This is a genomic window from Reticulibacter mediterranei, from assembly GCF_016587455.1.
On the sequence record NZ_BNJK01000001.1, the window covers coordinates 115,344 to 171,045 of the forward strand.

At 52.9% G+C, this 55,702-nt stretch carries 64 protein-coding genes and 6 pseudogenes (1 of these 70 running past the window's edge); 48 read left to right on the top strand and 22 right to left on the bottom strand.

Going from position 1 to position 55,702, the window contains the following annotated elements:
* Nucleotides 1-97: 97 nt before the first annotated feature.
* Nucleotides 98-256, bottom strand: coding sequence for a hypothetical protein (locus K3T83_RS56020; protein WP_236064763.1), 159 nt, complete (start codon nt 254-256; stop codon nt 98-100).
* Between the two features lie 365 nt (nt 257-621).
* Between K3T83_RS56020 and K3T83_RS00570 the strand changes: the two genes are divergently transcribed.
* The 9 genes and pseudogenes from K3T83_RS00570 to K3T83_RS00610 all read left to right on the top strand — a co-directional run bounded on the left by K3T83_RS00570 (nt 622) and on the right by K3T83_RS00610 (nt 6,700).
* The gene (locus K3T83_RS00570) at nt 622-1,188 is read left to right on the top strand and encodes a MauE/DoxX family redox-associated membrane protein (RefSeq protein ID WP_220201070.1); all 567 of its coding nucleotides are present in this window, start codon (nt 622-624) and stop codon (nt 1,186-1,188) included.
* 17 nt (nt 1,189-1,205) lie between these two features.
* Nucleotides 1,206-1,769, top strand: a complete 564-nt coding sequence (locus tag K3T83_RS00575; RefSeq protein ID WP_220201071.1) for a TlpA family protein disulfide reductase — start codon at nt 1,206-1,208, stop codon at nt 1,767-1,769.
* Between the two features lie 138 nt (nt 1,770-1,907).
* The gene (locus K3T83_RS00580; protein ID WP_220201072.1) at nt 1,908-2,183 is read left to right on the top strand and encodes a hypothetical protein; all 276 of its coding nucleotides are present in this window, start codon (nt 1,908-1,910) and stop codon (nt 2,181-2,183) included.
* Between the two features lie 126 nt (nt 2,184-2,309).
* On the top strand, nt 2,310-2,603 hold the full coding sequence (locus tag K3T83_RS00585) for a hypothetical protein (protein ID WP_220201073.1): 294 nt from the start codon (nt 2,310-2,312) through the stop codon (nt 2,601-2,603).
* A 209-nt stretch (nt 2,604-2,812) separates the two neighbouring features.
* A complete protein-coding gene (lepB, locus tag K3T83_RS00590) occupies nt 2,813-3,805 on the top strand; it encodes a signal peptidase I (protein ID WP_236065092.1) in 993 nt (330 codons plus the stop codon).
* Nucleotides 3,798-5,657, top strand: coding sequence for an ABC transporter ATP-binding protein (locus K3T83_RS00595; RefSeq protein ID WP_220201075.1), 1,860 nt, complete (start codon nt 3,798-3,800; stop codon nt 5,655-5,657). Before lepB ends, K3T83_RS00595 begins: the two co-directional genes overlap by 8 nt.
* A 2-nt stretch (nt 5,658-5,659) precedes the next feature.
* Nucleotides 5,660-5,929 carry a hypothetical protein gene (locus tag K3T83_RS00600; protein ID WP_220201076.1) on the top strand — a complete coding sequence of 90 codons (270 nt, stop codon included), beginning with the start codon at nt 5,660-5,662 and terminating at the stop codon, nt 5,927-5,929.
* A 340-nt stretch (nt 5,930-6,269) separates the two neighbouring features.
* Nucleotides 6,270-6,493: pseudogene (locus K3T83_RS00605) on the top strand (DDE-type integrase/transposase/recombinase); the annotation flags it as partial.
* A 69-nt stretch (nt 6,494-6,562) separates the two neighbouring features.
* A complete protein-coding gene (locus K3T83_RS00610; protein ID WP_220201077.1) occupies nt 6,563-6,700 on the top strand; it encodes a hypothetical protein in 138 nt (45 codons plus the stop codon).
* A 244-nt stretch (nt 6,701-6,944) separates the two neighbouring features.
* On the opposite strand, the gene K3T83_RS00615 is transcribed toward K3T83_RS00610, so the two are convergent.
* From K3T83_RS00615 to K3T83_RS00650, 8 genes and pseudogenes are all read right to left on the bottom strand, one after another.
* Nucleotides 6,945-7,388, bottom strand: coding sequence for an outer membrane protein assembly factor BamB family protein (locus tag K3T83_RS00615; protein ID WP_220201078.1), 444 nt, complete (start codon nt 7,386-7,388; stop codon nt 6,945-6,947).
* Nucleotides 7,389-7,405: 17 nt separating this feature from the next.
* A pseudogene (cutA, locus tag K3T83_RS57665) lies at nt 7,406-7,522 on the bottom strand (divalent cation tolerance protein CutA); the annotation flags it as partial.
* A gap of 177 nt (nt 7,523-7,699) precedes the next feature.
* A complete protein-coding gene (locus K3T83_RS00625) occupies nt 7,700-8,128 on the bottom strand; it encodes an ester cyclase (protein WP_220201079.1) in 429 nt (142 codons plus the stop codon).
* Between the two features lie 351 nt (nt 8,129-8,479).
* Nucleotides 8,480-11,323 (bottom strand): winged helix-turn-helix domain-containing protein, encoded by a 2,844-nt coding sequence (locus K3T83_RS00630; RefSeq protein WP_220201080.1) that lies wholly within the window; start codon nt 11,321-11,323, stop codon nt 8,480-8,482.
* Between the two features lie 270 nt (nt 11,324-11,593).
* Nucleotides 11,594-11,764 (bottom strand): hypothetical protein, encoded by a 171-nt coding sequence (locus tag K3T83_RS00635; protein ID WP_220201081.1) that lies wholly within the window; start codon nt 11,762-11,764, stop codon nt 11,594-11,596.
* Nucleotides 11,765-11,901: 137 nt separating this feature from the next.
* Nucleotides 11,902-12,555: a TetR/AcrR family transcriptional regulator gene (locus K3T83_RS00640; protein ID WP_220201082.1), complete on the bottom strand. Its 654-nt coding sequence runs from the start codon at nt 12,553-12,555 to the stop codon at nt 11,902-11,904.
* Between the two features lie 294 nt (nt 12,556-12,849).
* Nucleotides 12,850-13,111 (bottom strand): annotated as a pseudogene (locus tag K3T83_RS57670) (DDE-type integrase/transposase/recombinase); the annotation flags it as partial.
* Between the two features lie 284 nt (nt 13,112-13,395).
* Entirely contained in the window at nt 13,396-13,902 is a 507-nt protein-coding gene (locus K3T83_RS00650; RefSeq protein WP_236064764.1) for a sigma factor-like helix-turn-helix DNA-binding protein, read from the bottom strand.
* A 188-nt stretch (nt 13,903-14,090) separates the two neighbouring features.
* Here K3T83_RS00650 and K3T83_RS00655 point away from each other — a divergent pair, with 188 nt between their 5' ends.
* A complete protein-coding gene (locus K3T83_RS00655) occupies nt 14,091-14,585 on the top strand; it encodes a transposase (protein WP_220201083.1) in 495 nt (164 codons plus the stop codon).
* A 33-nt stretch (nt 14,586-14,618) separates the two neighbouring features.
* Here K3T83_RS00655 and K3T83_RS00660 read toward each other — a convergent pair whose 3' ends face one another.
* Nucleotides 14,619-15,152, bottom strand: a complete 534-nt coding sequence (locus tag K3T83_RS00660; RefSeq protein WP_220201084.1) for a hypothetical protein — start codon at nt 15,150-15,152, stop codon at nt 14,619-14,621.
* Between the two features lie 1,122 nt (nt 15,153-16,274).
* Here K3T83_RS00660 and K3T83_RS00665 point away from each other — a divergent pair.
* The 5 genes from K3T83_RS00665 (at nt 16,275) to K3T83_RS00685 (ending at nt 20,396) form a co-directional block, all read left to right on the top strand.
* Nucleotides 16,275-16,685, top strand: coding sequence for a transposase (locus tag K3T83_RS00665; protein WP_220201085.1), 411 nt, complete (start codon nt 16,275-16,277; stop codon nt 16,683-16,685).
* Between the two features lie 435 nt (nt 16,686-17,120).
* Nucleotides 17,121-17,372: a hypothetical protein gene (locus K3T83_RS00670; RefSeq protein ID WP_220201086.1), complete on the top strand. Its 252-nt coding sequence runs from the start codon at nt 17,121-17,123 to the stop codon at nt 17,370-17,372.
* Between the two features lie 347 nt (nt 17,373-17,719).
* Nucleotides 17,720-17,905, top strand: a complete 186-nt coding sequence (locus K3T83_RS00675) for a hypothetical protein (RefSeq protein WP_220201087.1) — start codon at nt 17,720-17,722, stop codon at nt 17,903-17,905.
* A gap of 222 nt (nt 17,906-18,127) precedes the next feature.
* Nucleotides 18,128-19,555, top strand: a complete 1,428-nt coding sequence (locus tag K3T83_RS00680; RefSeq protein WP_220201037.1) for a transposase — start codon at nt 18,128-18,130, stop codon at nt 19,553-19,555.
* A gap of 277 nt (nt 19,556-19,832) precedes the next feature.
* A complete protein-coding gene (locus K3T83_RS00685; RefSeq protein WP_220201088.1) occupies nt 19,833-20,396 on the top strand; it encodes a hypothetical protein in 564 nt (187 codons plus the stop codon).
* On the opposite strand, the gene K3T83_RS00690 is transcribed toward K3T83_RS00685, so the two are convergent.
* Entirely contained in the window at nt 20,359-20,592 is a 234-nt protein-coding gene (locus K3T83_RS00690) for a hypothetical protein (RefSeq protein ID WP_220201089.1), read from the bottom strand. The genes K3T83_RS00685 and K3T83_RS00690 overlap by 38 nt on opposite strands.
* An 822-nt stretch (nt 20,593-21,414) precedes the next feature.
* On the opposite strand from K3T83_RS00690, the gene K3T83_RS00695 reads away from it, so the two are divergent.
* The 17 genes from K3T83_RS00695 to K3T83_RS00765 all read left to right on the top strand — a co-directional run bounded on the left by K3T83_RS00695 (nt 21,415) and on the right by K3T83_RS00765 (nt 35,427).
* Nucleotides 21,415-22,503 (top strand): IS110 family RNA-guided transposase, encoded by a 1,089-nt coding sequence (locus K3T83_RS00695; RefSeq protein ID WP_220201090.1) that lies wholly within the window; start codon nt 21,415-21,417, stop codon nt 22,501-22,503.
* 575 nt (nt 22,504-23,078) lie between these two features.
* A complete protein-coding gene (locus K3T83_RS00700; protein ID WP_268963512.1) occupies nt 23,079-23,672 on the top strand; it encodes a trehalase family glycosidase in 594 nt (197 codons plus the stop codon).
* Between the two features lie 141 nt (nt 23,673-23,813).
* Complete coding sequence (locus tag K3T83_RS00705) at nt 23,814-24,941, top strand: hypothetical protein (RefSeq protein ID WP_236064765.1); 1,128 nt, start codon at nt 23,814-23,816, stop codon at nt 24,939-24,941.
* Nucleotides 24,853-25,467, top strand: a complete 615-nt coding sequence (locus K3T83_RS56030) for a hypothetical protein (RefSeq protein WP_236064766.1) — start codon at nt 24,853-24,855, stop codon at nt 25,465-25,467. The genes K3T83_RS00705 and K3T83_RS56030 overlap by 89 nt, the downstream gene beginning before the upstream one ends.
* A 44-nt stretch (nt 25,468-25,511) precedes the next feature.
* Nucleotides 25,512-25,640 carry a hypothetical protein gene (locus K3T83_RS57075; RefSeq protein ID WP_268963419.1) on the top strand — a complete coding sequence of 43 codons (129 nt, stop codon included), beginning with the start codon at nt 25,512-25,514 and terminating at the stop codon, nt 25,638-25,640.
* A gap of 228 nt (nt 25,641-25,868) precedes the next feature.
* Nucleotides 25,869-27,380, top strand: coding sequence for a leucine-rich repeat domain-containing protein (locus tag K3T83_RS00710; protein WP_220201092.1), 1,512 nt, complete (start codon nt 25,869-25,871; stop codon nt 27,378-27,380).
* Between the two features lie 122 nt (nt 27,381-27,502).
* Nucleotides 27,503-27,757 carry a hypothetical protein gene (locus K3T83_RS00715; RefSeq protein ID WP_220201093.1) on the top strand — a complete coding sequence of 85 codons (255 nt, stop codon included), beginning with the start codon at nt 27,503-27,505 and terminating at the stop codon, nt 27,755-27,757.
* A gap of 45 nt (nt 27,758-27,802) precedes the next feature.
* Nucleotides 27,803-28,255: a transposase gene (locus tag K3T83_RS00720; RefSeq protein WP_220201094.1), complete on the top strand. Its 453-nt coding sequence runs from the start codon at nt 27,803-27,805 to the stop codon at nt 28,253-28,255.
* A gap of 139 nt (nt 28,256-28,394) precedes the next feature.
* Nucleotides 28,395-31,589, top strand: coding sequence for a winged helix-turn-helix domain-containing protein (locus K3T83_RS00725; protein WP_220201095.1), 3,195 nt, complete (start codon nt 28,395-28,397; stop codon nt 31,587-31,589).
* A gap of 130 nt (nt 31,590-31,719) precedes the next feature.
* On the top strand, nt 31,720-32,100 hold the full coding sequence (locus K3T83_RS00730; RefSeq protein WP_220201096.1) for a YbjQ family protein: 381 nt from the start codon (nt 31,720-31,722) through the stop codon (nt 32,098-32,100).
* A gap of 349 nt (nt 32,101-32,449) precedes the next feature.
* Nucleotides 32,450-33,142 carry a GNAT family N-acetyltransferase gene (locus tag K3T83_RS57675; protein ID WP_373324380.1) on the top strand — a complete coding sequence of 231 codons (693 nt, stop codon included), beginning with the start codon at nt 32,450-32,452 and terminating at the stop codon, nt 33,140-33,142.
* A gap of 301 nt (nt 33,143-33,443) precedes the next feature.
* Nucleotides 33,444-33,635, top strand: a complete 192-nt coding sequence (locus K3T83_RS00740) for a hypothetical protein (RefSeq protein WP_220201098.1) — start codon at nt 33,444-33,446, stop codon at nt 33,633-33,635.
* Nucleotides 33,636-33,650: 15 nt separating this feature from the next.
* Entirely contained in the window at nt 33,651-33,833 is a 183-nt protein-coding gene (locus K3T83_RS00745; protein ID WP_220201099.1) for a transposase, read from the top strand.
* A gap of 17 nt (nt 33,834-33,850) precedes the next feature.
* Nucleotides 33,851-34,180 carry a hypothetical protein gene (locus K3T83_RS00750; RefSeq protein ID WP_220201100.1) on the top strand — a complete coding sequence of 110 codons (330 nt, stop codon included), beginning with the start codon at nt 33,851-33,853 and terminating at the stop codon, nt 34,178-34,180.
* A 285-nt stretch (nt 34,181-34,465) separates the two neighbouring features.
* Nucleotides 34,466-34,624 carry a hypothetical protein gene (locus K3T83_RS00755; protein WP_220201101.1) on the top strand — a complete coding sequence of 53 codons (159 nt, stop codon included), beginning with the start codon at nt 34,466-34,468 and terminating at the stop codon, nt 34,622-34,624.
* Nucleotides 34,600-34,953, top strand: a complete 354-nt coding sequence (locus K3T83_RS00760) for a transposase (RefSeq protein WP_220201102.1) — start codon at nt 34,600-34,602, stop codon at nt 34,951-34,953. The genes K3T83_RS00755 and K3T83_RS00760 overlap by 25 nt, the downstream gene beginning before the upstream one ends.
* Before the next feature lie 243 nt (nt 34,954-35,196).
* Nucleotides 35,197-35,427: a hypothetical protein gene (locus tag K3T83_RS00765; RefSeq protein ID WP_220201103.1), complete on the top strand. Its 231-nt coding sequence runs from the start codon at nt 35,197-35,199 to the stop codon at nt 35,425-35,427.
* A gap of 475 nt (nt 35,428-35,902) precedes the next feature.
* Here the strand turns inward: K3T83_RS00765 and K3T83_RS00770 are convergent, their stop codons facing one another.
* From K3T83_RS00770 to K3T83_RS57680, 3 genes are all read right to left on the bottom strand, one after another.
* Complete coding sequence (locus K3T83_RS00770; protein ID WP_220201104.1) at nt 35,903-36,649, bottom strand: hypothetical protein; 747 nt, start codon at nt 36,647-36,649, stop codon at nt 35,903-35,905.
* A 371-nt stretch (nt 36,650-37,020) separates the two neighbouring features.
* Nucleotides 37,021-37,893: an IS701 family transposase gene (locus K3T83_RS00775; protein WP_220201105.1), complete on the bottom strand. Its 873-nt coding sequence runs from the start codon at nt 37,891-37,893 to the stop codon at nt 37,021-37,023.
* A complete protein-coding gene (locus K3T83_RS57680; protein WP_220208136.1) occupies nt 37,847-38,107 on the bottom strand; it encodes a transposase in 261 nt (86 codons plus the stop codon). Before K3T83_RS57680 ends, K3T83_RS00775 begins: the two co-directional genes overlap by 47 nt.
* Before the next feature lie 192 nt (nt 38,108-38,299).
* On the opposite strand from K3T83_RS57680, the gene K3T83_RS00785 reads away from it, so the two are divergent.
* The 6 genes from K3T83_RS00785 to K3T83_RS00810 are packed head-to-tail and all read left to right on the top strand — an operon-like array spanning nt 38,300 to nt 41,969.
* The gene (locus K3T83_RS00785) at nt 38,300-38,740 is read left to right on the top strand and encodes a tyrosine-type recombinase/integrase (RefSeq protein ID WP_373324567.1); all 441 of its coding nucleotides are present in this window, start codon (nt 38,300-38,302) and stop codon (nt 38,738-38,740) included.
* Nucleotides 38,740-39,531, top strand: coding sequence for a hypothetical protein (locus K3T83_RS00790; protein ID WP_220201106.1), 792 nt, complete (start codon nt 38,740-38,742; stop codon nt 39,529-39,531). The genes K3T83_RS00785 and K3T83_RS00790 overlap by 1 nt, the downstream gene beginning before the upstream one ends.
* A complete protein-coding gene (locus K3T83_RS00795; RefSeq protein ID WP_220201107.1) occupies nt 39,492-39,821 on the top strand; it encodes a site-specific integrase in 330 nt (109 codons plus the stop codon). Before K3T83_RS00790 ends, K3T83_RS00795 begins: the two co-directional genes overlap by 40 nt.
* The gene (locus K3T83_RS00800) at nt 39,821-40,540 is read left to right on the top strand and encodes a tyrosine-type recombinase/integrase (protein WP_220201108.1); all 720 of its coding nucleotides are present in this window, start codon (nt 39,821-39,823) and stop codon (nt 40,538-40,540) included. The genes K3T83_RS00795 and K3T83_RS00800 overlap by 1 nt, the downstream gene beginning before the upstream one ends.
* Nucleotides 40,423-41,328, top strand: coding sequence for an alpha/beta fold hydrolase (locus K3T83_RS00805; protein WP_220201109.1), 906 nt, complete (start codon nt 40,423-40,425; stop codon nt 41,326-41,328). The genes K3T83_RS00800 and K3T83_RS00805 overlap by 118 nt, the downstream gene beginning before the upstream one ends.
* Nucleotides 41,329-41,330: 2 nt before the next feature.
* Nucleotides 41,331-41,969: a hypothetical protein gene (locus K3T83_RS00810; RefSeq protein ID WP_220201110.1), complete on the top strand. Its 639-nt coding sequence runs from the start codon at nt 41,331-41,333 to the stop codon at nt 41,967-41,969.
* On the opposite strand, the gene K3T83_RS00815 is transcribed toward K3T83_RS00810, so the two are convergent.
* On the bottom strand, nt 41,946-42,203 hold the full coding sequence (locus K3T83_RS00815) for a hypothetical protein (protein WP_220201111.1): 258 nt from the start codon (nt 42,201-42,203) through the stop codon (nt 41,946-41,948). The genes K3T83_RS00810 and K3T83_RS00815 overlap by 24 nt on opposite strands.
* 305 nt (nt 42,204-42,508) lie before the next feature.
* Between K3T83_RS00815 and K3T83_RS00820 the strand changes: the two genes are divergently transcribed.
* A complete protein-coding gene (locus K3T83_RS00820) occupies nt 42,509-43,156 on the top strand; it encodes an IS5 family transposase (protein ID WP_268963420.1) in 648 nt (215 codons plus the stop codon).
* A 155-nt stretch (nt 43,157-43,311) separates the two neighbouring features.
* On the opposite strand, the gene K3T83_RS00825 is transcribed toward K3T83_RS00820, so the two are convergent.
* The 5 genes from K3T83_RS00825 to K3T83_RS00845 form a co-directional block, all read right to left on the bottom strand.
* A complete protein-coding gene (locus K3T83_RS00825; protein ID WP_220201112.1) occupies nt 43,312-44,061 on the bottom strand; it encodes an SDR family NAD(P)-dependent oxidoreductase in 750 nt (249 codons plus the stop codon).
* Between the two features lie 214 nt (nt 44,062-44,275).
* Nucleotides 44,276-44,677 (bottom strand): transposase, encoded by a 402-nt coding sequence (locus tag K3T83_RS00830; RefSeq protein ID WP_220201113.1) that lies wholly within the window; start codon nt 44,675-44,677, stop codon nt 44,276-44,278.
* A gap of 138 nt (nt 44,678-44,815) precedes the next feature.
* A complete protein-coding gene (locus K3T83_RS00835; RefSeq protein WP_236064769.1) occupies nt 44,816-45,985 on the bottom strand; it encodes a hypothetical protein in 1,170 nt (389 codons plus the stop codon).
* 68 nt (nt 45,986-46,053) lie between these two features.
* Nucleotides 46,054-46,881, bottom strand: coding sequence for a MerR family transcriptional regulator (locus K3T83_RS00840; protein ID WP_220201114.1), 828 nt, complete (start codon nt 46,879-46,881; stop codon nt 46,054-46,056).
* Nucleotides 46,882-46,958: 77 nt separating this feature from the next.
* Complete coding sequence (locus tag K3T83_RS00845) at nt 46,959-47,747, bottom strand: SDR family NAD(P)-dependent oxidoreductase (protein WP_220201115.1); 789 nt, start codon at nt 47,745-47,747, stop codon at nt 46,959-46,961.
* 1,203 nt (nt 47,748-48,950) lie between these two features.
* Between K3T83_RS00845 and K3T83_RS00850 the strand changes: the two genes are divergently transcribed.
* The 8 genes and pseudogenes from K3T83_RS00850 (at nt 48,951) to K3T83_RS00885 (ending at nt 52,941) form a co-directional block, all read left to right on the top strand.
* Complete coding sequence (locus K3T83_RS00850) at nt 48,951-49,136, top strand: type 1 glutamine amidotransferase family protein (protein WP_220201116.1); 186 nt, start codon at nt 48,951-48,953, stop codon at nt 49,134-49,136.
* Nucleotides 49,108-49,593: a DJ-1/PfpI family protein gene (locus tag K3T83_RS00855; RefSeq protein WP_220201117.1), complete on the top strand. Its 486-nt coding sequence runs from the start codon at nt 49,108-49,110 to the stop codon at nt 49,591-49,593. Before K3T83_RS00850 ends, K3T83_RS00855 begins: the two co-directional genes overlap by 29 nt.
* A 28-nt stretch (nt 49,594-49,621) precedes the next feature.
* A pseudogene (locus K3T83_RS00860) lies at nt 49,622-50,284 on the top strand (ABC transporter substrate-binding protein); the annotation flags it as partial.
* 37 nt (nt 50,285-50,321) lie between these two features.
* Nucleotides 50,322-50,555 (top strand): annotated as a pseudogene (locus K3T83_RS57685) (iron chelate uptake ABC transporter family permease subunit); the annotation flags it as partial.
* Nucleotides 50,556-50,602: 47 nt separating this feature from the next.
* A pseudogene (locus tag K3T83_RS56040) lies at nt 50,603-51,397 on the top strand (ABC transporter ATP-binding protein).
* Nucleotides 51,398-51,615: 218 nt separating this feature from the next.
* A complete protein-coding gene (locus K3T83_RS00875) occupies nt 51,616-52,077 on the top strand; it encodes a transposase (RefSeq protein WP_220201121.1) in 462 nt (153 codons plus the stop codon).
* 383 nt (nt 52,078-52,460) lie between these two features.
* Nucleotides 52,461-52,613 carry a hypothetical protein gene (locus K3T83_RS00880; RefSeq protein ID WP_220201122.1) on the top strand — a complete coding sequence of 51 codons (153 nt, stop codon included), beginning with the start codon at nt 52,461-52,463 and terminating at the stop codon, nt 52,611-52,613.
* Nucleotides 52,579-52,941 (top strand): DUF1963 domain-containing protein, encoded by a 363-nt coding sequence (locus tag K3T83_RS00885; protein ID WP_220201123.1) that lies wholly within the window; start codon nt 52,579-52,581, stop codon nt 52,939-52,941. Before K3T83_RS00880 ends, K3T83_RS00885 begins: the two co-directional genes overlap by 35 nt.
* Before the next feature lie 187 nt (nt 52,942-53,128).
* Here the strand turns inward: K3T83_RS00885 and K3T83_RS00890 are convergent, their stop codons facing one another.
* Together K3T83_RS00890 and K3T83_RS00895 are read right to left on the bottom strand one after the other, a co-directional pair.
* Nucleotides 53,129-54,211 (bottom strand): tyrosine-type recombinase/integrase, encoded by a 1,083-nt coding sequence (locus tag K3T83_RS00890; protein ID WP_220201124.1) that lies wholly within the window; start codon nt 54,209-54,211, stop codon nt 53,129-53,131.
* A 52-nt stretch (nt 54,212-54,263) separates the two neighbouring features.
* Nucleotides 54,264-54,512 (bottom strand): hypothetical protein, encoded by a 249-nt coding sequence (locus tag K3T83_RS00895; protein WP_220201125.1) that lies wholly within the window; start codon nt 54,510-54,512, stop codon nt 54,264-54,266.
* 661 nt (nt 54,513-55,173) lie between these two features.
* Between K3T83_RS00895 and K3T83_RS00900 the strand changes: the two genes are divergently transcribed.
* Nucleotides 55,174-55,702: the 5' portion of an outer membrane protein assembly factor BamB family protein gene (locus K3T83_RS00900; RefSeq protein ID WP_220201126.1), read on the top strand. It continues 857 nt past the right edge of the window; 529 of the gene's 1,386 nt are visible here — the first part of the coding sequence; it begins with the start codon at nt 55,174-55,176; its stop codon lies beyond the right edge, outside the window.

A 55,702-nucleotide genomic window follows, 5' to 3' on the forward strand; every position in this document is an offset into this window, starting at 1 on the left:
CATTGGCCCTCGATGAGCAGCGAGTACGCTTGTTGGTCGAGGGCAGCTCGGCGGGCGGCGTGTTGGTGCTCGATGACACCGACTGGCCCAAAAAAGGTCAGTCGGTGGTTGGGGTGCGGCACCAGTATTCGGGCATGGATGCCGCAAAGAAGGCAAGGGTGGTGCGATGCAAGCCAGAAAGCACCGGGAAAAAGTGAAGGGAATGCCGTTGGAAAGAAGCAAACAGCCCTTTATCCTGGCTCAGTCGAAGACTCACTGCTTACGATTTCCATCGTGATGACTCTGCTCTCCAACAACTTTGGTGCTGGGCTGCGTGTTCGCAACCGTTGGCCTTTGATGATCATTGGCAACATCTCGAAAGGTATGCAAAACAGGTGATCATCAAATCGTTTCGCGTTCATGGGGAGCCTCCTCAGAAAGGAGTTTCAGTCCTCTGAGGACACCTTATGAGCTTTTTCTTTGGCAAGCTAACTTGCGCACATCGCGTTAAGTAAGAAGCTCCTATTAGCTCTATTTTGTGATCTCAAAGGATATTGTACTTTTTACTTTGCGCCTTTACACCCATTATCATGGAGACATAGAAACAATTCTCTTACTATCTGGTACAAATGGGGGTAGTGCATGAATTTCATGTACATTGCTATGTTTTTTTCTGCGTTCTGTCGTTGTGCGACGGGCGTTGTTTTTCTCATCTCGTTTGGGAGCAAAGTACGCGATATTGCTCAATTTCAGCGGAGTATTGTTGCCTTTCGCCTCCTCTCCAGGAAGTTGAGTAATACTGCCGCAATCCTTTTCCTCGGCGGAGAGCTGGCAGTTGTGCTCTTGCTCCTGGGGGGAGGCGAGCTACTGCTCCCAGGCTTCATGCTTGCCCTGCTTCTCCTTATAATCTTTAGCATCGCCTTAGCATCTGTTATCGTCAGAAAGCTGCATATTTCTTGCAATTGTTTTGGCAGCAGCGATCAACAGGTAACCGTGGTAGATGTCTGGCGCAACGTTGGCCTGATTGTGTGTGTGCTGGCAGGCTATAGCACTACATCCTGGAGCCAGGGTAGCGGGCGCATCCTGGGACTAGGAGAATGGCTCCTGGCAGCCATCAGCGCTCTGCTCCTCTCACTCTTATGGTTACAGCTCAGCAATATTGTGCAGTTGCTCGCCGGCGATCAATCCTCTTCTACCAAACAGATATAGCAACAAGGAGGTATCTCTTGGAAACTGTCCTCATCGTAAGTTCAGCCCTCCTCTGGATGGTTCTCATTTGTAATGTGTTATTGACGCTTGCTCTGGTACGCAACGCGAACAAAGCTCCCAAAGCCAAACCCGTTTCTGTCCCGGAAGGCTTGAAAGAGGGAACCGAAGCGCCTGCTTTTAGTGCTCAATCGCTCGACGAGACGACTGTGACGCTGGATGACTACCACAACAAGGCCGCGCTCTTTGTTTTTATCGCTCCTCATTGTGGAGCCTGTGAAAACATTCTCCCTTCGCTCAAGACGCTGGGAAGCCAGATGAAGGAGACAGAGCTTGTTCTGGTGAGCGATAGTGGGATAGGTGAGACGCGCGATCTGGCAAAAGAGCACGATATCACGCTGCCGCTCCTGTCGGCTCCTCGACGGAAAAATCCTTTCTTTACCGATTACAAGGTCCATGGTACGCCTACCTACTACCTGATCAATGCACAGAGTCAAATTCAGGCGGCGGGGAATCCCCATGAGAATAATATGCCGTGGAAGCAACTCGTGGTTTCCCTGACTGAACAGGCCGCGCCTGCTTAAATGATTCTCAACTCAGATGCTTCGCAAAGAAACCAGTAGGAACCACAGTTTTTTGGAAGCAACCTGATTGCGAATACTATCATCGGCTTCATATGCTTACTCCACATGAAGCTCTACCAAATTGAAGGAGGTCATAAAATGACCAATACCATTTTTTCGACCGTTGATCGTCTCGGTCGCCGCTTCAAGCTGATGGACACTTTGGTCAACAATATTGCATCACGTTTTTTACCACAGAATGAGGCAGCAGCGGTTGCCGCTTGCGTTTCTGGTACGTATAATTGTGGACAAGTTTGTACGGATGATTATTGTCGTCCTACCAGTGATCTTCACACTGCCATGCTCTGTGGTTGCTGCGACAGCAATAACCGATTTTCATACGCTTTTCTATGCGAATGTGACGTCTGTTATTAAAGCTATGGCTGCTGAATTCCATCTGACCTGCTAAGAAGCTTCTCACCTAGCAGGAACGTCTCTATGTGAGAGCCATATACTTGATCAGTATGTGGCTCTTTACAAACCAAAAACGAGAGGAAAACTATGCATCTGTCAACAGTTGATCGTTTTGTGTGCACATTGGGGCCAGTTAATGCCCTGGTCGAATACCTGTGTGAACGTCTGTTGCCCAATGCGGTCGCTCATACGATGGAGTGCATTCCAGGGCGTTTTTTTGTGATTCAGGTTGGGGGTGTGGCGTTCGGACTGGCTCTACTGATGCTTGGTATTGCGTTGGGGACGGTGGTCAATGAGTCTTTCTTCAGTGTGGCTGCTCGTAGTAGGAGAATCACCATCCTGAATGCCTGTCAGACTGGATGGATGGCGAGAGTGCGCTGATCGATCTGGAGATGCCTGGTTGATCGATACGAGGTGTGCAAGGTTTCAGCAAGGGTTAGCCACTCATCCCATGTAACGGCGAGGAAAGCGGGAGGCGCATCCGAAAATCTCAAGTCTCAGTTTGAGCGACTGGACCCTTGTTTTATCAACGACAGGGCTTGTTGTTCTCTACAGGCTCTGTCATTGGAGAGAAGAGTCACTATACCATGATGCTTTTTGTCGTTATTGTCTGCATACTCTGCCTTTTTCTTTGTTGCATACTCTTTCTGCTGCGTAAGAGCCTGTGCCTGGTGACTGTCATAGGCGCAAGTATGACACCTACGCTAAAGCACGGAGATCGTGTCCTGGTCTTTCGTTGGTATCCATCTGGTCGCTTACAGCGGGGACAGGTTGTGGTACTCAGAGCAACGCCGAAGCATACTATGAGCGATTTGGGACGCAGCACGTGGTATGTGAAGAGAATCGTGGCAATGGGGGGCGACACCTTCACGCAGGATACTGCGCCTTATCCCGATGCTGAATTCGATGAGCTAACGCGCAATAAAGCACAGATAGACGATGCAGGAAGATGGCACTGGCACATCTCACCAGGACATGTCTTCGTCTGCGGCGACAATCGTGAGAGCAGCATCGATTCGCGCATCTGGGGTCCTCTTCCAACCAATCAGATCATCGGCATCGTGCTTGGAAAACTTCCAGGCACCTCTGTCGCTCCACCTGAATCATCTCGCGACATCATCCCTTACGAGCCTCTTCCCACCGGAAAGCCCGCTCCTGTATTTCGGGCTGAGACGCTCAGTGGCGAGACCATCACATCAGACAGGTATCATGGGAAAGCACTGCTTTTGTTGTTTATTGCTAATATCAGTCTCTCACGTCAAAAAATTCCTTTTTTCTTGACACTGGCAGAGGAACTTGCTACCCATCATGTTGCCGTCGTTTTTGTCTTAGATGAGACACGCGAGACGGCTCATAAGTTGATAGCGCTGCTTCCTCCCTCTCAACCAGTACTCCTCGCTTCACGCAGAGTGCATTCTTTTTTCAACGAGTATCACATCATTGGGACTCCTGCTTATTGCTTGCTTGATGAGCAGCACCTCGTTCGTGCGACAGGGTTCACCAGACTTGACACAGCAACCGTCCTCGCTCAGCTCGAACATGCTGCACAATCAGATCTTTCTCAGGAGGAGTTGCATGCGTAAACTACGCGACTGGCCCCTGCTCTTACGAGATATGCTGCAACTCATCGGGCAGATGATGGCACTTGCCTGGCGCACGCTGCCATTCTGTTGTCTTCTCCTGCTTGCTCTTGAACTGTTCCAGGGAGGTATTCCGCTGGCCTCGGCCTGGCTCTCCAAAGGGATCTTCGATGCCCTGGGTCAGGGGTTGCATGGTCAGCCCTTTGCTCACCTTATTCCTGAGCTAACGTTTCTGCTCGTAACTCAGACAATTGTTTTTGTCGTTGGTCAGACGCTCTCTCCAACGACCAGATTTTTTTTGAGTGAACTCGATCGCGGCTTGACCTTGCAAATTAAAGAGACGCTCTATCGTAAAATTGCTGGCCTGGTGGGCATCTCGTATTTTGAGGACCCGGAGTTCTACAACAAAATGGAACTGGCTGCCTCCCGCGCCCAGTTCGCGCCAGGCCAGGCATTGCAAATTCTCGGCACGCTTACCCAGCAGGGCATGATGCTGCTCTCTTTTGTGGGCATCTTGCTGGCCTTCAACCCCTTGCTGGCTCTGATGATCAGCATCGCCGTCCTGCCAGAAATTCTCGTGCAGTTGAAATTCAGCCGTCAACGCTTTGATATCGCCATGCTCAATAGTCCCAGAGCACGACGTGCATCGTACTATGGTCAACTCCTTTCCTGGACCATGTTCGCCAAAGAGATCCGCCTCTTCAACCTCGGCGAGTATTTCCTCTCGAGATTTTTGAGCATGACCAGGGACATACAACAGAATGAACGCCAGCAACAGAAACGCGAACTGCGCTGGCAGGCAGGGCTGGCTCTGCTAGGCAGTCTGGTCTCTTCCGCAACCTTCGTCGTGGTCATTTCCTCAGCATTTTCTGGGCGCATCAGCCTGGGCGATGTGGTACTCTATACCAGCGCTGTGAGTAGCGTCCAGGGTGCGCTCCGCATGCTCATCAGCTCGATGACGCGTACCAATGATAGCGTCCTGTTCTTCCGCTTGTACACAGACATTCTGAACCTGGAGCAGCCTCTTCCTCTTAGCACACACTCTCAGCCAGTTCCCCCCTTGAGGGAAGGCATCACGCTACACAATGTCTCCTTTCGCTATAGCGACCAACACCCCTGGATTCTCCAGAATGTGAACCTGGTTTTGCCCGCTGGCAAATGTCTTGCGCTTGTAGGACTCAATGGCGCAGGCAAAACCACGCTGGTCAAGCTGTTAGCGCGGCTCTATGATCCCACTGAAGGTGTGATTCTCTGGGACGGCATTGATATTCGCACGTTCGACCCGCAAGACTTCAGACACCATCTGAGCACCATCTTTCAGGACTTCGCCCGCTACGAATTGACCGCCCGCGAGAATATCGGCCTGGGAGAGATCGAGCGTATCGAGGCAACAGACGAGATTGAGCAGGCCGCTATCAAAGCAGGTATTCACAAACGCATCAAGTCCCTCCCTGACGGCTATCAGACCATCTTGAGTCGCTGGCTGGCGGAGCAAAAAAAGGCCGGAACCGATCTCTCAGGGGGCGAGTGGCAAAAGCTGGCTCTGGCCCGTATGCTGATGCGCTCCAGCGACCTGCTCATTCTCGACGAACCATCGGCAGCCCTCGACGCGCAGGCTGAGCATGAACTCTATTGCCATTTCCGCGAGATGATGCGCGACCGCACCTCGCTGCTGATCACCCATCGCTTCAGCACGATCCGTATGGCCGACTGTATCGCCGTCATCGAGCAAGGACAGATCAGCGAATATGGCACGCATGAAGAATTGCTGGAACGCGACGGTATCTACGCCCGGCTCTACACCATCCAGGCGGAAAAATATGGTCAGAACGTCGTTCTGCCTCCTCCTTCGTAGAGATGGATAGAGAGTTCCAATGGGATGAGTGGGCTGCCCTGGCAGTGACAACGGCAGCCAGGCATCCTCGGCTGTCGAACCACACATTCCATCCCTCTTTGGTATTGGCGAAGGCCATTGATTTGACCACCACCTTTTTGCTCGGCTGGCAGACACAGCCGGAGCAGGATTGGCTTCCTATGTCAATCCCACAGACATACTTGATAGCGGCGTCCTCTTCTGAGGATGCAGATGAGATTGTACTCATAACACACCTGCTTTTGCTTGGATAAGCATCCTTGCCTTTACTATCCGGTGCCGCCTTGCACCAAGGTAAGCCTGCGAGAAGCCCGACCAGCAGGGCGAGCGTCAGCGCGTATCGGGATCAGCAATCTGGCCTCAGCGGTTTCCGCTTCTCACGCCGTGGGCCGTTGCAACAAGCTGGCGTAAGACCCTTGTAACCCTGATGGGCGGGGAGCTGTCTCTTGAAGGCGGGTCACCGTTCAGGTATCTGAACAGACCGTCTTTCCACAACAATAGCTCTCTCGCTGTTTCCATTAGTCTACTCCGTACGGGATCACACTGTCTCACTCTGCTACCAAATTATTATATGAGCCACCAAATTGGTGCAAGCTCAGACAGGTCAAGTACCTCAACAACCTGATCGAGCAAAATCATCGGTTCATCAAACGCTTGACGAAACCTGGGATAGGCTTTTTCTCATTTGAGACCGCTTGGCGAACACTCCAAGGGTTCGAGGTGATGAACATGCTGAGGAAAGGGCAAGTGCAGGAGTGGCCAAAGGCGATGTGGGAGAGCTGGTCGCATTGCCCACGGATTGCGCAACGAGGTTGTAGGGACTAGCACCTGAGCAAAAAATGTGCCTCCTTAATGAGAGAGTAGACATTCTCATCAAGGAAATCTCTATGAATAGTATTGCTGATGGATCTATCAGCATCCAGTCCTCGTCTCAATCCGTGCCCTCAACACCACCCTGGTTTGGAGAAGTTACCCTGATCGTGCAGTATCGACGCCGCGCACCATATCTTTTCCGCTCTCACTGAACATGTTGGAAGCTTTGAAGGCCCTGATACTGGTGGCATAACACATATGCAGAGGCAACACATGGTGGCTCCTGCCTGCGTTCTCAGTTCTGACGTATCCCTTACAAGAGGCGATTGGGCAGGCACTTCTCACCATCACATCTCAAGGTGCGCTGGGATGGTTCCGCCACTGCAGATACCCAACTGATGGCAGATGAACCAGCCAAGAGCACGTAAAAGCACAAGATACAGAACGTGCGCGTCCTTAGCGCAGCGCATACAGAGACGAACCAGCCGCGACAAAGACGGTCTCATCTGCAATGCATGGTGGGGCTACGCCCCCCTTTTCAAGAGAGATATGCCAGCGCTGCTGTCCGGTCGCAGCATCGAGCGCCCAGATGACTTCGCCGCGCTGGACCACGTAGAGCATTTCACCGGCAAGCGTCGGAGGAGGACAATCATACGTCCATTCCCCTGAATTTGGCTTGCATATGGAGGGAAGACGCCAGATCCGCTGACCGCTCTGTCGATCATAGGCCGTGACGATGATCGCCGCTTCCTCATTTGAGTCAGCAATGGTTTCATAGACACGGTTTGATCCAATGGCTAAACCCACAGTTCTGAGCCAGTCAACACATTCCCGGTCCCCTCGCCAGACTTCCTCTCCAGTAGCTGGATGTATCCCGTGTATTCTTGAGAAGCTCGTCATATACAACACGTTGTCCCTTAAAGTACCGGTAGATCCTCGTAGGAGTGCAAATCTTTAATCGTTTGTTCAATATCATCGTAGAGTTCTCTTCGCGTATTGATGGTACATACCCAATCGGTAGCATGCTCCTCTTTCCCTTTCCACCGCTAGATACTGATCATTGGTCCAGAAATCCACACGCTTGCCGCAAGTCGTTTTGCTACCAGGGTATCGGCTATTCTGTGAACGACTTTTTCTGAATTAACTCTCTCATGATTTGTGATCCTTCTCCATCAATCAGGGAATTAACAAATGAAGGAGGGCGACAGAGATCACTCACGGAGCTGTCCTTTTGCAGGGATCACGCCAAGCTGTTGCAGCAGGCTGAGCATGTTACCTTCGGTCCACTGTTCCACAATCTTCCCGTCCACAATGCGGTAGATGTCAGTACTGGTAATGGCCGCTTCCTTCCCCGTCGGTGGGATACCCTGAAATGCACCGGTGTGCTTGAGCCGAATGGTATCGTAGACCGCCACCATCTCGCCCTCCGCGATCAGGAACTGGGAGGTGAGATGAATGTCGCCGAAGGCGGCGAAGTAGGCGGCAAGCAGTTGTTTGAGTGCCTCGCGACCTGGGATGGGACCATTCATATGGCCTCTATAGTCGGGGGCATAGAGTTCATCAACGATGTTCAGGTTTCGTTTGTTCCAGATCTCGTCTTTCCAGCGCAGAACGACCTGTTTGTTGTATTCTGTGGACATGGCTTCTTTCCCCTTTTTGTGAAGTGGGTGCAACTCCCTCTTCCTCGTGCCCGGCTTGAGCGTCACATCGGTATGTGCAACGATCGGGTGGTTAACGTAGCCGCTGTTCTGCTTGTCCCATGCGTGCCTGTTTGCGCCAATGGAGACCAACAGCACTCTTCAGAAAATTTGAGCAGCGACTTTGACTTGAGTGGATCCTGCTGTTGCTATTCTAGGATCTCTTGTCCTCTCCAGCCAGGACAAGACCGGACAGATTCTGTCCGGTCTCACGTTCTCAAGGGTATTATGATCATGCCCGTCACGATACGGCCTGGCAATGATGTGGCTGGCTCGCCTGCGCTGGTTGGCTTTCTATGTGAAAGCTGCCACAAGCTGAGTGAGGTACGACACTGTCACCGCAGACGAGTGCTGCTGGTCGCACCAACTTTCGAGCAAGCTCTGGAGCACTTGTTGCATGGGTTCACCCGCATCCAGATAGACGCGCAGGTATCCCTCTGGCTCCGTCAAGGAGAGCAGATGAGCCGCGACCTGTCTGGCTTGGGCCACCTCTCCCGAGGCCTGCAGCGCCACCACCTGTAGCGCCAGAAGAGAGACGACATCCCCTCCCCTCCCATCACCTTGTGCAGAGGGGAGCAGGAGCATCAGCAACTGCTGTGCTTGCCTATACTGCTGTTGTGCGAGGTAGACGCAGACCAGCATCTTATATTCAGGTTCGCGGATATATTCCAACGCATCCGGCGTCAATTCATAGTTGCTAGCCCAAGCTCCTGCGGCAGCCAGATTGCCTTGTGCCAGCCAGAGCTGTACCCGTGCCGCCCTCACTCTGGGTCGATGGAGCACAAAACCGCTATGCTGAGCTAGTCGTTCCGCCTCCTCTAATGTTTGCTCTGCTTCTGCACTCTTCCCCGCTGCCAGCAAGACCTGCACAGTTCTACAATAGGCCAACAGGAGCAGATCCGTATTTTGCCAGGTCCGCGCGTAGTCTATCACGGTACACAGGCAGGTGTGCGCCTCTTCTAGTTGATTCCACATCCAGTGGAGTGCAGCCAATTCGAGGTAGAGGTAACCAACAGCAGGCACCTGTTCCCTCTGCTGCTTCAACATCTCTAACGCTTGCAGACATTCCTGGTAAGCCTGGTGCAGTTGCCCTGAGGCCAGGTGGACCACAGTGACCCAGAACATCGTTCTGAAGGTCGCGAAGCGATGCTGTGCTTGGCATGCCCGCTGCTTCATCTCCAGTAGCCGGGGTAACGCGGCGTTGACATCTCCATGGAAAGCAAAGCTGACAAGGAGGCTAAAAGTGGGGATCATCATCCAGGTCACATCGTCTTCCAGCACTTCCTCCTGCATGCGCTGGGCAGTGAGATGCAGTTGCACCTTGTTCCCTTGCAGATAGGCCTCCCTCGTTGCGTTCAGCCCATACAACAAGCGGATGCGCTGGCGTAGCAGCAGTTCTTCTGCTTGCAGGCGCGCCTGGTCTGTTCCCGACTGCACGACGATCCCTTCCTGGCTCTTGAGGAGGTTTTCCACCCGTGCTATCGTCTGCTCCACCTGCGCCAGCCCTTCGGCTCGCTGGGCCGGCGGAGCATACTGGGTTTGATCGAGCAGATGCAAGGCGGCGGTGAGCGCGAGGAGGGCATGTGCTCGCAAGACGGCATCAGGGAGCTGTTTGACCCAGTTCTGCACGGTCTTCGCTCCCCCATTCATCCACAACCGTTCAGCAGCACGCTCGATCAAGGAGACGGCAAAGTGGTAGTCGGCGGCTGCCAACGCATGTGCCATGGCCTCATGGATGTCTCCTTGCTCCTCATACCAGTGCGCCGCTCGCTGATGCAAGAGGGGGACTTGTTCTGGCTGGCTGGCATGCAAACGAGCCAGCAGAGCCTCGCGAAATAAGCAGTGAAAACGATACCAGTGCCGCTCCTCATCCAGTGCCACTACAAAGAGGTGGGCCCGCTCCATCGCCTCCAGCAGCAACTGGCTCGTCTGCTCCCCCGTGATCGCCTGACATACCGCCGCGTTCATCTGCGTGAGCACCGCCGTCTGAAGCAGGAAGTGTTGGAGATGCAGCGGTTGGCGCTGGAAGATTTCCTCCTGCACATAGTCCAGCAACAGGCGATGGCCGCCACCAAACGTTTTGACAAAGGCGGAGCGATCCTGCCTGCCGCGCATGGCCAGAGCCGCTAGTTGCAGTCCCGCGATCCAGCCCTCGGTTCGCTCTTGCAGTAGTTGCACCTCTTCTTGTGTCAGAGAGCAGCCCATAGCCTCTTGCAGAAAGCGGCGCGCTTCCTCTGGTGTAAAGCGTAACTCAGCATCGTGTAGTTCGAGCACTTGGCCGCTCAGCCGCCAGCGCGACAGTGGAAGTGCTGGCGCAATGCGACTGGAGAGCACCAGGTGCAGGGACGCAGGCAGATGCTCCAGCAAGAAGAGCAAGCTCTCGTGAATAGTGGGATCTTCAATCACCTGGTAATCATCCAGGATAAGTATGGCCTGCGCTTCCGCAACTGTGTCCTCCATCTCCTGGATGAGGGCGGTCAGCACCGTGGTCAAGGTAGGAGGCTGCGAGGAGTGGAGCATGGCCAGGGCCGTTTCCCCGACCGTTGGCAGATAGGAGCCGCATCGCTTGAGCGCTGCAATCACCAGTCCCCAGAAACGATTGGGATCACTGTCTAATTCATTGAGCGACACCCAGGCGATGGGACGAGGGTAGCGCGTGGCCCAGCTAGAGAGCAGCGTGGTTTTCCCCCATCCAGCAGCGGCACAGAGGACAATCAACTGGTGCTCGCATGCGGCATCCAGTTGCGTAAGCAAGCATTCACGCCTCACGAGAGTACAAGGCAACTGGGGGGGGCACAGCTTAGACTTCAGCAAGAGGATCCCTGGCTGGGAGGAGGCTGGAAGGAGGTCCACCGTCCAGGCTGGCAAGGAGGGCAGAGGGGGCTCAGGCTTCTGGATAGCTGAGACAGCAAGAAAATGCTGAAGATTCATGCCGAACAGTTGACCGAGGCGCTCACGGAAAATCTCCTGGGGCAGCGCCAGATTCTGTTCCCAGCGCCCGATACTTCTAGCGGAAACGCCAATAGCCTCAGCAAGGGCTTCTTGCGAGAGGCCCAGACGAAGGCGATGCCAGCGAAGGAGCCCTCCCAGACTCCTCAGATGAGAGGGAGGGAAAGTCACCTGCTCATCCTGTTGCATAAGGTTTTCCTTTCTAGGCAGAGGGGATAATCCAACCCACACACCACTGGGGAACAATGTCAAGGACACATCATAGAGCAGCTACAGGAGTGTTGAGAGTTCATCGTGTAGTACCATCTGGGTGTTATGAATGAGTTGGCTGACACTATCCTCTCTTCTGAAGTAATGACAGGAATTGTAGATGAGGGAACGCCATGTCTCCGGATTGATATGTCGCTCACCCAAAGGAGCTCTCCCAGGCTCCTGAACCGAGAGGGAGGAGCCGCTTGCTCATTCTGTTTCATAAGGCTTTCCTCCTGACAATGTGAAACCAGACAGAACGTGTTCGGTCTTGCCATGGTAAGACGAGGCCATTCGCCAGGATGGTAACGGCCAGAGTGAATGACAACTACAGGCCACCAACACCTCAACCAGCACCCACATTTGAAAGAGCTCAATCATACCCTCTCTCTTTTCAAAGAGCAGCTATCACTTAGTCGAAAGCGTTCAGAGATGCTTACAAAGCGACTGTAGTCCTGCAACACCTCACTACAAGATGAGAAGATTCTCACTAGTCCCTGGTAATGGCCAGATCCCTCCTACGGTGTGCGAATACCCTGGAGCAGAAGCTGACAGGCTTCTCCAAATATTTGTTCGATTGTATGGCCGTATTCGATCTCCACGCTTTTACGATGGATAGTCAGGCGCACTCCCGTTGCTAGTGCCACGTTCACAATGGTAGCTGCGGTCAACGCCGGATTAAGATTTGATCGCAAAGAACCATCCTCTATGCCCTTGCGGATGATCTCCGTGACCAGGGCCGGAGCTCCTCCAAATATCCGTTGTGTCATTTCCAGGAGGCGAGCAACATCTTGCTTGCCAGCGTACATGCTGTCAAATTGAGCGAGAAAGCAGAAATTTCCTGGATCATGGATCAAACTCTGAAGAAAACCGGCCAAGCATGCTGCGATCCGTTCATAGCCAGTTCCATCAAGCTGTAGAGCATTATGCCTCACTTCTTTTGAACTCTCAAATATCCTCTCGAGGATGGCCCAGGCAATGTCGGACTGGTTAGTAAAGTACTGATAGACGGTCACGCGGGTGACCCCAGCCTCGACAGCTATATCTCCCAAAGTCGTTCCCTGAATGCCCTTCTCGATAAAGAGCTTTTTGGCGGCTGCAAGAAGGGCCATGCGCTGTCGATCTCGGTGCTGTTGATAGATTTTTTTTGCTTCGGTTTGCTTCTCAGTCATATGCCTTCCCTCACCTGTTGCTTGATCACCATGGGAGAAACGCTTGCCCTCTCGACTTCAAACAAAAGACATTGCACTGAGTATCGTGCATGGCCTGGAAAGCGCTCCGAAGAAAGAGGTGCAATATCTTTATGTCCCACTCCTCTGATATCTTCCTTCCATCGAAAATATTTACTTGATGTACAATTTGATACAAAATATACAATTTTGTGAACGGTTTGTCAAGGTTCTGTCAGACCTCAGATCACAGAAAAGCTTATCGACACATGGAATGCCCGCCTCCCGCTCGTTGACTTATGAGATTGCTTGTATCACGGTCTGGAGAGCAGCAAGCAGCTTCAGAAAAATCTGTCGTTGTTCCAAGAGCGAAACCATTTCACCAATGGTGCGGCGCGGACGGAGATAGTTGCGCAACTCGTCAAAGGAGTAACAGAAACGGGCTGCTGATGTGAAATTTCCGGAAGCCATGCATCGGATAGTGCCGCTGTTTGATGCCACGATGGTCTTGTTCTAACCCATTATTGAGGTATTTCTTTTTTCGATGAAGGACATTGGTCTTCACCCGATTTTGTGGAGTCATCTCCTTTGAAGATGAAATGAGAAATGGAATCATGGGTGACCAAGGCAGCGTCGTTTCAGGTCGACCGATGGCTGTGTGCAGAGCAAGTGGGGCATCTGGGAGGTGCCTCCCACGGACGACAAAGCAAAGCTGCTAGAGCATCGGTCAAGAAATGCTGTGCTTGGGGAACCAATGAGGCGCAAGCGCGGGATAGTCCCTTTAGTGGCCGAGTTGCGGCGGGAAGCCGAAGGCGATGACAAGTTCCTCCCCAAGGAAAGCCGTCACTGAGGCAACCTGCGGCTGATCGCGGAGCGTTGCATCGAGGGTGATAACTTGAATTCCGAATGCTCGATGGGCCCCCGTCGCTTCATCAGCTCGATACAAAGCCACTGCTGGCTGTCCATTGGCACGCGATAGTTTTTCTCCAACGTCACCCTGGCGCGGCGCAGAGCGCTTTTCACCGCTCCTACCGAGACCTCAAACAGGTGCGCAATCTCGCTCGCACGCCAGTCCAATACATCTGAGAGCAGCAAGATGATTCGTTGGCGAGGGGGCAGCACCTGAAGAGCCGTGAGGAAGGCCAATGAAACGCTCTCGTACCTGGTATAGCGCGCTTCCGGGTTCTCCGTCTGCTCCTGCGCCGAGGCCAGCCAACTGTCAGGGAAAGGCTCAAGCCAAAGGGTCTCGGCACTCCTGGGAGCAATCGGAATCAATGGGTCCGACGCAGAAGAGGCTGCGGTCGGCAGCGTGCGCGAGATTGCCAAGATGGTCGATATCGATACCAACACGCTGCGCTACTTTGTGCATAATCAACCCTGGACCCACTCTGGGTCCCGTTCAGGACGCAACGCAGGAGAGGTAAGCCTGGCTCCCTATCTGCCTTACATTCACAAACGCTGGAAAGCTGGGGGCCACAACGGCATGCAATTGTGGCGCGAGGTACGCGGCCCTTGGCTACACCAGATCGGCTTCCAGTGTGCGACCTTATTTGGCGCTGCTGCGTCAGGCCCCGGAGGCGTTGCTGCCCACAGTTGTTTCGCCAAAGAAGTCGTCCTCCTCAAAGCAAGAGGAGCATGCCTTTTCTGTCCGTCGGCTCGTCTGGCTGGTCCTCTCACGGGAAGACGCATTGACGCCGGAGCAAACACAGGAGGTTGCACGTGCCTCGACCTTGCGTCCTGATATCGCTGCAGCCTTCCAACTGACCCAGACGTTCGCCAAAATGCTCCGCGAAAGAGCCAGTTCGGCCTTGCCTGCTTGGCTGACTTCGGCTCAGGCCAGTTCCATTCCCTCCATCGCTCAGTTAGCACAAGGGATGCAGCGAGATCGGGCAGCCATTGAAGCCGCGCTCAGCCGCCCGGAAAGCAACGGGCAAACCGAAGACAAAGTCAACAAACTCAAGGAGATTAAAAGGCAAATGTATGGACGAGCCTCCTTTGATTTATTGCGCCAGCGCATGTTGCTTTGTGGATAAGCTTTCACGCAAAGTGAGCCAGACCCTAACCACCTAATCTTCATCACGGCTTACCCCTATATAGGCACGCTGGCACCTGATGAGCAGGGCTCCAGCGATGCCGCCAACGGGTGCGGTAATCCAACCAGCAAAGATCAGGCTTAACAGCGAATAAGTGATTACCAATCGGATATTCTGAAGGAGATCGGGTGTTGGCCCGACGTCACCAAAAACCGAAGGTTGCGAGAACAGCGCTAGAAACGTCCATATGAGAGGATGAGCAGTGATGCCACCTAGTACACCTACGACGATTCCCCGACGCTTGGTGATCCGCCCAGACCTCTCGATGATGAGCCACCAACCAGACAGGCCGACCAACAAGCTAACAAGCGGGGCTGCTATGAGAAAAGGAAGCAAGTCCCCGATGTACGATAAGAATGAAGGGCGAGCCAGATTCGCAATATAGCTGGGAAAGGTAAAGGGTACGAGAAAGCCGATGGCAGCGATTTCGGCGGCTAGGATAATACCAAGACTCAATACGACGACAAATGGCAGTCTACTCGGCAATTTAGCGCATAGAGATGGCATAATCTGCTCCTTTAACGACTCTTCAGATTTCCCGACCACCCCTACCCATTATCAATCGTCAGGATTGGCACTACGCAGATACCTGAAGAGATATGTTTCTTTCGCCAATGCCTCTGTTCTTAAAGGTGAATGCGTTCACTTTTATTAAAAAAATGTATCGGAGCGTGATTGTCAAGGAGAAATAACTGAGGCATTGTCTCCTCCCTGTCCATACGCAGACTCTGTCTCACTTTGCGTGAAAGGCACAAAGTGAGACCGACCCGGCTCACCCGCACTGCGGATGATAGCGCTTACGCGTTGCTAGTCCCATCACCGACTCGAACGGCTTGGTAATGTGACTGTGACAGCAATTTTTCATGCTTCTCCTGGCGCTTCCAATCATCTGCTTGGCATGGTCCGAGCATTTCGCATTTCTCCGCCAAACCAGACACTTTGTGTCTGGTCCTGTCGTGGTCTGCTTACAGGACAGTAGGTAGAATAGGAGAGGATCAACTCTCAGGCGTGGTCATCACCTGAGTACAATGCTCGTGTTTTGCACGAGAGTCGATGGCCGACTTGGGGTTTGTGTGGTCGCTGGTTTCTCCCCCAAGGCGATTCTTGACAGGTCCTGTCCGTTGCTCTTTGAGAGTACCGTGTACTGCGCTCGTTGAGGATTTGTAGAGAACAGGCAACAGCAAAGCATTGCTTGTTCTGAAGAGGAACCCATCTATCGCCGCTTTGTAAGCGCGAGATGAGACCAACGAACGTAGGTAACTTCGGACGTCTCATCCTACTAGCTATACAAACGCTGGTTGGCGTAGATACCGAGCAGCCGTTTGGGAAGTAGCCTGATATTCGATGGAAGCCGCTGGGAGCTTGCTACACAGCTTCAATCGTGCGGCAATACACAAGTGTGGAAGGAAGGTGAGTGCTCTCCCATTCACCAGGACTCGTAGGAGAAAAGGTGGATGGACAGGGCCGATAGCTCCCAAGAGAAACTGGTCCGTTCAGCCCGATCTTGAAGGGATCGTCTCGATACAGCACGCAAGCGAGGGTTGTTAATCGAACAAACTCAACTCATTCGCGAGCTTCGCCTTCTGCAAGAACATGTGGCCCAACTCGAGAAAGAGATCACCATCATTGTTGAGCAATCGCGAGAGGGGCAGATCGTACAATCTGCTGCCGATTGGTCCCATCCAGACGGCGACGATCCTAGCGGCCATTGGCACGATTGAGAATTTTCCCAACGCGGGTAGCCTCAAATCATACTGTGGATGGTCTCCAACAGTGGTTCAGTCTGGTACTACCCTGGATTCCACCAAGCAAACGCGTGGAGGCACGCGCACGATGAAGCAGATGATGTTTCTCATTGTTTCGAACCTGATCAATCGCGACACCGAATGGCCAAGCTCTATGGGCGATTGGTCCAAGCCAAATGCCCCGTTGATCCACGTACAGGTCAGCGAACAGGAAAACTGCGTGTCATCGGTCGGATCGCCGGCCAGCTCATTGAGACCATGTATGCGCTGCTCTAAACGGATGTCGAAGTCTTGAACAAAGTGCCCAAAGGCTAGGAGCCACCACCTCCCACTCTCTATGATGCAGAACGCCATCGCCAGCACCGCGAGGGGCACTATGCGCCGCTCAAGGTTTCGACACGGCAATCTCGACGACTTACTTTACTTCCGAATCCATCGGAATGATTCCATACGTCTGACTTGCGACATGAGCAGATCTTGCCCTCCGATGTAAGCACTTGCCCGCCCACTTGAGCAACTCATCTGTTACTGCCAACCAACGCAGCTCAAAAGCGGGTTGACCTCTTTCGTTGTGGTAAATTCACCAGCAAAAATAGCTTGAACTGGGGATTTCTACCGCTCCATCTCCAGATGGTCGAGACGCATGGAACAGGCAAAAACTTAACAGCACTGCGGGTACTCCACACCTCTTTGCAGAGCAGTGCTAGCATTTGTCAGAAGAATGGAATGTTTGAAACAGAGCAAGGCCGAAGGAAAAGCTGAAGGGAAATTTGAGGGACGCGTTGAAGGGGAATTGCAAGCGCAACGGCGAACGGCTTTGCTGTTGGTGCAGACACACTTTCCGGTACTACTGGCCTTTGCTCAGGTACAAGTCAATCAAGCAGTCTGCCCAGCGAGAGCAACTGATCCAGGATTTTATGCAAGCATCCGATCATGTCACCGCCATTGGCCTGCTGACCAGCAACGAACGAATAGCGTATAGAGAAGAGAGCAGGTTCAGGAGCCAGGTGTGACACACCTCATAGACGTTGCCCCCCCATTCCTCTATGCTGGCTAATGCATATCTTTTATGCAAAGAACGATGGGTATCTGGATTCTGTGGTGTTTCTTGAGGGTGTAGCCATGACGCCAGAATTATTTCCTCATGTAGATCTGGCAATTGCTTGATGACGAGAATCCACACTGACCACCTTTTCCATCCCTGATCGTGGTTGGAACTGTGCGAAACTGGACAGAAACTGTCTGATCTTGTCCTGGTTGGAAAGCACAAGAGATCGTAGTATAGCAATAGCAAAGTACTCCGTTGAAACAGGTCAGGAGGAAAACCTTATGCATCTTTCAACTGTTGATCGTTTGGTGCGCACATTGGGGCCAATCAATGCCCTGGTCGAAACCCTTTGTGAACGTCTGTTGCCCAATGCAGTCGCTCATGCCAGTTCCTGGGCAGCTTTTGACTGTATGTTCGATTGGGATGCGGCGTGGAGATTGGCGATTCTCACGCTCTTTATTGCATAGATTACGACACTGGTCTGAGAATCTATCTTCACTGTGGCTGCCAAAGAAGGCAAGCTCAGGCACTCTTGAGTCTCCGCAGACAGACATGAGTCATCCCTGATTTTTCTGGACACTGATATGTAGCCAGGAGAGAAAAAAAGAGGCTAGGCAAAACGGATCTCCTCGTTTAGACTGTTGAGTATGAAAGCAATCAACACCTGAACGAGGAGATCCGTTGTCATTATGGCAGAACTGTCTGAAACCTTCAAACACCTGGAACGAGATCCGCAGGGAGGATCACAACATCTGCTTCATTTGCTCGAAACGTTTTTGTTCCCCTTGCTTACAGCGTTGGATGAGATCCTGGATAAACGGCTTGTGCGTACCTTGTTGCAGTGCCTGGTGGCGATCATTAGCTTGCGCAATCACCCGCAAGCCCTCTGGTTGAGCGAACTGGGTTCCTCTCTGGACGGCTATGCTGGATATGCCTCCAGTGCGACAGCAGGCACGAAACGGGTTGGGAAACTGCTGCGGTCAGTGAAATGGACAGTGGATGTCATTGACCACTATCTCCTGGAAAAAGCTGATGAAGAAGTACAGAACCTCAAAGTACAAAGAAAACGGATTCTCTGCATTTGGGATGGAAGTGTCTTGGAAAAAGCCGAGAGTGAAAAACTCGAAGGATTGTGTCCCGTTCTTTCGAGTAAAGCAAAACGACGAAGCCGCACGAAACGGGGCTTGGTCTTCAACTGGCCTGCTGTGCGCCCGGTGCGGGTCATGGGCATGCAATGGACCGCAGCGCTGATTGTGGGAATGCAAGGACTTCCCCATCTAGCGCTGAGTCGTTGGTGGACGACCAAAGGCGTCTTTGCGACCAAGTTACGGGACGCCGAGGAAGAGGCATTACGTGTCTGTGTCAGGAAATGGGGGCCGTTGCTCGTCCATGTGTTTGATCGTGGGTATGCTTCAGGATATTGGCTTCACGTCCTTTCGCAATATCGTGTTCGTTTTGTGATCCGCTGGATCAAAAAGCATGTGTTCCTCACTCTGGCTGGAGAAGAAAAGAAGCTCTGGCAAATTGGGCAAGGCAAGAGATATCGAGCGCATAAAGAGATCTGGGATACGACCACCGGAGAAAAGATGTCTTGCGACCTCTGGTGGAGTGCAGTTCGCCATCCTCAGTCAGGGCAACCGCTGTTTCTGGTCAAAGCTCGCGTGAAGAAAGGCGTGATGTATCTTATTACGAATGAAACCGTTCACACAGAAACACAAGCCTGGGAGGTCTTTTTCACCTATCGACGACGCTGGCAAATTGAACAGAGTTTTCGCTATGCCAAATGCGAATTGGCGTTGGAATGTCCGCGTTTGTGGTCGTTGGAAGCTCGTCTCAAACTGCTGGGAATGGTTATGCTCGTCTATGCTTTCTTGCTTTCTTTGCTCGATTCCTCCTATCAAGATCTAGTAGCCGCGCTTTTGCGCTTCAGATGCCACCGCACTGGAAAGCGGTGCTTGAACAGTCAAGCACCGCTCTATCGGCTCCGATGGGCGCTCAGTCGTCTCTGGAACGATTATCGCCCTCATCTGAGTTGTTTCATTCCCCCTTCTGATGATCCTCTCGTTGTCGCTTCCCTCATTCGAGATCTCGAAAGGTTTCAGAAAAATTGGGGATGACTCATAGATGGCGAGCGCACACAGAGATCGAGCTTTCGATGCCTGCTTGATCGATACGAGGTTGAAGCAATGCAACGGCGAGGAAAGCGGGAGGCTCACCCGAAACCCTCAAGACTCAGAACGACTCGCAGATGGATTTTGTGTGTTTCTCCGTATTTTCTATGGATGAGTAAACACCACAGAATCCATCCTTAAAGCATTTCAAGCTCTTCTATCGTTCCTCAAAAAACGCCACAGAATCCAGATATCCAGAACGCTAGACAAAAAGGGGAAAACAATGCCTCGTTCATCTTCTCATCGCTTTGCGAGCCTGCTTACAGTTATTAGCTGTGCACTTCTGGTTATTGGCTCCTTCTTGCCTTTTTACATTACAACATTTCACGGTCATGTTACTTCTGGGGCTTCGTTGGCAGGCTCATTCTCGTCGGGCATACAGAATCCCTTCATAAACCATACAGCTACCATCCCAACAACTCCAGATGATCGGGCCGAACTGATCAGGTTCAATATCATGATACTGGCAATTTCTCTGGCGGCTCTCAGCTCACTCCTTCTTCCACCGATAGCCGCGCTCACCAGCCTTTTCAGTCGGCGTCTGGTGTTTCCCATCCTTGGCCTGATCTTCGCTTCGCTTGGCTTGCCCACCTTCGGCCTGATGTCGCTTGCTGCCTACGGGCTTACTGGCTTTGGCCCGTATAGCGGAACCGATTCTGTGCAGTATGACTTCCCTGTGAATACTCCTGGTCCCGGCTTCTGGCTGGCAGGAGGTGGGTTTACACTCACCTTCACCTGTTTTATCGTTCTCATCGTGCTTTCAGTAAAAAAAGCAAAAGAGAGATGACGGATGCTTGAAACAAAATTTTGAGCGATCTAAGATCTATTGTCCAGGCTATCCCACCACTGCGCTTGCCCCATGTTTGCAGAGGAACCGCACAACTGGGGCACAATACGGCTTGTTGCCCCAATGATCTTCCCCACTCTCGGCTGGTGCTGGCCTCGGCGGCATCCTGGAAGGCGAGCGCTTCCAATTGCATCATCGGCTGGTGGACTTCCTCTTCGATCTCCACAAATGTCGCTGTGGGGGGGGCGCCGTCACTCTTTGATCTCCATCAAAATCTCTCCACTCTTGTTCTGCCAGGCTTGTTCATCCATCTCCTGCCTCCCCTGTTTTTCAAGATGGATCTCTCTTATCGTTCTTGGCCTTGTTTGCCTACCCCTTTGCAAAAAGGTATGGAGCACCCCAACACCGCAGTGCATATACAGAAATGATTGAGCCTGATCCGCATTTGAAGCGGCTGCGCTCGCAGTCACGAACTGAACTGCTCATATCGGTGGGCAAGCGTTCATGTCGGAGGGCTAAACTCGCCCATGTCGGAAGTCATTTACAGACGAAACTGGCAATGCGTATGAGAAGTGAGGAGCAACTACCTGAAAAATGCTCTAACGGCCTTAAAGCTCTCATAGCAGGGATAAGCATCTTTAAGAGGAGTGCTGAACAATTCGATTCTTTGGGCCTTCCCGTTGGAGAGACGCATAGTGGCCTGTGCGGTGACGTTGGTGCAGTTCAGGGTCATAGAGGGTAGGTGGAGGAGGTTGTGTGTCAGGCGAAAGCTTGTTGAGGAGTTCCTAGTCCTTCTTGAGAAGCGCGAAGATCAGGTGGGGGAGGCGAGCAGGACTCTTGATACGTCTGTGGGTCACATTGGACTCCTGGTCTGTCTTTGGGTGTGACGCCTCCACGGCTTCTCGCCTATTCACCCGCAAAGATGTATGTGCCCCCTAGAGGGAAGATCACGTCGATGAGAAAACGGGTACAGTAGCGTCCTGATCTTCATGCTGTTCCACTTCTCAAGCATGAGCCGTTGTACATCGGCATCGATGTCGGCAAGGTGAAGCATGTGGCCGGATTTGTCTCGACCACCCTTCTAGAGCGCCATCAACGCTTTGAGGCGTGTCCAGCGCTTGCCTTCGAGAATTCACGAGAGGGTTTTCGTGCTCTCGTGGAGCGGATACAAAGCCTCGCACCTCTTGAGCACTGCTTCATATTGATGGAAAAAACGGGGCATTACCATCTTGCACTCCAACAATACCTGCAAGAATGTGATCTCCCAGTATATACAATACATGTTCAAACAAGGTCAGCTGGGATGCTCAAGACGGATAAGCGCGATGCACTTGGTCTAGCGAATACACTGTACAACCAGTTGCAGCTCGGTATCCAGGTAGCAGATGAAACTCATTTGGTCCGGCGAGCAGAGCCACCAACAGCAGCATCTGCGCAACTCAAAGGATTGATCCGCCATCGCTACGAATTGGTCCGAGAGAGTACACAACGAAAGAATAAACTTACAGCGATCTGTGATGAGATTTTTCCAGAATTAACCACTGTACTCAAAGACCCAAATTTGCCCACAGCACTGACTCTCCATGAGAAGTTCCCGACCCCTCATGCGATTGCTACAGCCAGCCTCATGGCACTGCAAGAAGCCAGGGGCTACACACGAACACTCCCCGACAGCAAGCTCTTAGAATTACAGCGACTTGCTGCTGGCAGTATTGGCACGAAGGATGTCATACGGCAGCGCGGTCTTGTGCTTGAACAAGGCCAATTAATTACAGAGCTCAGGCTTTTGCAGGAACATATCGGGCAATTAGAGAGCGAGATCAAAACGATTGTAGCCCAGGCGCGTGAAGGGAAAATTCTCCTCTCGATGGGAATTGGACAAATCCAGGCCGCCACCATCATTGCGACGATTGGCTCCATCCTCAACTTTCCCAATGCTGGAACGCTCAAATCGTATTTTGGTTGGGCACCAATGCGGGAGCAGACTGGGACGACATTTGATCGAAGCCATCTGACATCGAGAGGAAGTCGGACCATGCGGCAGATGATGTTCCTCATTGTTGCAAGCATCACCCGACAGGAAACAGAATGGGCCTATCTCTGCTGAAAATAGATGCTGAGATACTGAGTAAAATACCACCAGGTCAGGAACCGCCGCCACCAATCCTGTATGATCCTGCCCTCCATCGCAGACACCGAGAGGGCCGCTACCAACCATTAAAGTCATCTCCACATCCCAGTATTATCATGCTCCAACCAAAGTAAGATTCCATACGTCTGATGCTGAAAGGCTTGAACCAAAAGGTAACGCAGCGGGAACAAGGATTGATTTCTTCCTTGTCATGGGCAATTAACGCTGCCGGTGAAGAGAGCAGACCTAACCTATCTCGGTTATCTATACGAAACATGGTAAGCTTGTAATCCTCCCAGCTACGGGAAAGCAACCTGCAAAGGAAGCCTATAGGATTGCAAGTAGAGGAAGATGGAAAAAGCGAAGGCCGATCTGTAATGGATCGGATAAGGATTGCGTCATGAGACAAGATCATCCTACACGAAAGTGGGTAGACTTCCATCAGGTCTTCCCACGGGATGCGCAACGAGCTTGACAGCAACCAGAACCATGCCGACCCACTCATGGACAGAAGTAAAGATTGCATGAGACAGTAGCTTCCTCACCGTTTACTGTACCAGTATTATCGACTACAAGCCCAGAAGAAGCGCAAGCAGATGATCGATGCCTTAATGTGGCAGCAAGAACAGGGCTTTTTCTTTGACTACAACTATAAAAAGAAGCAGCCAAGTCCCTTCTATTCGCTCGCAGGATTTTATCCGCTCTGGGCCAAGCTAGAGAGTCAGGAACAAGCAGAGCAACTGCGCAGACATTTGTCGCTCTTCGAGGTTGATGGTGGCCTGGTCACTACTCAGAAGAAGGACCTCTCCAAATCCCAACGCCAATGGGATTATCCCAATGGTTGGGCGAATCTGCACTGGATCGTCATACAAGGTTTAGTGAACTACGGCTACATCGAAGATGCTGCACGCATTACAAGCAAGTGGCTCCGCCTGAACGAAAAAGTGTTTGCTGAAACAGGAAAGTTATGGGAAAAGTATGATGTTGTCAGATGCACTGTTGGCAGATCAGGCCATTATAAAACGCCGCCTGGCTTTGGCTGGACCAATATGCTCTACATCAAGCTACACGAGACACTATCTACTCTCACGTGTGCAGTCGCACGTGAGGAGAGTAATCCAGAGCGATTCTGTGGCGAACAGTAGCCTAGCCATTGAATCGGGACCCATTGAAGCTCATATATAGAGCTTCGCACGAAAGTTGCAGATGAGTCCAACTGGCTCTTCCGCAATTCTCGTGCTATCAAGGAGCATTGGGCATGCATCTTGAAAGGAAAGCCGCTTAGCATGCCTTCCCGTGAAAAAGCCCATCAGCATATGTCACAACCGAGCACGAGAATTGCGGAAAAACTCGATTCTTGGGTGATTATCCAGACCTCTGCCGAATCTGTTCCCTCACCCCCTTCCTGGTTTGGGGAAGTCGTGCTGCTGGTCAGCCATCTTCGCCAACACGGCGTTCTTCTCAAAATCAGTGAGCAGGTGCGCTTTGCGCGGCGACGTTTTGGGCGATACGAGGTGATCGACTTTCTCGCGGTCCTTTTCGGCTATGCCATCAGTGGAGAACGCACTCTGGAGGCGTTCTACGAGCGGCTCCAGCCTTTCGTCGTCCCGTTCATGGCGTTGTTTGGTCGTGACCAACTTCCCGCCCGCTCAACCCTTTCACGCTTTTTAGCGGTACTCACCGAGGAGCCGGTCGAAGCTTTGCGCACCCTCTTTCTCGATGATCTGCTCAGTCGCTCACTTATGAACGGCTCCAACGAGAAGCAAACGGGTGGGATCACTGATCGGGCAGGAAACGCCTGGGTTGTCTTTGACCTTGATGGCACGCGGGACGCCGCTCGCCAGCGTGCCTTGCCCCAGACCGAAGACCTGCCTCCTCCCTCTCGCCGGTTGGATAAGGTCTGCGCTCCTGGCTACACAGGGCGCAAGCATGGTCAAGTCGTGCGGACACGAACAGTCGTTAGTCAAGCCCACACGTTCCACTGGCTCGGCAGCTTTGGCAACTGGGGGAATGGGCGCTACCGCGTGGAACTGCGTCAGGGCCTTTCCGCGATCACCCGCTACCTCACCGCGCACCAATTCCCACAGGGACGCGCTTTGCTCCGCCTCGATGGCCAATATGGGACCGGAGCTGTGCTTGCTGATCTGGCTGGTTTCGCCTTTGTGACTCGCGGCAAAGAGTACAGCGTACTCGATCACCCACTCGTCCAGGCTCGCCTGCACCTTCCGCCAGATCAATACCAGCAGCGCGAAGACAAGCCAGACGGTGCGCAGCCTCTACGACTGCCTGGAAGTACCGATAGGGTCCGAAGGCGTGCGGGGCCGCGTGGTCGTAGCAGCCCATCCAACCAACAAGAAGAAAAGTCCTGTTGGCGTTACACACGTGGGCGTCGTCTACGAACTCTTCTTCACTAACCTGCCGCAACAGGGCTTCACCGCTTCCGATGTGGTCGAACTGTATCTGCATCGCGGTGCCTTTGAACCTCAGCTGGCAGACGAAGATCAGGAGATCAACCCAGATCCTTGGTGCAGTCACACGGCTTGCGGTCAAGAGATATGGTGTATCGTGAGCCAATGGGTGTGGAACCTACGCCTGGAGTTAGGACACCAGTTGCTGACTTCACCGGTCCGCACCACCGAATTTGCTCCTGCTCTCCCATCTCCTTCCCTGCACACAACTCCTCCCTCGGGCTATGTTCCTCGCGCCGGGTGGGCATGTCCTGGAAAGCAGGTCGCTTCTCAGGCTAGAATTTTTCTCTTCAGCCCGATGGCACGCTGTGGCGTCCTGCTGACCAGAGGTTGGTCCCCCATGAGCAACGTCGAGAAGCTGATGGCAGCCTGCGCGTGGTGTATGGAGCCAGCATTCGCAGTTGTCGTCCCTGTTCGCTGCGCGAACAGTGTCAATGGAATGGCGCTGCAACGGCAAAGCCGCGCCAAGTGAGCGTGTTGTTGCATCCGCTCCAGGTTGGTAGCGAGGCATTTATTATGAAAGTTTGTGTCTCCTCGGTGAAACAGCTTGAAGTGCTTATTGATCAGCTTTCGCTGTATGGTCAGCCAACCACATCGCTGGTCTTATCTATCCCGTTGACCAGACGCATTCTTGAGAAGAGATAAAAGCCCCGCTGTCCAGAACTGTTGGGAAGTCAAGCCTGTATGTTAGCAGTTGCTGATATCACAAACGCTTCTCCCGTCATCGGCCAGCTATCCCAGAGCGTCAAGAAGCCCATATTACCTGGTTGGATAGGACTTTCAGACAGGAAACATCTCCTGGCCGCCATTGAAGCGTCCTTCAGAAAGAAGAGAAAAGCAGAACAAAAACACACAATAAGGAGATCATGCGAGATGCAACCACACGAGATTATCAACTTGATAGATCATGCACACGAGGAGACCTGGCACGCTACCATCGTCGCGAAAGCAGCGGAGGCGTCATCACACGATGGTGGACTCCTGCTGAACGGGCTGATCGCACGCGCTGAGAGGGAGCCTGCCCTCAAACCTCTGTTGTACCTGCTGGCAGGCAGTTGTTTGCCACACATGAAGCAGATCCCCAAAAGCATCGAGAAGAACGTCAACCAGCTTGTAGCGAAGGTGTTGTCTCCACGTACAGTGACGCAGGCCAGAGAACTTGCCAGCGCGGGCTCATTGGCGATCACGGCAATTGAGCAGCTTCTCCGCGAGGGCAAACCGTTTGGGTCGCTCTGCCTGCGGGCGCTTGCCTTCATAGGAAACGAAGCCGCGCTTCAGGTTCTTGAAACCTATGTAAAAGGCATGGACGGCAAGGAGTTTGATACTCGTAATTATATGATGTACGAACTTCTCATGGCAAAAGACCACTTTGATCAGCAGGAGTATCAACAGCGCATCCTGGGTCCCTTGATGACGACGACGGAAGTCTTTATCGTCCTTGGGGATATTTCCCTGGACGGACTCCCTCCCTTACCTGCGCTCCATACCGTTTCCCTCCGTTCGTGGAGGCGCAAGCTGGCCAGTCTGCTGGAGCCTCTGGCCTCAACAGGGGTGAAGCGATTGAAACTCGATTTAGCTCCCCGCGGCTTGAAACACCTGGGGGATCTCGAACTGCTCCCCCAGTTGCAAGAGCTGGAGTTGTACCTTTGCGATAGCCTCACGGATGTGAGTGCCCTCAGCCGTTTACCGAATTTCAAGCGGCTCTCTCTGCAGTTAGTCAACCCAGGTAGTCTCAAGGGCTTTCAAGAGATCAACCAGCTTTGGCGATTAGAGCTGCATGATTGCTCCATTGAAGATCTCAAGAGCATAGCCTCCTTGACGAACCTGCAAGAGGTGCATCTGCACTATTGCAAGCAGCTCAAAGATGTGAGCGTGCTCTGTCACTTGCCAGATCTCAAACGACTCTCTTTGTCCAATGTGAATCTGAATGACCTCAACGGCTTGCGAGAAATCACCGGGCTCTCATATTTGAGATTGTCTTGCTGCGAGATGAAGGATCTGAACAGTATCGCTCATTTAACAAGCTTACGTGAGTTGGTTCTGGTGTCTGGGCCTGAATTAAGCGATATCAGTTCGCTCGGGAAGCTGGTGAACTTGGAGACACTGCAACTGTGCGGCTGGGATGCGCTGAAAGAAATAAACATCCCTGCTTCTCTCTCCAATTTGCGGACGTTAGATCTCTCCTCTTGCCACAATCTGGAGCGAGTGAACGGGCTGCAAGAACTGAGCCATCTAGAAACTCTGCGGATAGATTACTGTGATGCCTTGAAAGAGATAGCCATTCCGGCTTCCCTGACGAACTTGCGGACATTGGTTCTTTGCCGAACGTGTCACAAGGATATTCAGCATGGATTTCCTGTGAAACGACAGCTATCAAACTCTTGAACATCATCTGGCGATACTGGAGAGCCTAGTGCATCGAAAGGGTGCATGCTAGGTTCGGAGGAGGGAAGTCGAAAAAGTACCAAGAACGGCAACTCGTCGGCTTCCTATCCTACAAAGTTCATATGACGGAAACCTGTGATGATGACATGCCTCACCTGATCCTGCATGTCGAAACGACTCCAGCGGCGACGCAAGACATCGAGATGACGGAGGTCATTCATCAGCACTTGGAGCGCAAGCACCTGCTTGCCTCTGAACACTTCATGGATACAGGCTATGTCGATGGGGATCACATCGTGAATGCTCAGATCCACTATCAACTGGAGTTACTGGGGCCTGTGGTCAGCAATGGGAGTTGGCAGGCCAGAGACACATAAGCCTATGACATCAGCCAGTTTTCCATCGATTGGGACCAACGAATCGTGACCTGCCCTCAAGGGAAAACCAGTCGGAAATGGACGGTGAGGCAAGAAGCACACTCGCCGAACGTCCCGCATGTGATTCGTGCTCAATTCGGGAAACACGATTGCCTGGCTTGCCCGGCGCGTTCTCACTGTACTACTGCGGCCACCAATCCACGACAAGTGACCTTTCGCCCTCAAGCCCATCATCAAGCGATTCAAATGGCCCGTCCCCGTCAACAGACCCAAGCGTTCAAAGAGAGCTATGCCAAACGGGCTGATGTGGAAGGGACTATCTCCCAGGGCGTCCGTGTCTTTGATCTGCGTCGGAGTCACTACATCGGACAAGCAAAGACGCATTTGCAGCATGTGATTACTGCCGCTGCGATGAATATCACACGCCTCTTAGGCTGGTTGATGGGTGATTCTCTTGGTGGGACGCACATCTCTCGTTTTGCTGCTCTCGCTGGCTAAGCTATTCGCCAACAGAGTCATTTTTTGCCCGAACCGGAGTCTCCTCTTTTCTTCCCTAACAGCCAACTATGTGTTACACTTCATCTCAAGAAACAAGTTAGGGAAGAAAACGATTTCTTTACTGAAGGAAGAAGGTCAGATGCCCCGACACGCTACTTATCAGGTACGATGGTCGTCAGAAACATGCAGGTATGAAATCCAGATCGGCCAAGTGCCCGCGCCAGACCCTCTCCTGCCTGATAGCCACGCCTGGTTTGACTGGCTGGAAGGGATTGGCTCGTTTAGCTTTTCCAGTCGAGGAGGAACCTCTTGTACCGTCCTCAAGGAGCGTGTCCAGCGCGGAAGCTCGTACTGGTATGGGTATCGTTCCCAACGCGGGCGAACCCTGAAGCGCTATCTGGGCCGAACGAAGGATCTCTCTCTTGCTCGGCTGGAGAAGGTTGCTGCCCTTCTCGCAAACTCCTCTCCCCCACCCCAGCTCATGCCCCGACCGAAGAAAGAAATAGCTCTTTCCCAGTTTGCACCAGTGCCCTCTTTCCAGCAGAGCACGCAGGATCCCCGCAATGTGTTGCTGGCTTCCAAGTTGCATCCACCGCGTCTGCCAATCCCTTTGATCAAACGTGAGAAGCTCTTTACTCAACTTGAGACAGGACGCTCACACATGCTCACGCTGCTTCAGGCCCCAGCTGGCTTTGGTAAAACGACCCTTGTGGCTCAATGGATTGCCAGCCGTCATGCTGACCCCACGTTTCCAGCGGTCAGCTGGATTTCGCTCGAGGCTTCCGACAACGATCCACAGCGCTTCTGGCGCTACCTCGTTACCGCTTGCCAAACTCAACAAAAGCCAATGGGAAAGGATGTCTTAGCTCAGCTTTCTTCTCCTCTACCATCTCCTTTCATGATGCCCCCTCTGGACACGATCTTGCTGTCTTTGCTTAATGATCTCGCTCTGCTGCAACATCCTGGCCTGCTTGTCTTGGACAATTATCATGTCATTGAGGATCCTGCCATCCACCAAACACTGATCTTCTTTCTCGATCACCTACCTACGATGTTCCATGTCCTGCTGCTCACGCGAGCCGAGCCCCCTTTCCCGTTACTGCGCTGGCGTGCTAGAGGAGTGCTTGCAGAACTCCATACTGCTGATCTGCGTTTCTCTCCTGAAGAGACCGCCACATTTGTGTGTCAGGCTGTACCAGTTTCTCTCTCCCAAGCAACGCTCAGCCAACTTGATACCTCGTTGGAGGGTTGGGCAGCTGGGCTACGCCTGCTTTGCCTGACGCTGCAAAGGCAACGGAGTATGCAAGAGGTTGAAGCCTCTTTGCACTCCCTGAGCGCGCACTCAGGTTTCCCGGTTCCCCAGGCATTGCTCGACTACTTGGTGACCGAGATCCTGCATGCTCAACCAGAAGCACTGCAACGTTTTCTCCTCCAAACCAGCCAGCTCACATACCTGAATGGCTCGCTCTGCGATGCCGTCACTGGCAGAACAGATAGTACCGCACTCTTGGCCTCACTAGAGCGTACCGGACTCTTCCTGGAAACAGTGGACGAAGCAGGAGCATTAGGGCCCTGGTATCGCTCTCATGCATTCTGGTCCGAGGCGCTGCGTCGGGAGGCCTATCACATGCTGGGTGAAGAGAGACTGCGGACCCTGACAAGGCGTTCAAGCTCATGGTACGAGCAGCATGCCATGCTAGCGGAAGCCATAGATGCGGCTCTGCTAGCTGGCGACCCCTCACATGCTGCTGTGCTCATTGACCGCTCCATGACAGATGGAGCCGCGTGGGATCCACCGACTCTGCTTCGCTGGCTCTCCTGCCTACCTGACGAGATTCTGAGTACCCATCCAGGGCTCAGTTTGCTCTTTGTCTTGTTGCTCCGTTTTCCTCAAGGAAGAGATGACCTCTCTCTTCCTGAAGAGACCTGGGAGCGCATTGAAGTCATCTTGCAGATGACCCAGCAAGAATGGCGCGGGCAGAGCAACCTGACATGGCTGGGGGAACTCTATGCCATTCGAGCGCTCAGTGTCCTGTCCCAGGACCCTTTTCGCAGTGCGGTCAAGTATGCACAGCAAGCGCTCACCTGGCTGCCGAAGGGGGAGTCGGACGATGAGGAGATCAAGAGACCGGAGATACGAGCGTGGCGCGGCGTTAGCCTGTTTATTCTCGGATTAGAAGACTTCCACCAGGGACATTTCGGCGAGGCCAAGCCTGTGATCGAGGAAGCTTATACCTGCAGTTTGACCATTGATGACAGCCACTTCACGCGCGAAACGCTTCTGCTGTTGGGGGAATGCTGCGCTGCTAGGGGCGAATTGCACCAGGCTGCTGAGTACTATCGCCAGACGCTGGCGAGCACCCACCAGCAGGAAGATCACGAGCACCGCGCCAGCGCCTTGATAGGCCTGGCCCAGCTTTCTTTTGAATGGAACGATCTGAGAGCAGCCAAGCACCAGGTGCATAAAGCGCTTGAATTGGTACGGAATCGCGAGCAGCGGCTCTGCGATCAAGCGGCTTTGCAGATCGCGTTGCTGTGTCATGCTCAAGGAGAAACCACCTCTGCACAGCAGCATCTTGCAACGCTTCTCGCCCATCGGCCAACGGCCTCAACGCCTTGGACCTTCTGGTTGCATGGCGATATCCTGAGTTGGCAGACTCGACTACACCTGGTCACGGGTGATCTGCAAGGAGCACAGCATGGCCTTGAGTGGCTCTCCCGTCATGAGCAGAAGCTTGCTGGTGAGCAGCAGGTGAAGGCAAAGATCCTGCAGGCGCGTCTGTTGCTGGCTCAGGGAAAACGGAAGGAAGCGCGCTATCAGCTCGAACGATGTTTGTTGGCGGCAAAGGCTCAGTGGCAGAGACGCAATACCCTGGAAATTCAGCTGCTCCTGGCGCTGACCCACGCCGCAGAGCATCAGAAGCAGGAGGCAAAGCAGTGGCTCACTCAGGCGCTGACGCAGGCGCAGGGCGAAGGGTTTCTGCGTCTCTTCCTCTGGGAAGGAGACCCACTAGTTCGCCTGCTTGTGTCGATTTTGCCGGAAAAAGGTTTGCGTTCCTATGTGGAAAGCATCCTGCATGCCTTTGCGAGGTCTAAGGGCCAAGACGCTGCGGATGCAGCTCTCTTTAATGAGTTGCTTGCTCCGCTGTTGTCTCCACAGGAACGACGTGTGCTTGAACTTTTACTCAGCGGGTGCTCTAATGCACAGATCGCGCAAGAGCTGGTCGTCTCAGTCAACACCGTGAAGCACCATGTGAAGCACGTTTACCGCAAGCTTGGGGTCAGTAACCGCTTGGAAGCCAGTTCGGCAGCGCGTCATCTGAACCTCTTGTAACCTCTACACCCCGCTCTCTGTCATCATCACTACCCATAGAACTATCTAGTTGGGGGATAGATGCTCATTCCCTTGCTCGCTATACTTTCCTTGGACCTAAAGACAACAACACAAATTTAGGAGGAAAGAAATGACTCAAAGGATATCGGAGCAGCAAAGCTCACAGCCTACATCGACAATTCACCCGAATGTCACGACCGCCTTTGAATTACCTGGAAAGCGCATTGTGCATAATTATGGGATTGTACGTGGGATTATTGTCCGTTCACGCAGTATTGCAGGTCAGATTGGTGCCGCATTTCAACAGCTAAAAGGAGGAAATATTACATTGTATACGCAGCTGTGCGAACAGACTCGCTCTGATGCTTATGAATTGATGATCCAGCATGCGGCAGAAATGGGAGCCAATGCGATCATCGGTGTGCGCTATGATGCCAACTCCCTGAGTGATGACGTCACAGAAACGTTATGTTATGGAACGGCTGTCTCCATAGTTCCGCTCGAACACTGAGAAAAAACATGGGGAGGTGAGATGCAGCCTCTCCTCCTAAGTACAATCACACAAAGATTGCGGGGTTGTAGCAGATCATTGAGCAGCAACCATGCCGCACAATTTCTGTGATTGTACTTAGTGAAGCCTGTGCTCTTCGTTGCCCCTTCCTGTTTGACCCACGGGTTGTGCAACGAGGTTGAGGACCATTTCACTGAAGAGAGAATGGCTGGCTTTGTCTCTCCCGGATTGGCTCTTGCAAGAGAAGGTAAACTTCCGGCAAGATAGCTTTATATCTGCTTGCTGGCTGTTGTCCACTTTAGGGATTACTGCTCGTTATTTGGAAGCATTGAGAGGGAAATAGACACTGATGACGGAGAACGAAACGACGCACTGCTGGGTGCAGCAGGAGATTATCTCCCGGGAGGCGTCCATCCATGACGTCGAGGCAATCGCGGCGCTCCATGCCGAGAGCTGGCGACGGCACTATCGGGGAGCCTTCCTGGATTCGTTCCTGGACGGGGATGTGTTCGCCGACCGTCTCGCGGTGTGGGGCGCGCGATTGACGGCCCCGAGCGCAGACCACTTCACTATCGTCGCCCACCAAAGCGACGCGGTCGTTGGCTTCGCTCACATGATCCTTGACGAGGACCCCGACTTCGGCACGCCCCTGGACAACTTGCACGTGACCCACCAGCTCAAGCGGCAGGGCATCGGCAGGCGGCTGCTGGTCGAAGCAGCCCGCGAGTTGATCCGGCGCTGCCCGACTGATAGGCGATTCTACCTCTGGGTGCTTACCCAAAATACGGCGGCTCAGGCGTTCTACGCGACATGTGGGGACACCAGGGTTGAGACCACGCTCAGCGGACCGTTCCCTGGTGGGGGGGAGCGCGCTCAGCCACCGAATAGCCTGGCCCAATGCTGCGGTGCTCCCGTCCACGCAAATGTAGCGGTAGGTAGGGAGTGGGCCGTCCGCAGACCTGACCAGAGAGGTTGCCCTCGCACGCTCTTCTTGGCGCGCAGCCTCGTTGTGCAATTCGTGGGTTTGAGGAGGGGCAACTGAGTACTCATATTGAACAAGCCACGGTACTGATTGAGCATACTGGACATTATCACAAAAATCTTGAGCAGTATCTTCTGGAGTTGGATATTACCGTCTACCGCATCCATGTTCAAAAGCGCCCCAAAGGCATGACGAAGACAGACAAGCGCGATGCTCTTGGACTGGCCAACAGGCTCTACACGCAATTGGAACTGGGGCTCAACACGATCCTAATCTGGCAGTGGCTCTTGCCTTTCGAGAAAAGTTCCCTACCCCGCACGACATTACCACGGCCAGTCTTTCTGCACTCCGAGAAACGCGGGTGCAATATTTCCCATCCGAAACCAACCTGCTGCGCCTCCAACAATTGGCCAGGGAGACTATCGGTATTACCAATGTAGATCGCTTGCGCGGTATGAAGGTTGAGCAAGAGTTGTTGATCAAGGAATTACGTCTGGTCCAGGAGCACTTAGAACGTCTCGACACAGAAATTGCTGACATCGTGAAGACCTGACGTGAAGGACAGATTTTGCTCTCGATGCCCCCCATTGGTCCGGTGCAGGCTGCTACCATCATTGCAACGATAGGGCATATCAACAATTTCGAGAAAGCGGCTGAACTCAAATCATACTTTGGCTGGGCACTGAGAAGGGCGCAGACAGGTGTCTCGTTTGATCGGACGAAGCTTGCTCAAGGAGGGGGCGTCCAGTAAAACAGATGCTGTATCTCATGGCTGTGCGGGCAACCACGCTTGACTGTGAATGGGCACGGATCTACCGCCGTTTGCTCCCTCGTATGGCAACCTACGACGATCGCATAAAAGATTATCGTGGGAAAAAGAAAGTGATCGGGCGAATCGCCGGACAAATGGCTTCTATGATCTTTGCATTACTGAAGACCGACCAAGAAACGCTCAGCAGGGTGCCATCAGGAGAGAATCCACCGCCACCGATGCTCTACGACCCAGAGATTCACAGGAGACACCAGGAAGGTTCCTATCGCTCGTTGAAGCCAGGCACTCAGCCCAGGAAGATTCTTCAACTCCCAAACAAGTCGTGAGATCCTCCTCAGATGAGCCTCCTTGTTTTTTCCTCTGATCGGAGGGAAGAGAGGAAGGGACACCTCAAGCTTTTCAGGAGCTTGAGGCGTAGGTGGAGGGAATGCACGCTGCACTTCAGAGGTCGGCTGTTGTCCAAGGTTCATAACATCCAGGCTTTTCCTCTACCAGGGAATTATTGAAGAGTTCCTGCCTGGATGTTATGAACCTTATCTCAAACAGCGACGAGAGACCGGTCACATTTTGTCAAAGGCGATTCCAGGCCGCCCCAAGTCAAACGTGCAGCATTGCAGGCTCATTTGCTCGCCCAATTAGAGGCCCATCCCGATCTGCGGCGAGAAGAGCATTGTCGCCTCTACAAAGAAACGCACGGTATCGAGGTCAGTCCAGCCTCCATCACACGTGCCAGACAACGTCTGGGTTGGACACGAAAAAAAAGACCATAAGAGCCAGCGAGCAAAAAGAAGCCGAACGTGCCGCTTGGCGCAAGCAGGCGGCCCACCTGGACAGTTCTGATCTGGTGTTTGTGGATGAGACCGGCTCCCATATTGCCATGACCCCCTTGTATGCCTACGCCCCACGAGGGCAACGAGCGGTAGGCAAGGTGCCCCGCAATTATGGAGTCATCATGGCCGTGATCGCCTCGATGTCGCTTTCGGGCATGGGGCCTGCGTTTCTGTGGGATGGATCTGCTGATAGTATTGCTTTTGCGATCTACGTGGAGCAAATCCTTGCGCCCAGCCTGCGCGAAGGCGCAAACGGTGGTCCTGGATAATCTGGGTATCTGGATTCTGTAGTGTTTCTTGAGGGAGTTGCCATGACACCGGAGTTACTTGCTCCTGTGGAAATGGCAACTCCCAGACTGCGAGAAGCCACACTGACCCCTTTTGGCCTGATTTGGGGTGCAACCGTGTGAAACAGGACAAAAACTGTCGGGTCTTGTCCTGGTTGGAAAGCACAAGAGATCGTAGAATAGCAATAGCAAAGCACGAGGTTGAAATAAGTCAGGAGGAAAACTATGCATCTGTCAGCCGTTGATCGTTTGGTGAGCACATTGGGGCCAGTCAATGCCCTGGTCGAGAACCTGTGTGAGCACCTGTTGCCCAATGCGGTCGCTCATGCCAGTTACTGTGCAGCTTATGATTGTATGGACGATTGGGGATGCGGCGTGGAGATTGGCGATGCTCATGCTCTTTATTGCATAGATTACGACACTGGTCTGAGAATCTATCTTCACTGTGGCTGCTAAGGAAGGCAAGCTCAGGTAATCTTGAGTCTCCGAAGACAGATCAAGGGTATCTCGAAAAGCAACAGTAAAGCCATTGGTTGAAATAAGTCAGGAGGAAAACTATGCATCTGTCAACCGTTGATCGTTTGCTGAGCAAATTGGGGGCCAGTCAATGCCCTGGTCGAGAACCTGTGTGAACGTCTATTGCCCAATGCGGTCGCTCATGCAGTGCGATGCAGGTTCAGACACTTTTTTTGTACTGCCGATTGGGGGTGTGGCGTTCGGTATGGTATACTTGGCTGGTTTACTCATTGTGGCTATCCACCTTCTGTTCGTGATCAAAAGGTTCAAACAGTTATGAACATCGCTCTAATAGGATGTCCGTGCCGAACGGGCGCAGGAGTGAGTAATCTGTTCTCCGCGCCCTGTGCAGTGGTCAAATCAAGCAGGTGAATTCACCAAACCAGCGGAAGAACCAACTTTTCTGTAAATGACACTATGGCAGTTTTTCGACACGAAAACCCACTACTGCAATCTCTCCATCACCAGAGGCGTATAGCCCGATGGAGCCGTCTGGATGATAATCGCTAAGGGTAGCCTGTGAAACCTGCCAACCATCGATAAACAGAGTTATCACGTTTCCTTGAATTTTGACGGTAAAGAGGTAGTATTTTTCCGCAGTATCCTCCACAGAATGGCCCCCCGTGTTCTGGGTCATTTCATGCAGGTCCTTCCCGGAACTCAAGCGTTCAATAAATTGCTCTCTATCAAAATCCTCACCACTGAAATAGCCATTGCCCTGGCTATCTATCCCGGTGACTATGCCAAAATTTTCAAACTCGTTAAAACCGACATGGTCCTGTATCACTGCATCCACTTCAATATCCCGGCTGTTGGGCTGATAAGGGGCCAGGAGAAGAGGAGAAGGAGATCCTGAAAAAGTGCCGTGAGTATCAATGATGCCAGGCTTTTCCCACTCCCACCGGCTTTCTTGACTTCCTTTCGACCAGTGATCCAGGTCCCTGGACCAGTTCGCAAGATAGAGCGTGTTGGCATCAGCACGAAGTGTCTGGGGACTATCGGAGCCAAAGGAGAAGCCACTCCGATAGAAATATGTGGTGATACACAGGCCTAGAAGGATAATAATTACACTTCCCAGAGTCACTCCTACAATCAGACAGTTGTTCCTTCCTTTCTGAGGATAGTTGGCGACGGGATGTACAAGGTTGCTATGTCCGTTCATATAGCTCTTCTTTCATTCGTTTTTTTCATAGTTGGTCCCTATTTTCTTATGTATTAAAAACAAACAGTCTTTATTTTTATGAATTATATAGCGATATACAGAAGTCTTGGACCGTTTGTCGGGTTGCTATGACCATTCTAGAGCAGACAGGGCAACAAAGTCCAGGACATTGCAGGACATGTTCGGACATTTTGCCCAGGACTCAATCGATGTGAACAGTGCTGTAGTACTACTACCGTAGTTACGAAGTATCCAGTAGGCAAGAGCCAGCATATTGAGGCCATTTGCGATGCCGATAATGGCATAGTCTGGCCCGATAGCATTTCCGTCGCCGCCAAGCCGACCAGGCTAGCATTATCTGTGCTGAGCGATTAACCAGAGGCAAGGCTACTGCCAGCAAGCGCCGCACCTCTGGCACAGTCAACGCCTCCATCTGATCGCTCGCCGTTTTTTTCTCTAGCCTGCTCGGTGGTCAGCCAGGTGTGAGCCATCAGAGCCAACGTCAGATGCCGATACCAACTGTGATAATGACGCACTTCGTACTGGTCAAAGCCTACCTCTCCTTTCGCTTCCTCAATGCATTGCTCCACAGTGTAGCGCGTTCCCGCTACCAGAGCCAGCGTCGAGAGCGGAACAGCTAAGGGAGCAAAGGCGAAATAATAGGTAATCTCGTCAGGGCTGCTGATCGAGCGGCGAGAAAGCCTCCACACTTCTGGTCCAGGCAAATCCTCGTAGCTTTCGATGACTCGCACCCGCACCCAGTCGTAGAGTCGTGGCCCTTTCGCTCCGGTTCCGACGCTTAGCCGTTTCCACTGTCTCTTGGGCAAGGCAGCAATCACCTGGGCGACCGTTTGTGGTTTGGTTGCCCCTGTGGCTAAGCGCACGGCACGTCGAGGACGCCCTCCTGTCTGCACCTCGGGATCAAGCAATGCAGGCCGCTCGGTCCACACCCTCATGACTGAGGTGACCGCTAGCACATACCATTTGCCTGCCCCCTCGATAAGTTTGCGCAGATGAGGGGAGCAACCGTAAACGCTGTCTCCAGTCACCCACTGCATCGGCACTTCCATCTGCCAAGCATGCTCAAGCATCTCGCCGCCTTGCTCCGGCTTGCTCTGAAACTTCACCGCTTCTGGCACTTTCGCACGGCTGAGCCGCTCTTCATCAGTACACCACTCTTCGGGCAAGAACAAGCGCCTATCGAGAAAGACATGCCCCTGACTGCTGCTGTAAGTCAGCAACATCGCCAGCCTTCCAATTTTCCAGCTTGCCTACCGCTCCGCAATACTGCTTAGCCACCCCAACAGAAGCATTCCCTTTCTTGGGAATGCCAGTCTCATCCAGCACGCCAATGCCCGTCTCTTCCCCGAAGTGCTCAATGATGAACTGCTGGAGCCGATCTCGCGCTGCTTTAGCATCGAAGGCGGGCCCGATAGAGCAGCCGTTGCATCCGGTCAGGCGTGCTGTCTGTGAGTTGCTCGGCTAACTGCCAGCTCGTTTTGCGTTCCAAAGGGGCCAGCAGGCCGCGCAGATACTTGCGGGCTTGCTGGCGCGTTTCGCTGCGCACAAAGAGATCATCGAAGCGGGAACAAAACGCTGCAAAGGATTCGATCCAACGAGGATGTCCAGTATGGCCGTCGGCGTGTCATCATTCGTTACCGCACAGATCATCCCAAAGGAGTGCGAACGAAATCAAGGCACGAGCGTGTCGTGGATCTCCATGAACCAGAAACGCTGGCTACCTTGAGCAAGTATATGCTCCATAAGCGCCCCACGGATACGAACGAAACCTGCATTTTCCTTGTCGGAGGAAAAGGGAAACGGCGATGTGAGCCGCTGGGGTATCATGCGCTCGTGAAACTCTTCACACGTCATTGTGAACGAATAGGTATCCGAGAAGCCTGGATGACGCCACATTCGCTTCGTCATACCCACGCGACCCGCATGTTTGAGCAAGGAATGAGAGAATTAACCCTCCAAAAGCGTTTAGGCCATGCCTCTCCAGATTCAACGAGAGTTTACACACGAGTCTCTGACCCAATCGTCGTGGCTGAATATCGTCAGGCCCTTGGATATGAGGAGGAAAAGTAATGGCCTTTTCTGAAGTTTCTCCTCAGCCTCTCCCTGGTTGGCAGCACCGCAGCACTGAAAGTTACAAGCGCTTCCTTCGCCAATGCATGGGGGAAAGTGATGGAGTGCGCCATGCACTCAAATGGCAAGCACTCTTTCAGAAAACCTATCCAGATCTCCGGGCCTGGTTCAGTGCGCCACTTGCTGAGCGTGTTGGTCGTGTCTATGATGATTCCTCATGGATCATTGTGAGCGAGGCTTCCCACCATGCCCGCCTTTACCTTGTCTTTCTGGTTTTGCAAGGGGAGATCCGTTTAGATTGGGATTGGTTACTTGCTGTCTCAACACTGAGGATCTGGGGACGATTGAAGCAAGCCAGAATTGATCTTGATTTGCCGCTTTTAACCGAAGAAGCAGTACAACTTGGGTATCAGCATCGCAATGCCTACGAATCGCTTCGTTGGACACTGAGCAGACTGTTCCTTCATACCGGAGCAACCCGCGCTGCACAAATAACAGAGCAAAATGTGGCAGACTTGTCAAAAGCAGTTCAGTCTTTCAAAACAAGAAGTGACCTCCTTCAATTTTATGAGTCAAAAGAGCAATATGACATGCTCGCCCAGGACTATCAGGGCTGCTTGTCTTTGCTTCAGGTTGTGCTTTACCATCGTGGTCAGGTGAGGTCGGAGCCACGAAAGCGTCTTCCCTACGGTGAAAAAGAGGCGATTGCTCAACCGGAAATGCCACATTTGCAGGCCACGCTTGCTCTAATGTGGCTGGACGACAAATCACCGATCGTCCAGCCACATTAGAGCATTTTCAGGTCGGATTACGTCGCTTCATGCAGTGGCTTGCGCGATTCACTCCAGACCTTGAGAGTTTTGCTGAGATTACCCGTGAGCAGGTTTTGGCCTATGCTGCTTTTCTCGAAACAGAGGTGAGCCCTCAGACAGGAAGACCACTGGCGGTCTGGACCAGGCGCAATTATCTGGCCGCAGTCAAACTGTTTTTTCAACAAGGGGCCGAGTGGCAATGGGAGGATATGCCGGATCGTCCTTTGTTACTTGACAGCGATCAGCCAAAGATGAGTTGTTTCCCTTAATGGAGGCCATTCGCGAAATCTCCTGCCCGTATCAGCGAGCTGCGTTGTTGATCGCCCGCTGGAGCGGAGCTCGTCGTGATGAGATTGCGCGGTTGCCTTTGTCCTGCCTCGATTCGTATCCTGATGGAACGCCACGCTTGCATATTCCAGCCGGAAAAATGAAGCGTGAGCGGATTGTCCCCCTCAACGAAGAGGCAGCGCACGCTATCCAGGCAGTGCAAGCGATCCGGCAGCGTGAACGAGATCGAGGGTTTCGGGATACACAAACAGGCGTACTGACTCGCTACTTGTTCGTTCGTCGGGGGAGACGTCTTTCTTGCGACTATCTCTTTGCCTATGCGCTGGGGGAAGTGTGCCAAACCACTGGCCTCGTCACTCCAGACAAGCATCCGACCATCACCGCGCATCGTTTTCGGCATACTGTGGGAACCCAATTAGCTGAGCGAGGAGCACGCACGCGAACCATTATGAACATCCTGGGGTATTCGACGGCAAGTATGTCCATGATTTACGCTCACATCAGCGACCAGGAGGTGCTTCACGACTATCAGGCCGTTCTTGGCCCTGGCGCGAACACTCTTCTCCTAGAGGAAGTATACATATGGACTCTTTCCTTCCTTTCAACCAGGTCATGCCTCGACCAACTCATGAGGGACTCCTGCACCTTCCTGGCGTTTCATTATTCGTTCGTCGGTTTGGGACTGCTGGCCCACCAGTGATCCTTATCCACGGAGGACCCGACTGGGATCAGAGTTATTTCTTTCCTTTCCTTGCCCCTCTCGCACACTCTTGCCGCTTGATCGCCTTTGATCTGCGAGGGTGTGGCCGCTCGCACAAATTCGGCGACCCGCAACACTATCATATCGATCTGGTCGTGGAAGATCTTGCTCAACTTCTGGCTAGTTTGCATCTTGAGCGCGCGACTCTCCTCGGTTTCTCCTATGGAGGTCGCGTAGCGTTGCGTTTTCTCGACCGCTACCCCTCCAAAGTGAGTAAGCTCATCCTGGCATCGAGCACAGCCTATGATCACTTTGCAGACGAATTGGAACAATGGGATGAGTATCAAAGCCGCTATCCCCAAGCCCTCCGAGAGCAAGTCTCTGCCCTCTGGGGTGCATCAAGTCCTTCGCCAGAGCAGCGAACAAGACAGCTTGCAGAATTGACGCTTCCCCTCAACATCTATCATCTTGAGCTGCTTCCATTGGTCAGACAGGTCATTGATCAGATCGACTTTTCTGGAGAATGGATGCAGGCATGGCAAGCAGGGAGGCTGCGTGGAGTACAACACAGTGACTATGCACAGCGTTTCGCGGCGCTGGGCACGCCGTTGCTGATCTTACATGGCGAGAAGGATATGGGCTTTCCCGTTGCTGTGGCGAAACGTCTGGCGGAGCAGGTGCCAGGCGCTCTATTGACCATTTTGCCTCAAACCGGCCATGTTGCCCACATTGAGGCAACAGAAGCGTGGAACACGGCTATTCTTCAATTTCTTTTCAAGGATGAGTAAACATGGACAAGCATGCAGTCAACGAGCCGAGAGGAAATCCCCGCGCAGATGTGGCTCACATTGCCTCTGAGGTCATTGCCCAGTATCGTCGCCTCGGAGGCGTTGGGTTCGCCTATGGGCAGGGATCGGTGTTCACAGGCTTCTCAGAGGATGCAGACCTCGACATCAATCTCGTGTGGGATCGTCCCTGCCCACCTCCACGCCAGGAGCGCCCGGTGGCGCTCCTGTGTGACGCGTTGCATGAACCGGTCCAATTTGACACAGCATCCTTGGCGCTCGACAAACTCTGGGTCGATGGCCGTCAAGTGGATGTGGTCCATCACTCAAAGGAGACGTTCGAGCAGATGCTTGAGCAAGTCCGATGTGGTGATGGCTGGCAAGAATCCATCTGGCCTTTGCCGCTGTTCGCTGTTGCCGGGTTCTTCTATGGGGTCTTGCTCGACGATGCTTATGGCGAGGGGGCTCAGGCGCACGCAACGCTTGCGCAGTTCCCCGAAGTCTTAGTTCGCAAGACGCATGAGGCGCTCTCGGGCAACTTTCCTTTCTACCAGGGCGAACTGACAGCGTGCGCTCGGCGTGAGGATGGCTGGTTGTTCCACGAGCTATTAGGCAAGCTTCTACGAGACACCTATATTGCCTAGTTCGCTGCCGAAGAGCGTTACTGTCCATATCTGAAGAGGATTCACCTCTGGATTGAGCGGCTCCATCTGGACACGCAGATCGCTGAGATAGAACAGAGGATCTGGCACGTCCCCAAACTGCAACCAAAACTTGAATTGGTGACCACGATGGTAAAGAACGTCCTTCAGGTGAAGACGGCACGTGAGCGTTGAGGTGACGTGCTCATATTTGAGGCGCAAAGTCGGTTGCGTCATTTACCACCAAACGAAAAAGCATCTTGAGAAACGTCAGCAAGTCCAGGATACGCGTAAAATTCTATCATGAGGACGGAATGCTCAAACCTCCACTGGTCTCCTTATGATAAATTTTTGCACTTATTCTGGGATTACTTCTACACATCTGGTTATCAGGCGTGAAAACGAAATTGCCCCCATCTCCCGCTGTGCCTGCTCTAAGGTATATTGCCAGTGATAGTTCATGGGTAAGGATTTACGTTCTACGTCATTTTCCATATATTATGCCTATTTTGCATCTTTTTATCCAGACGGGTTTTAGTCCAATGGGTAGGTCAGGTATGTGTCAAGAAGGTCTTGGCGAGGTTTCAACGGTGTTCTATCATTTTCGCCGCTTGCGCCTCAAAGGAACCTGGACACTCTTGCTGCGAGCGCTTCACCGAGCCGAGCGCGAACGGCAAGGAAGAAACCCGCATCCCAGTGCAGCCATTATAGACATCCAAAGCGTGAAAACCGTTGAGGAATCGACTGGGATCTGCGGTTTTGATGCCCACAAGCACGTTAAGGGGCGTAAGCGACACCTCCTGATGGATATCTTGGGGATGCCGCTTTCGATCTATGTGACGGATGCTGATATGCACGATACTCGAGGGGCTCGCTGCCTGTTGGCCGGACTGAAATACTTCGTGCCGCGCCTCATCAAAATTTTGGCAGACGCCGCCTACCGAGAACAGGAGCTGGCCGACTGGTGCAAAATAGAGGGCGGTTGGGAGCTCGAAGTCGTAGAACGCGCTCCTGGCCAGCGTGGCTTCAGCATTCAACCGCGGAGATGGGTCGTGGAGCGAACGTTTGGGTGGCTTTCTCGCTCTCGACGCTTGAGTAAAGATTATGAGCGGAAGGTGCAAACGAGCGAAACCCTCATCCAAGTGGCGATGATTCGGTTGCTGCTTGCCCAGTTCAGGAGGAGGACGTGACGAGAACTCACCTGGCTTGAAGAAACCTAATGGAAGAGGCCACGAGCCTCGACAGTCCTTGAGGATGCCTGTTTCCAGTCAGCCTGAGCGCAGTAGCTCATCAGCGAGCTTGCTCACGACCTCGCTCATGTTGTCCCACTGCTTCACGCTCACCTTTAGTCGAGTATGCGTGCAGGTTGGCCGCCCCAGAGAACTACCACGCGACCGGAGGCACGCTCGTTCTCGATCAGCGCAACGATTTCTTGACACAGCTGGCTCAGTGGGACGCGCGGGGGCATGTGGGTACGTTCGGTCTCGCTCATGGCGGCCAATTCTTGCAGAGCACGTTCGGTCTCGACCCAATCGGGGACGATGCAGTTGATCCGAATATTACTCGTCTTGTGAAGGCGCGCCAGGCAACTCGTGGCGCGGATTAGCCCTGCCTTGGCAGCAGCATACTCGGGTGACTGGTAGTCACTGAGTCCTAGTCCAGCGGTTGAGCCAATGTTGATAACTGCTCCGCTACCCTGGCGGCTCATGGGGACTAGGGCGAGCTGTGTGGCAAGCAGCGGCGCACGCAGATTGAGGTCAAGGATCTTGCTCCACTGCGGCGGGCTCGCCTCTGGGAAGTGCGGCGGAATGTGGCCTCCACCTCCCGCATTGTTGATCAAGATATCGAGGCGGCCGAAGGCGTCAACAGCGAAATCAATGATCTGCTGGACTTGGGAGTCACTGGTGATATCTGCCTCTCGGAACTCCGCCCGACCGGCAGCCTGCTGAATTCGGCGCAACGTCTCTGCGCCTTCTCTCGCGTTGATGTCGGTCAGCACGACCGCGACTCCAGCGCTCGCGAGCCGTTCGCTGATCGCTCGGCCTATGCCAACGGCTGCCCCGGTGACAATGGCCACCTTGTTCTGTATGTCCATGTCTCTTCCCTCCATCTAGAATACCCTATTTTATGCTCACTGGAGGCAGTATACTCTGACATCATGACATCTCCTGTCATATTTTCCTGGTGATGCTCAGAATGGAAAGGGAGAGCAATCGAGAGGTGCGTGGACTTGAGATGTGCTGATGTCTTACTACGACATTCTCAAACATGAGTCATCCCAAACTTGATACCGTTGGCGAACCCTCAAACTAGCTCGCCAATGCAACAGAAGCTAAGGCCGCGAAGCGCGAGACACGCGTTTTCGCGGCCTTTTTCCCTGCAAGATGAGCATCGAGACGAACGAGATTGAGGGCAAGTGCAGTGAAGAGATGTTGCAAGCTCGTTTTTGCCAACCCCAAGTAGAGGGTTCGGCGCAGACCCATTGTTCGCACCGCCTGGGAATGAACTCCTTCAATGCCTGAGCGTCCTGCATAGAGCTTTTGAAACGCGTCTGTCTGTTGTCGCTTGCGGGCTTGCTGTAAGACCTCATACTCCGCTTGCCGACGCAGAGTCAGATGCCTAGGGGCTGTGGCGGAACGCGTACAGAGGGAACGAGTAGGACAAGCCCGACAATCATCCCACGGGGTGCGCAACGAGCTAAGCTCAAGCAAAGATGAATGCAGAAACCCTCATCGGCCTTGCCTCAGAACAAAAGTCGAGAAGAGCAGTGATAATCGAATCGGAACAATGTAAAAAAGGCGGTCAAGCCAGACATCATCGAGGCAAGAAATAAAGTCTGTGGCGATTGGTTAGGCGGTGGCGAGGAGATCAAAGCCAAAGGAGGAGGCAAAAGTGGCAGGCAGTCCGTGAAGCGTGATGAAAAGTCGGGGAGCATCCGATGGACGGGCATTGCGCGTCAAGCGTTGCTCCCAGGACAGACGCCAATGCGCACGCTCTGCACAGGTTAAGACCGCCTCAGAGGATATCGTGGTGGATGAGCGCATAGGTATGGTGACGTTTTCCGTTAAGCTTATCGTTTCGCTGCGGATCACTTTCAACCATCTTCGCTGGAGAGCACATCGCGGTCCAGTTGAGGTCAAAGGAACGGCTGGGCAATCGTACAAGGCTCGTATCATCCCGCTTTCCGGGTGAGTGCTGACGTGGTCTGGAGCACGGAGTAGACGTTGCCGGACGATGTCCAGATCCAACAGGTGGTAGGCACGACTTCTGGCAATCACGCCCAGATCAGCGAAGAGCACATCGAGGAGCGGAGCTGCATCGCCATACAGGCCATCCAGCCGAAGCAGGATAGAGGAGGTGGGAAGCCCAAGACGTGTCGCATAGCTGGTGATTACTTGAATAGCTCGCCGCAGTTCGCCTCTGTAATCCCCGTTGCCAGACCCGCCAAACGTGCCGAGAAATTGATGCGTATGCGCCTGGAGGATCACCGTCCGGGAGCGAACAACCTCTCCCCGCTTGCGGCCCTGATAGCCCGGCGCGCACACCTGATCAAACCGGCGATGGGGTGCAGGCAAGGCGTCCGTTGGCGGAAGCGCTCGTTGGCGGGCCGCTTGTCGTGTCCCATCCACATCCACCACTGTCCATTGCTTTTCCATCCGGTCGAACAGACCGCTGGGGGAAGCGAACGGGTTGCGGGCCAGCACATCCTCTTGAAAGCACGCGCGCAGGGCTTCTACTGCGCTCTGATCGAGAGCGGAAAGAAAGCGAGAAAGGGTCGAGCGATGGGGCAATTGATTGCGGCCAAACAGGGCCATAAACGGCTTGGCAAACGGAGCGAGCCGTTCGTAAAAAGCCTTCAGCGTCGGCTCGCCAGACACCATATAGCCGATCAGAACGACGATGAAATCGATCACGTCGTAGGTGCCAAAGCGGGCACAGGCGAAACGCGCCTCTTCCTGGATGGTTTTCAGGATACCAGTATGCGTAAGTACCTGAGCAAAAGCTGCCGCCTCTCCCATCCAGGACGGCAGGCATGGCAGGTCTGGATTCCGGCGTGATCTGGATCGTTACCATCTCGCACGACAGTTCATGGCACTTTCTCGACCGGGAACTGGATCTCGGTGAGCGCGTTGTCAAGATTTTCTTCCCGGCGCAGACGAATCTTGCGGCGTGGTCCAACGATGCTGTAAGCATTGTTTTCCATCCAGGTTCCCAGCGCTTGATAGGCCGAGAGCACCAGCGCGGGATGCCCATGATGGAGCGTACTGACCATGCGAGGAACAGCTGGGAGTGTGCACCGCGTCAGCCGTCCCTCACTCCGTGTGATCAGCGTCTCGGCGTCTCTACCGTCAACAGGTGCGACCATCTCCACGGAACCTGGGGTACACTCGCCCTCACTCTCAACATGAAGGACGAGCAGATGATCGATGGGTGTGACCCCGTAGCGCTTCAGCATGGCGTCGAGGGCAGAGGTCCAGTACGCCTGATCTGGCGTATCAGGCGTTTTCAGGTGCAATGAGACCCCTGTGATTGGCCTGACCGCTTTGAGCACGACTTCATAGGTCGGCAGACCACTGCCTTGCTCAAGGGAGCGCAGGCGTGCTTCGATGCGCTCCAGTTGCTCCTGTTCCGCCTGGATCTGCTGCTGCAGTTGTGCCTGTCTGAGCCGCAGCATCCCTTGCAAGGTCTGAGGCGAAAGGCCTTCGGAGAGAAGCTCGGCGATCTGTGTGAGTCCCAGCCCAAGCTCTTTGAACGCCAGAATGCGATGCAGGTGCGGCAACTGATCCATTGTGTAGTACCGATAGCCGGTTTCAGGATCGACAGAGATCGGCTTGAGGAGTTCGATCTCGTCGTAGTAGCGCAGGGTGGCCATCGACACCTCGGCCAGCCTAGCAAAATCGCGAATCTTTAACATCTCATCTCTTCCTGTTGTACATGCTCACTCTAGAGAAAGCCAGAGTTTGCAGTCGGGGGCTCTCTCATCGGGAAGAGCTAGCCAATTCCCTCCACAATCGCTCTGCTCTGCGGATGCTCCGCGCTCCATTCAGACGCGATCAAGCGACGACCGGTGAGTTCTCGCGAAGTGTCGGAGGCGAGAAACACCGCCGGAGCCTGCATGATCTCCGGCTGCAGCAGACGCGCCCGCAGATCTGCGGGCGTCTCATCGGGGAGCAAACCAGTATTGGTCGGGCCACCCGGCAGCAGAACATTGACACGAATATGCGCTTCGATCAGCTCCTGGGCCCAGATGGCCGAGGCAGACTCAAGTGTCGCCTTCGACGGCCCATAGGGAGAAAACCCGCGCCGCTTCATCGTGTCATAACTCACACTGACGTTAATGATGCTCCCCTCGCGCTGCTGCTGAAGCCAATGTGTCACCAGAGCACGAGCCATATAGAATGGCCCGTTGACATTCGTTTCTACGATCATTCGCCAGACTGCAGGCTCGACTTCCCAAAAGCGAGTTGGCTCCGTCACAAAAGAATCTCTGACAGACTTCATGCCTCGACCGGCGTTATTGACCAGGATATCGACATGCCCAAAGCGGCCGATGGTCTGCTCCACCACCTCTTCACATGCCTCTGGATTCGCCACATCGGCGAGCTTGGCCAACACACGCTCAGACCACTCCTGCTTGGCGAGTTGATCGAGTTCGGTTTGTCCATGTGCAGCCGTGATCGAAACCTTCGCCCCTTCTTGCAAGTATGCCTCCGCAATCGCACGTCCTATCCCTCGCCCAGCCCCGGTCACAATCGCGACCTTTCCCTCAAGCTTTCCCATTTCGGTTGCTCCTTTTTTGTTTCTCTCATACAAACGATCAGCACGTTTCAGCCACAAGTCGACAAAAAACGACTGACGCAAGGACATCTTATTACGTCAAATCATAGTGCCATTGTTGCGTCAGAGAAAGCCAACGTTTCCATCCTGCTCATTTGCAGAGAGGTGAACAGCTCTTGTCACCAGCATACAACGTTCAGGTAGGGTGAAAGTCAAGAGGTTTTCCTCTGACTTTTTTGGGGGAAGATTACGCCACTTTTTTTGTCCAATTTGAGTGTGCGCCCTTTTCAAATATCATATGACGAGGTGTCCATCGGTCCTCACCTTGACACGCGGGTCTTACAAGTCTATGCCCTAAGCGTCTTCAGAACATTTCTTGTGTTTCCAACAGGCTCTTGTTCCTTGAGGCTTTCGCCATCGGGTGAGTTGGATGACCCAAAGGTCTTTCTTCCGAACCTTTCTCCCCTCCGAGGAGGATCTGACTACTGATGATGTGGCGCACACTTCGAGCAGTCTAGCTCCTACCATAGGACGCAGGTCTGGCCGCACATACCCTCGTTGCGTCTCGCAGGAATTGCGGCTTTACCAACATGCTCTTTTCCCTTTAGCCTCTCGGTATCCGGTAAGTTGATTGATCTTAGAAACTTCCTCTAAGTTTCATGTGCCGATTGCATCGGCGATAGGCTGCTACGTGCCATGGCGTACATGATCGAAATCGGCGTCGATCAACTCCAACCTCAGACAATATTTCCAGTCTCATAGGGTAGTGCAAGGATTCGCACGAAAATGGACCATTTACGGCATTTTTGCTCGATGATAGTAGCTCTGTGCGACACTCTTCATATTAGCACAAGGGTAATAGGTTTTCGACCGACAAAAAGGTTCATTCCTCCTTACTGCTTTTCCCTTCAATGATGAGTCGATGTATCAACATGCGTGTGTTGATACATCGACTCATCATTGAAGGGAAAAGCAGTAGCTATACTCCTCTACCTCCCTAGGGTTTTTAAAGGAAGTATGAGATCTTTTCCTAAAAAAGCCGCGAAGAAAAATAAGGATGTCTCCGAATGGATGGGGAGAGTCCTTTCAATTAAAATCCTTGCAGATCTTTTCTGCAAGATACTCTCACCTTTGAGGCTCCTCTGTGCAGGAAGAATCTGGCAGAAATAATCTCTGCACAGAAAAACTACGGAAAAGGATATTCCTATGCAGATTGCTATTGTCCTCTATGATGGCCTCACCGCGCTTGATGCGATTGGTCCGTATGAGGTGTTGAGCTGTCTTCCTGACGTCAGTGTCTGCTTCATCGCGGAAACAGTGGGACCTCAACGCACTGATACCCAGACCCTCGCGCTTGTCGCGGATGCATCTCTCAGAGGTTCTCCATCCTGATATCTTTCTTATTCCTGGTGGAAATGCTGGCACGTTGGCCGCTGCCCAGAATGAGCAGATTGTGACCTGGGTACGGGAAGCGCATAAGACTTCGCGCTGGAGCACCTCTGTCTGTACGGGCGCATTCGTCCTTGGTGCGGCAGGCGTGTTAGAGGGTAAACGCGCCACGACGTACTGGAGTTCCGGCCCGCACCTCCAACACCAGTGGGGAGCCACCTTTGTGGCTGAGTGTTATGTGCAGGATGGAAAAATTCTCACCGCTGCGGGCGTTTCAGCCGGAATCGATATGGCCCTCTTTCTCGCCAGCCAATTGACCGATGAAGAGACGGCTCAGGCTATTCAACTTGCCCTGGAGTATGATCCTCAGCCCCCGTTTGACCCAGGGGCACCGCAGAAAGCTTCTCCCTCCATCGTTGCACGCGCTCTCCACCTGCTTCAAAGCGGGAAGCGACGCTAACACCGCTTTTAGAAAGGAAACGGCTTCTATGACTTTTCGCCTGACTTCTCATCAGCCACGCTTCATCGTATGGGGTCTTTTTGTACTCTTGCTCCTTGGGCTGTTCGCTGCCTGTGGGACTTCACCCAACCAACCATCCTCGTCAGGTGCACAGGGGCTTGCCTATCAACCCGTTACGATCCAGAACTGTGGGCAGACGCTTACCTTCACCAAACCACCAACCCGTGTCATCTCAACCTGGCAGATGACGACCGATATCTTGCTTGATCTCGGCTTGGGAAACCGTATTGTTGGGGTCTATGCTGAAACACTCTATCAAGCAGAACCCGCCTTTCAAGCACAATACACTCGCCTCCAAGATCATGGAGGCGATATGGTACATGCACCATCGAAGGAGCTGGTTCTGAGTACTCATCCCGATTTGGTGTTCGCAGCCTATCCTGCGGGTGATTTTCTGGCTTCCTCTGGAGAGGTCACTCAGGACCAATTCAAAGCACAAGGGGCTCAGATCTATGGGATGAGTGGGGAATGTTCAGGGGATTCCACGCAGGTGCAGGCGACGAGTGTGTATGATGATATTCTCAATATTGGGCGTATCTTTGGTGTTCAGACGCGAGCACAACGAGTGGTGAATGGGATGAAACAGCGTATTGAGACCGTCCAGAAACGTGTTGCCTCACTCACACCTACTACGGTGATCGCTCTGCCCAATTTCTCATCAACGCAGAATGATCCCCCATATCGCACGTGTGTTTGTTGGAGCCAACCATCGCCGCCTCTTGCCACTCGTTGCCCTGGGAGGAGCAGTGTATCTGATGTTGGTAGATCTGCTGGGACGCATGCTGATTGCTCCAGAAGAGATACCAGTAGGCATCATGACCGCTGCGTTGGGAGGTCCATTTTTCCTTTACTTGCTCAGTAGACGAGACAAACCTGCGAGGAGAGGAGAGCTTGAAGGATGAATAGTATAGAGAGAAGAACAAGCCAACAAGAAAGCTATGAGATGGGTATGCACCTGGAAACGCGAGGTGTGGTCGTCGAGCTTACCGGACGACGTATTGTGCGTGAAGTGAATCTGCGCCTTGAGGCTGGTGAGATTGTGGGGCTGCTCGGCCTCAATAGGGGCGGCAAATCGACCATGCTACGCACCATCTATCGGATGATACGGCCCCTTGCGGGAGAAATCCTGCTCCACGGGGACGACGTATGGAAACTCAGCGCCCGTGAGAGCGCCCGCCGGACTGGCGTAGTCGTGCAGGAATCATCCACTGATTTTCTTTTCACCGTCCGCGAAATTGTTCACATGGGCCGTACCCCTCAGAAAAGGATGTTTGAAAGGGAGACGCGATAGGATGAACAGATCGTGATGCAAGCACTTGAGCGAGTACACATGCTCAACTTCGCGGAACGCGATTATATGACGCTTTCGGGTGGAGAGAAGCAGCGTGTGCTGGTTGCACGTGCGCTGGCCCAACAGCCACAACTCTTCGTCCTCGACGAGCCGACCAATCACTTGGACATTCATCATCAATTAGAACTGCTTGAACTTATACACGAACTTGGCATGACGACGCTGCTGACGCTGCACGACCTCAACCTCGCTGCCACCTATTGTCATCGCCTTTATTTGCTTGCTGGAGGAAAAATCGTTGCTCATGGAACCCCAGAGAAGGCTCTGACGCCTGAGCTCATCCAGCAGGTGTTTTATGTCCGTGCAGCCATTGGGAAACACCCACTCACTGGAGGAATGCAACTTTCTCTCATTCCTTTGCCAGAGGTCTCTGCTCTTCAAAAGAAACTGTGAGAGCAATGAGAATGGAGAGAAGATGATCATTCTGATAGAAATAAGTCATGGGACAGCCTGTCACCGGTCTGTGTCTTTTATTACACCTAATAGCCTCAGCCTGTTGAAAAACACAAGCGAGCAGTAATAGTAAGATGCACTGCAAAATTCATTTTCTGATATAATATCACAAAACGAGTGTGCTCAGTGTTTCTAGAGAGAAAGGAAATCGCCTTGTTATGATGGGAAGTAAAGCACGCATTTTTACTCCTGTTTCTGCTCTCTCCTTAGATGATCTTGTTCCCGCTGATCATTTCTACCGTCATCTGGATCGGGTGTTGGATCTCTCGTTTGTTCGCGAGTTGGTGAAAGAGACGTATGCCACTGGAGGTCGCCCATCCATTGATCTGGTCGTCTTCTTTAAATTGCAGCTAGTGATGTTTTTTGAAGATATTCGGTCTGAGCGTTTGCTCATGCGCCTAGTTGCCGACAAGCTGAACGTGCGGTGGTATATCGGATATAACCTGGATGAACCGTTACCCGATCATTCCAGCCTCACTCGTATCCACCAACGATTTGGCTTGGTGATCTTTCGGCGATTTTTTGAAGCCATTGTCGAACAATGTCGCCAGGCCAAGTTGATCTGGGGCAAGGAACTCTACAGCCTGTTGAAAAAGTCTCCCATAGATGAGTATACCTGACAATAACCCTCCCATTTACGCTCAGGTTTCACGTGCCACTGATAAAATGATGAGATTACTTGGACTTTTTCAACAGGCTGTTTCGTTTGTTGCGACAAACCGCAGCGTTTGATAACCCTCCAAGACTGCAGGTGCAGGGTCAAGTTGATTGCTCAAGCTGAGACAAAAGTCCTGGCAAGACAAGAACGTTTTCCCTTTGCGTTCCTTGCTCCTGGAAGAAGAAGAAAGAAGCTCATGCGCACCCGATGAGCAAGCTCGGCTCGCCTTCGGGGAGGAGGCGCGCGTCGCCTAGGCCTGGGCTGCTGGTGAAAAAGAAGACACAGAGGAGCACGCGAGAGGTCGTGTTTCCTATGAACCACCATGTGAAAGGAGTCTCCATTTCGATGGAAACGATGGAAAACCAGATAAGAACCCTGATCCGTGCCAGTCGTCTCTCGTGCATCGCCGACGAGATAGAAGCGTTGCTGCGCCCAAGCATCAGGATCATGTGCCAGAGGGTCGATGAGTCTAAGTTGGCACTGGGGCCTCCAAGCTAGGGGGCTACCGGATCTGCCACCGGGACTGGAATGGCCCGCCTATGAGGGCAGACCGTTCAAGCTGCTGGCTCAGATTCGCCTTGCTGATGTCGCCCCCTACGATCTCGCCCATGAATTGCCACCGACAGGCATGCTCTCTTTTTTCCTCGACAGCTCGCCTGAGGCCTATCCTTACATATCAAAAGAGAACCAGCGCGTGATTTACTATGATGGCGATCTCTCCCAGCTTCGCCGCAGGTCTGCTCCTGCCGCAGAAAACTTCCGTTTCACCCCCCGCACTCTGACGTTCTCCTCGCGGCTCATGCTTCCACCTTCCCGCTTCTTATGAAGAGAATCTGGACGAGTATCTGAAGGAAGAAACCGCGGAAGTTCTCGAGGAGGACGATCCAGATCTGAAGACGTATGAGCAGCTCACTGAGCAGCATCAGTTAAGGCAGTGGAGCAATCATAGTGACTACAGTCGATAGGCCAATGCCACTCAGGCGACTCAGAGGGAAAGGCGTTTGTTAGGGCGTTCATCCTTCGACCTCCTCCAATGTGGCTGCAATCCATGCCTCAAAATCTTCCATCTGGGAGGCCACTGCTGCCGAAATATCGCGCCCACTCATATGAATGTAGAGGCGGGTTGTGTCGAGTGACTTGTGAGCAGCGTATTCGGCGATGATATGTTCTGCAATGCCACAGCGGGCCATATGGGTCAATCTCAAGTGATGCAAGGTATGCGGATGGAATTGTGGAAGATTCGCACGACGTGCGATAGAGCGCATGACTTTGTTGATCATCTCCGGTGTCAGACCAGAAGCTCGGTTGCGGTCGGACTCGGAAAGAAACAATCGACCCAACCCAGGCTTGATCTGGCGGCGGCGCTCCAGATAGGCTCGCAAACGAGTAGCTGTTGCCTGGGTAAAAAGGACCAATCGTCCAGAACTGGTTTTACAGGTCTCTGGGCGCAGTGTGACTTCTCGATGTGCCCAGTCGATATCTGTCATCTCCAGTAGAGCCAGCTCCTCACGACGTAACGCACTGTCATACATGAGTAAAAATAGAGCTTGATTGCGCAAGGATTCGCACGAGAGCGCAGCCAGTAATCTCTTGAATTGCTCGTCAGACGGTATCCAGGGTTGGCGTGCTGGTTTACGTCGCACCAGCGGTCGCTCATTGGCAGAATTCCTGTTTCTGCCGACTGAGAAATGGCTACTGCGCGTGTATTTACCACGACCAACGGGATTTCTAGCCTGCTTGCCTGTTTCCACAAGATGATCGTAGTACAGGCGAGCTGCTGTCAGGCGAAGCTGAATCGTTTGGTCAGAGAGACCACTTCCTGAGTGGAGATGAATGATTTGTTGCCCATGTGAGTTGGGACGCTTTACTAAATCCTGGACGTAGGCGGCCAGGTCAACTTTCGTCGCTGTTTCTACAACAAGAGGAGGGTCATGCTGCTCACAGAAGTGGAGGAAATCTTCAAGGCTCCTGCCGTATGCTTCAATCGTCCGTGGGCTGAGTTGTCGATTTGCTTGTAATTGAAACCATTCTTGGGCAGATGGCAGAACCGCAATACGTGGGAAGATCTCCCAGCGGATGCTTCCTGACGGGTCCATTATGCGACTTCTTTCACGAAAAGCTGAGAGGAGCAAAGGGAGCAGGTAAGTGCTACGAGTGCTTGAGCGCGATTTTGCGCATTAAAGCTTCTATCCCAACTCCCAAATTGAGCAAACGCCCTCCTACTTCTTGATGAATGTGTTCTGCTTCGGTAGCATAGAGCAGATTCGCCCTGAATGCCTCGAAGGAATATTTTCGGCTCGACATGAGTGTGGGAACTTCTGCCAGTTCCTCTCGTCCTGGCTCTAGTATACCTGAGTTTTGCAGTGTATTCCAAATAATCTGTATTGCATCGCGCATGAGACGAGGCTATTCGTTTGAAGTTATCCGCGCAAAAATCTTGCTGACTGGTAGCCTGTGCACACAGCCTCGCCCCAAGTATGGCGTTTCTCATGAAGCAGCCTCCATTTCTAAAAAGAGCACATAGACGGGCTGACAGAAAAACGTTATGAATATCATCAGGAGTAACCACCGGGCCAAACTTGCGGAAAGTGTTGACGAAGCGAAACAGGTCAGAAAGGGGCGAAGATCCCGCATGGGTTCCGAAAAGACGCATGATGGTGCATTTTCCACTGAGTACTTCCTTACAAGAATGAGAAATCTTCTCATCACCCGCGCCTGTCTGGCTTGATATGATTTCGTCAAGCGATCTTCTTCCGTAGAGTTCTCCTCAGTAGGAGGGCGGAGATGTCGAGGTGCTCTGCATGCAGGCCGATCTGTGAGGGAAGTCACAGCTTTTTTGTGATCTTTTCTCTATACTCTCTCCAGCATCTCTGTACGGGAGCGGTGTTCACAACGGTTGAATCCTGGACCAGACTGTCGGGAAAATGTCAGTAGATGTCGTGGCCTTTGTTCCCCTGCCTGTGTAGAATGGGAACAGCGACCCGGCAAACCGTTCCAGATTTCGGAATAGCGCTGTAAGCAGAGAGAATCGCCAAGAACAGAAACTCTGGAGAAGTCTATGAAACAGCAAGAAGACCTTTTTCTCAGACATCCGCTTTGGCGAGATCTATTTCCCGTAAGCGTAGCCATGCTGATAGCATCCTTGATCATCAGCAGCCTATCAGCATGCGTGGGACAGGGTGCAGGCGTTCCCACACCCACCATACGGCCAGGTCTCACTCCCTCACCCACACGGAGCCTGAAACTCGCAGGACCAGACGCTGGTCTCTATATAGCCGATGAAACGAGTACAGCCGTCTACAAAGTTGATTATCGGAGCGGGAAAGTGCTCTGGAAATATCAGTTCAGGCTGAAACACCCCTCAAGTTTTGGACCGTATGCCCTCACGAATTACCTTCTTGTGCAGCAGGGGTACGTGTTTATCGAGTCGCAGAATGAAGTGGTCTATGCTCTTAACGCTGCCACGGGTCATCTCGCATGGTCATATGTCTTCGGCAACAATGTTGATCTGGTACGTGGTCAGGTAAACCCACCTGTTCTGGATCACGGTATACTCTTTATTCCAGGTCTGGAGTACCTGCCCGACA

Coding starts and splice junctions, on each gene's coding strand:
- K3T83_RS00805 (WP_220201109.1), top strand. CDS start 40,423: ATGGACTCTTTCCTTCCTTTCAACCAGGTCATGCCTCGACCAACTCAT.
- K3T83_RS00800 (WP_220201108.1), top strand. CDS start 39,821: ATGGAGGCCATTCGCGAAATCTCCTGCCCGTATCAGCGAGCTGCGTTG.
- K3T83_RS00885 (WP_220201123.1), top strand. CDS start 52,579: ATGAGTCTAAGTTGGCACTGGGGCCTCCAAGCTAGGGGGCTACCGGAT.
- K3T83_RS00680 (WP_220201037.1), top strand. CDS start 18,128: ATGGCAGAACTGTCTGAAACCTTCAAACACCTGGAACGAGATCCGCAG.
- K3T83_RS00685 (WP_220201088.1), top strand. CDS start 19,833: ATGCCTCGTTCATCTTCTCATCGCTTTGCGAGCCTGCTTACAGTTATT.
- K3T83_RS00855 (WP_220201117.1), top strand. CDS start 49,108: ATGCATCTCTCAGAGGTTCTCCATCCTGATATCTTTCTTATTCCTGGT.
- K3T83_RS00600 (WP_220201076.1), top strand. CDS start 5,660: ATGGATAGAGAGTTCCAATGGGATGAGTGGGCTGCCCTGGCAGTGACA.
- K3T83_RS00840 (WP_220201114.1), bottom strand. CDS start 46,881: ATGTTAAAGATTCGCGATTTTGCTAGGCTGGCCGAGGTGTCGATGGCC.
- K3T83_RS00570 (WP_220201070.1), top strand. CDS start 622: ATGAATTTCATGTACATTGCTATGTTTTTTTCTGCGTTCTGTCGTTGT.
- K3T83_RS00615 (WP_220201078.1), bottom strand. CDS start 7,388: ATGACGAGCTTCTCAAGAATACACGGGATACATCCAGCTACTGGAGAG.
- K3T83_RS00585 (WP_220201073.1), top strand. CDS start 2,310: ATGCATCTGTCAACAGTTGATCGTTTTGTGTGCACATTGGGGCCAGTT.
- K3T83_RS00770 (WP_220201104.1), bottom strand. CDS start 36,649: ATGAACGGACATAGCAACCTTGTACATCCCGTCGCCAACTATCCTCAG.
- K3T83_RS00835 (WP_236064769.1), bottom strand. CDS start 45,985: ATGGGAGAGGCGGCAGCTTTTGCTCAGGTACTTACGCATACTGGTATC.
- K3T83_RS00675 (WP_220201087.1), top strand. CDS start 17,720: ATGCATCTTTCAACTGTTGATCGTTTGGTGCGCACATTGGGGCCAATC.
- K3T83_RS00660 (WP_220201084.1), bottom strand. CDS start 15,152: ATGCCATCTCTATGCGCTAAATTGCCGAGTAGACTGCCATTTGTCGTC.
- K3T83_RS00715 (WP_220201093.1), top strand. CDS start 27,503: ATGACGGAAACCTGTGATGATGACATGCCTCACCTGATCCTGCATGTC.
- K3T83_RS00690 (WP_220201089.1), bottom strand. CDS start 20,592: ATGATGCAATTGGAAGCGCTCGCCTTCCAGGATGCCGCCGAGGCCAGC.
- K3T83_RS00845 (WP_220201115.1), bottom strand. CDS start 47,747: ATGGGAAAGCTTGAGGGAAAGGTCGCGATTGTGACCGGGGCTGGGCGA.
- K3T83_RS00765 (WP_220201103.1), top strand. CDS start 35,197: ATGCATCTGTCAGCCGTTGATCGTTTGGTGAGCACATTGGGGCCAGTC.
- K3T83_RS57675 (WP_373324380.1), top strand. CDS start 32,450: ATGACGGAGAACGAAACGACGCACTGCTGGGTGCAGCAGGAGATTATC.
- K3T83_RS00635 (WP_220201081.1), bottom strand. CDS start 11,764: ATGATTGAGCTCTTTCAAATGTGGGTGCTGGTTGAGGTGTTGGTGGCC.
- K3T83_RS00725 (WP_220201095.1), top strand. CDS start 28,395: ATGCCCCGACACGCTACTTATCAGGTACGATGGTCGTCAGAAACATGC.
- K3T83_RS00890 (WP_220201124.1), bottom strand. CDS start 54,211: ATGGACCCGTCAGGAAGCATCCGCTGGGAGATCTTCCCACGTATTGCG.
- K3T83_RS00630 (WP_220201080.1), bottom strand. CDS start 11,323: ATGCAACAGGATGAGCAGGTGACTTTCCCTCCCTCTCATCTGAGGAGT.
- K3T83_RS00875 (WP_220201121.1), top strand. CDS start 51,616: ATGATGGGAAGTAAAGCACGCATTTTTACTCCTGTTTCTGCTCTCTCC.
- K3T83_RS00815 (WP_220201111.1), bottom strand. CDS start 42,203: ATGACGCAACCGACTTTGCGCCTCAAATATGAGCACGTCACCTCAACG.
- K3T83_RS00850 (WP_220201116.1), top strand. CDS start 48,951: ATGCAGATTGCTATTGTCCTCTATGATGGCCTCACCGCGCTTGATGCG.
- K3T83_RS00790 (WP_220201106.1), top strand. CDS start 38,740: ATGGCCTTTTCTGAAGTTTCTCCTCAGCCTCTCCCTGGTTGGCAGCAC.
- K3T83_RS00625 (WP_220201079.1), bottom strand. CDS start 8,128: ATGTCCACAGAATACAACAAACAGGTCGTTCTGCGCTGGAAAGACGAG.
- K3T83_RS00595 (WP_220201075.1), top strand. CDS start 3,798: ATGCGTAAACTACGCGACTGGCCCCTGCTCTTACGAGATATGCTGCAA.
- K3T83_RS00750 (WP_220201100.1), top strand. CDS start 33,851: ATGGCTGTGCGGGCAACCACGCTTGACTGTGAATGGGCACGGATCTAC.
- K3T83_RS00820 (WP_268963420.1), top strand. CDS start 42,509: ATGGGTAGGTCAGGTATGTGTCAAGAAGGTCTTGGCGAGGTTTCAACG.
- K3T83_RS00810 (WP_220201110.1), top strand. CDS start 41,331: ATGGACAAGCATGCAGTCAACGAGCCGAGAGGAAATCCCCGCGCAGAT.
- K3T83_RS00730 (WP_220201096.1), top strand. CDS start 31,720: ATGACTCAAAGGATATCGGAGCAGCAAAGCTCACAGCCTACATCGACA.
- K3T83_RS00895 (WP_220201125.1), bottom strand. CDS start 54,512: ATGCGCGATGCAATACAGATTATTTGGAATACACTGCAAAACTCAGGT.
- K3T83_RS00640 (WP_220201082.1), bottom strand. CDS start 12,555: ATGACTGAGAAGCAAACCGAAGCAAAAAAAATCTATCAACAGCACCGA.
- K3T83_RS00610 (WP_220201077.1), top strand. CDS start 6,563: ATGAATAGTATTGCTGATGGATCTATCAGCATCCAGTCCTCGTCTCAA.
- K3T83_RS00880 (WP_220201122.1), top strand. CDS start 52,461: ATGGAAACGATGGAAAACCAGATAAGAACCCTGATCCGTGCCAGTCGT.
- K3T83_RS00710 (WP_220201092.1), top strand. CDS start 25,869: ATGCAACCACACGAGATTATCAACTTGATAGATCATGCACACGAGGAG.
- K3T83_RS00705 (WP_236064765.1), top strand. CDS start 23,814: ATGCCTTCCCGTGAAAAAGCCCATCAGCATATGTCACAACCGAGCACG.
- K3T83_RS57075 (WP_268963419.1), top strand. CDS start 25,512: ATGAAAGTTTGTGTCTCCTCGGTGAAACAGCTTGAAGTGCTTATTGAT.
- K3T83_RS00775 (WP_220201105.1), bottom strand. CDS start 37,893: ATGTTGCTGACTTACAGCAGCAGTCAGGGGCATGTCTTTCTCGATAGG.
- lepB (WP_236065092.1), top strand. CDS start 2,813: ATGCTTTTTGTCGTTATTGTCTGCATACTCTGCCTTTTTCTTTGTTGC.
- K3T83_RS00825 (WP_220201112.1), bottom strand. CDS start 44,061: ATGGACATACAGAACAAGGTGGCCATTGTCACCGGGGCAGCCGTTGGC.
- K3T83_RS00580 (WP_220201072.1), top strand. CDS start 1,908: ATGACCAATACCATTTTTTCGACCGTTGATCGTCTCGGTCGCCGCTTC.